The organism is Abyssogena phaseoliformis symbiont OG214 (assembly GCF_016592595.1).
Classification (GTDB): domain Bacteria; phylum Pseudomonadota; class Gammaproteobacteria; order PS1; family Pseudothioglobaceae; genus Ruthia.
The window spans coordinates 449098-502844 of sequence record NZ_AP012977.1 but is presented as its reverse complement, the minus strand read 5'-3'; the positions used below and the strand labels follow the sequence as shown (position 1 = coordinate 502844).

Genomic DNA, 53747 nt, shown 5'->3' with positions numbered 1-53747 from the left:
TTAAAGATTCACGATTTATTAAAGATAACTTTTTCGAAATAAGAATGGCTTAAATATCAAAGATTTTATCAGCAGAGAAACACTTAAACCAAGACAACTTAAAAACATCGTTTACTCTGCTGCACGACATTCTTAAAGGTGTTGTCGCCTTTACTAATAAGTTCTTGCTTGTTGATGATGTTGCTAAGCAGTTAAGTATAATTGATATTTTTTCGTACGATTCATTTGCACAGGCAATATATGCTTGTGCCACTAATGATATCAAGCTAATTAATATTAAAAAAGCTGTCAATGATATTGTTAGTAATTCAGCAGAGTTATTGCCTGATACAATTGTCGCTTGCTCTCGTTCTTGGATTTCAACCGAAGAACATCCAGATGCACCAAAAAAACGAGTTACAGACAAAGCCTGTTGTGTTCAATCACCAAAGGCAAGTGTTTGTTAATTTTTTAATAAAAGAGTCTATACCAAGTGATAACTGGCAAAAAGTGTCACTGTCTGAATTTGACGAACCTATTAAATATGTCGAAGAAAACCAAGCTAAAGGTAAGGCCATGTTTTGTCGAGTAAACTTCAAAAAACAAGCCCTATTATTTCCAGACTATTAGCCTTTGGTGGAATTAAAAGTAGCAATAACTTTTTAGGTGACACCATGTTTAATTGGTTGACAGAGTTTGAGCTTATAACACTTAAAGATCACTTAGAAGATTATCAAATCTCTGATATTTTGATTGCTGACGATACTGTGGAGCATTCATTATTCTTACTGTACCAAAAAAATACAAGATGAGTGTAATTCACCTGGTAGTGGCTGGTCACTTGCTTTTTTACCAGGGTTCATAGAAATGCATTTACTTGAATCTATTAATAAAGGATATTATATCAATGAGAGATCAAGTAAATCAGCAGCCGGAGCGTATCTAAACAGCTTGATTAAATTAAAAACACTACTGTCTGCGCTGCAATCTTCGTCAACAGGTGAATTTCAGGATCTACAGACTGATTCGTGGTGGGTTTTTGCTTACGGTATGGATAAGGTTGTTATTAGGGCCCCACAACTTAACGAATCAATTACACCTGATAATTTTTATGATAGAGTATCAAGGGTTGCACAAATATCACAACTGTCGCCGCCAATTCTATATTGGCAAACATTTGAACATGTTAAAAAACCCGAGCAAAATTCTGTCGAACTAATGCACGCCTATATGTGCTCAATGGGCTATCTGGATAAATTTATAACTATGAATAAAAATATTTTATTAAAGTTAGAGGAAACAGGTGTTAAATAAATGACCGATAAAGCGAACTATTATAAACTTATACATTCTCACGAAGAAAGCAGGATTCAATGTTTAGGCCAGAGATGTGGAAAAAGAAGTGCTGGTTAAAATTAAGCAGCAGTTTGAACGTGATGGCTACAATCTTTTCCCATCTAAGTCCTTATTATTCAGAGGCGTAATGATAAACGGCTTTAATTGCGCCGACAATATAGGTGGTGATGAATTTTTCAACATATTCTCTAAATTTAGAAATTTAGAGAATGATACCAACAATAAGAAAACTACAACTGAGGCTTTCCGTATTCTTGATAATGCCACTGTTGAGCAGCTGAACTTTATTATTAATCAGATATATTTAGCAAAAGGATATGGTTACAAAATATCTAATAAATTTTCGTTAATTAGATTTATATTGCTTGTTTTTAATGATAAAAAATTAAATATCATAGGCGAACAACAAGCAGAACCATGAACCAACAAGGACAGCAACATTCAGACACTAACGAGACATTTGTTATAGTTGCAATTATACTTGCAGCCCTTAGTTATTTTCTTACCTTATTCCCTGGTTTTATTGCGCCAACATTAATCAGTCTAAATTATATGATGGACAGCTCATGGCTATCTTTTTTAAGTGGCATTTTTGAACCAAACTACACGGAACTTAAGGAAGTTTACCGCCATAGAAAAGAAGTTGCTTTCTTGACAGTTTGGGGACTAAACAGCAGAATTGCAGTGCCGACTATCGATATTCTTACTCTTATCTATTTTATATTTAATGTGATTAACAATATAAAAATAAGAAAACCCATCACTTCAACTGATCAATTAAACCTTGAAGATTTGATTAAGCTACAAGCCCAAGATTGTGACTATATGCGTCCTGTTGCCATTGAAGATAGGCCGGATAAGTCCAGTCTTATTGATAGTCGATGGGCAAGAGCAATGAAGCCTTATGAGTTTTTAAAGCATTACAAAATTAGCCTTAAAAAGGCAGCTACAATAAAAATGTAGCCGAAGAGATCTTAAAAGAACAGCTGGGCCATCATGTCAAAACAATAGAGGATATTTATCAATGGCCAAACTCTAGCAAAATTTTATTATGTATTTTTATTTATAGAGTCATGATCATGCGAGACGAATCTAATGAGTTAATCGATTTATCTGGCAAGTCTTGGCGCTTTAACAAGAAAACCAATGTTGCCAGCTTTAGCCAACACTTTACTTTTAGGTGCATTCAACCAGACAAGATTAAGCGCAGGTAAAATACCTATGCCAGAATTTATTTGGCTAAAGCCAATGAATAGGGTTTTGTTTTATGCACTTAATCAACTAGGACGAAAAGAGGCATGGATAAGATCTATTGCTGTCACTGAACACTTTCAAGTTGAGTTGCATGACAAACAAGCCAACTACGAGCCGCAAATTTCTCCAGTAATGACGGTAATAGAAAAGCTATCAAATGACAAGTATGAGGAAATGCTAAAGAATTAAAGAAGCTTACTTTTTAAAACTGGAACGCCAAAAGCCTCTTTCATCTTAAAGCTAATCACATAATCATTAATCTTTTCCTGTTTTTACTGCCAATAATAGTATTAATAGATTTTATGACAACACCCCCGTTCTTTTTTGCTCCTGTTACTGCCTATCTAATAACGCATCAGACATATTAACTGACGTTGCATTGTGTTGATTTTCTATCTTGTAAATAAATATTTCACCTTTTTGTGTCAGCTTTAAATCTTTAGAATTGTAAAGCTTCAACTTAATAAACCTTTGAGTGTTGTCAATCTGTGTTGCCGGAGTCCCTAATTTAGTTTTTTGCATTATTTTGATAATCGCCTTATCCCCATCATATACATTGTAGGTAGGTGATTTATAGTCATCAAACACCCCGCTAATACTATTATAATATAATGATTGTCATATTGCTCTCTTCGCCATTTTTGTTCTTTTACCCAGTTTGAAACCCTTCTGGAAAATTAACATCCTCTGTTTTCACCCGTTTAACTTGCTTTGGAATACCAGATTTTAATTCTAATAATGCTATTTTTCTATATACTCAGAAAAATAGCATTATTAGACGATTCGTGCTTATGTTTTTTTAACATATCAACACCTTTTGGCGTAAGACAAGATGCTTGACGGATGTTTGTTTTATTAAGTGGACTAAAAACAGGTCTTCTTAAATTGAATCCAAATATTTTTGTGCTCTCCTGTATGCAAGCAATCGACTCTTCTGAAGCTACTTTATCATTAGAACGAGGGTAGGAGGGGGATGAAGCTTTGTTTAGACGCTGCTTGCATTGCATTATACTTTTCTTGAATACTCATTTACATGCTTGGGCTTGCTTTTTTTATCAAAGTTGAAACATTATTTCAACTCAACAAGCTCAAGCTTTAATATTTTTTCATGTGGGTTCTCAGCCTCAATCTGCATATCTTGCAAGTAAGTGATAGCATCATCATCTTTGTAGAACTTTTTCGTTGTAATCTGATTATTTACACTGGTTGTTAAAACCTGGTATTCACTATTATTTTGTGGATAGTTGAGCTCATTAAAAGCTTTTTGAGCAGTAGAAAATAAATTAAACACCTCTTTATTTATAGGCTTGAACTCTTTTTTAATTGGATTGTAACCATCTCTAAAATCAATATTATCAATATTATCAATAGACAAACTACTCTCATCATCAATTAAAGCGACAGGGTAAACCCCTTGTTGATTATCAGCAGAAAACAGACATAACCCTGTTTATTATTGTAAATGTACCTAATAAGCAAAGATTTATCACCGCCTAAACTAGAATTATTTATGTTTATAATTCCTCTTAACTGTACATCCATTTCTTCACACATCCTACTTGCCGACCCATTGCTAAATAAATACTCATCCCCTAATTCATATGAATTTTCATCTGGATGATATAGTTCAACAGGAGTAAGATTCCAAGTAAAACTATTTTTGTTATCTTCCATCATCTCCGCCCCTTTATTTACATTTTTAGCTTAGACTTGGTATTGTCTTCTTTATCCAAACCCCATTCCATACACCATTCAACGGCATCTATAGCCCCTCCTGTGCAAAGACCGCCATCTTCTTCACGGTATAATTCTACCACTTCATTATCTTGCTCAATTATTCTCATGGAGTATCCATCTTCAACGAGTTCAATAGTTACTATTTGCCCTTGATGGTTTTGAAAACAGACCATTTGTTTTTCTTCTAGCTATCGGACAAGACTGTTAATGTAGTTGCCACCATTAGAAGCTAGATCCTTATTTTTCATAATAGGTGTATCTTTAGTAACCAAGTTTTTTAAATAACGTAATGAATGGAAAACATGCTCTATTGGTTCATTAGACTTTTCCCAGTGTATTTTTTCAACTTCGTAAAACATATCAACTATTCTTTTAACAGCTAAGTCTCCACTCAATTCATAGTTAATAATGTCACTAATATTGTCTTTATCAATCCCAAGCGAGACTAAAAATTCAGCCATAATCCTATTCTCATAGGCAAGATTTTCGTTTTCTTCTTGCAATTCTATATTTCTATCAGGTATCCGCTCTTTAGGCTTCTCTGTTAAAAGCTTGTGTTACATGATATTGATAGCCTTTCTTACTGCTAAAATCTCTTGAATCGGTGTAAACATGTTCCAGGGTTGATCACCATCAATGGCCTTTTTAGTATAAGAGTCTTCTGTTGAAAAAGAATCAGGGTGCCATTTTGTGTTTTTAAGAAGCATGTGTGAATGTCTTAATACCTCTAGCACCTCCTTGGTTGATAATGCTTTAAATGATTTTGACTTTGAAAAACAGTTTTCCATAAGCTCATCTGTATGAAATGTTGTTTTTTGTATTTTTACCTGTTCGTCAATTTCAAAGTAAAAATAATCAATCCACCCACTTTCCACTTTCTACAATTACCTGTGTTGTAAGCTTTTGCAACGTAATATTTGGTGTTTTAAACTCTTGTAAAGATGAGCCGAATCCACTGCTCAGAGTTGTGTAAGATTTAAGGCTTGATACCACTGGCACGATTGACACAACAATTCGATTATCTGGCAATATTTTTGGCGTTACTCGCATATCAACACCAACACTCATACGCTCTATCTCTGAGGTAGTAACAACCTTACCCTTAGCGTCTGGTGTTGAATTAATCGAAGAGACGTAGCTAAATTCAACACCTGTAGTGATGTACGCCTAACGACCGTTAGTAACAGTTATATTTGGCTGGTTATCTACTCGAACTTTACCTTACTTACGCAGCAGGTTGAGCATCACATCAAGTGTAATTTTCTTACCCAGGTCAATAACTGCACCTGCAGGTGTTCCAATCCAGATAATGCCAGCGCCATCAATAACTTGACTAGCATTATTACCTATTTGAAATTGTGAAAACTGTTTAGAAATTAAATTCCAATTAATACCTTGTCCAACTGATTCATCAACCGTAACATCGAGCACTTGTACTTGTACTTGTAGGTGTATTTGACGATTTGAAGAATCTATTAATTGATTAATCCACTCGTCAACTTGTTTAATTTTGTTTGGCAGGCCAATAACTGAAATAGTACCTAACTGTTGATTATCCGTCACTACAACAACTGGAGCTTTTAAAATGGATACACTTGAAGATGATGAACTATTAACAGTGCCACTATTCATGATCGTCCTAACATGATTAACCACGTCCTCCCAATTTTTGTTAGCGCCATCAACAATGATTGCTGTGTTGCTATTAGTGCTAATATCAGACCTACTACTGGTTTGAATTTGTTGAGTGTTCATGGACAAAGACTGTAAACCCCAAGTTTTTGAATCGATCGACTTCACATAGACAATACTGCTTTCTAGCTTTAAGCTATATCCGGTAATATTTTCTATGTAGTTAAAATAATTATTCAGTGTTTGATTTTTAAAATTAATAACAAACTTATTGTTTAAATCAACCCTGGAATCTATTGATACAGATAAAGAACTATCAGCAAAATCAATGGCGGCAATAATATTGATTGGTGACTTGATAGAGATGTTAACTGTTTTTTCTAATCTTGGATTGGATTTATCCGAATAAACCCTAGCCACTTGGATAAATATATCTGAATTCAGATTTGGGCTTTGAAAATAGGTATTTTTAAAGTTTTGACATCCATATCTAGTTTGCTAAAGTCATCATTGGTGTCACTCAAAGAGCAAGATGAAAGAAACGCAGGTAATAACAATACTAAGATAATTTTCATTGTAGTGCCTATTTTTTATTTACTAAATCAATAATAAATATTTCAGCGCTTACTTTATGCACTTTAAATGTTATTTTATTGTTTAGGTGTTTGTTAATCAATTTAAAAACATTTTTTAAAATATTCTCACTGGTTATAACGCCTCCACCAGGAATGATTGTTACAACTGTTTTTAAAATATTCCTATTGCTAGAAATATTGTTTACTTTCCATTCAGGAAAATACGCCTCAATAATTTCACTTAAAGGTTTTTTAATATGTGTCACCACTAAATTTTTAACCTTTTTTCCCTTGCCCTTGGGAGGTTACTATCACACCCCCATATTGTCATTTTTTATATCAAGGAGACTAGGAACTGTCTGGTCTTGACTGTCATAGACGGTAACTCCAGAATACGCACCATAACTAACCATTAAAAAAGAGTACTTGATAAAATTTTAATCTTGTTCGGCATGTAATTTTGTTGTAGTGTACGCACTAAATATTGTTATATAAAATATAACAATTATATATTTATAAAAAAATAAATATTAAGGAGGGTGAACGGTTGTTATGCGATAAAAATTGATTCTGAGTCTTTAAAGCTGATTCCGTAAAAATCACTTAAAGACATATCAATAATAGAGTTATCCAAGATAATTGCGGCACTCACAAAATCAATGCCAGGAAAAGGAAAAATAATAACCTTTATGTTTGAAAAGTATATGTCGTCACTTAACTTATCCAAGTGAGAAATTATGTCTTTGTCCTTGATAAAATCATCAAAATTATAAATATTAAGCCTTTCAGATAATATTTTAATAAATTCTAATTTTTTCCGTTTTGTAAACAAAGATAAATTTAGAACCTCTTTTTCATCTAACTGATTTGTCAAAATTTTTGCTGGTTCAATATCTTGACTTGCTTCATTATAGAAATACAGATTAGTTTCTCTTCTTTGTTGAATATTTGAATTACCATGAAAGGCAATTATTTTCTTACTGTAAGAAACAGGATTTTGAAATTTTACAACCGGCGCTATACGTTCTAATAGCTCTTCTTCGGTTAGGGATATAAAGCTATTGAGTTTAATTGTTTTCATATTGCAACAGCCTTAGCATAACCAAGATCGTAAAAATATGAGAAAATCTTCTTTGTACACTTTTTTTTGCCTTTGCACTCTTTAATTTCAAACTGTAGTGCGATAAAAATCGACAATTGAACCGGAGTTACTTTAGTTTCTTGCCTATTAAGACTGAAAAAATTACTAATAGAAGCTTCTTTATTGCCCAGACAAACCATGTAGTTAGATTTTGTTAGCTTCTCGCCATCATTGCCAAATAAAAAGTTTTCATAATCCTTGTAAAAAGAAACAATATCGATATTCTTTACTTTTACATTGCTAGGTAACACTTTGTCATAGATTAAATTTTGATTGTCATTAATCAAATTTAACAGCAAATGGTGTCTATTAGTTCTTTTAGACTTGCTAGTATCTTTAGGTTGAATGCGGATATTTGAACCGTATATTTTGACCTGGTCAGCCATAGTAAAGCCAAAAAGTTGTTTTTGTTTAGAAAGTGATTCTTTTGTACAAGCGACTTTATTCAAAATAAGATATATGTTATTTAACAGAATGAAATATTATAACAGTTATATTTTCACAACCCTATCTAAATCATATTCCAAACACTGAATCAAACTCAACATTTGTTCGTCAGGTCGTCTATGAATTGCTCTAACCTCATCAAGTAGATGTTGATATTCTTCCACATCTACAAAGCTTCTTTGCAAGTGTGTTCTATCCTGGTGGTTTCCAAGGGTAGTAACGAACCTAGATCATCTAACCTGGTTTGAAACTTTCTATAACTATTCATATACCCTGGTCCTTGTGTACCACACACAATACTGCCTCGATACCATAATTTTATAGTAAAAAAGGTAATGACTAATACAAATATAAAATTAATATGCAAAAGACTAAAAGACTTTTTATATGGAAACAATATTACCAATAAATCGCTATCCACCTTATGCGGCGTTTCCAAAAAAACAATTAGCAAGTGGCTAAATAGCGACTTAATTCAAACAAATGCTCTAGTTATTATTAAACAAGAATATCCGAATTTTGATATTGAATACACCCTAAGTGGTAACAATCGAGAAAATATCGATATCGATATGCTAGAAAAAATTATTCAAGTCATACTAGCGACAAGCCCTGACATTAACAACGGCAAAATATCAACTGCTATCGCTTCAATTTACGGAATTCTAAATAGTACTGGTGCCGACAATAAAAACATTTTGATAAACGAAAAGGCTGTCAGCCTCTATCTTAAAAATCTTTAAAGCTCTCCTTTTTTACATCTTTGGTGATTTTTTATTACTAGCGTTATCTTTAGTTATTTGACTCTTAGTTTTACCTTGCAATGAGGCTGAGTTTAATCCCAACTCATTTGTATAGGTATTATGATTAATAGGGATAACCTTGGTCGCTGAATGGTTACCAAGCTTAATACCCACAAAACTTTTTCTACCTCCATTTAAGACTAGCGGCATTTTATTTTTATTGCGATCCTCAGTCTTTTTTCCCGTAATCAAGGAATAATTGTCAAGTGTTGCCTAGTTAGACAAGGAAGAAAGCGATTGGGCTGTGAATTTACCAGGATAGTGTACCAATCCCAGCATTACTTCAAGCACAATTTTACTGTCCATCTTGTTGGTGATAAATTCCTCAACGCTTTCAATAATATCTGCATATTGGCTTTGCTTAAATGAAAGTTCTTTTAGGGAATCCCATTTGATATCAACATAATTATTTTGTGCATCTTTCATACCAGAAAACTCAAATAATTTACCATCGCCATCCTCAAATATCACTCTGATAATGCAATTTGTTTGTCTGGTACCAATGGGGTTGTCAATAATACTTTTCATAACATCTCTAATACCATCCAAATTAACCCGTTCGAAGCTTGCCGCATACTGGAGAAACATAGTCAAAATATTCGGACGGAGTCTTTGGAGTATAGCTGCCATTTTTGGTCATTGCGACACGCAGCAATCCTTTATCTTCATCTAGCTCTTTTTCAGAATCACGAATAAACGTAACACCAGACAAAACTGTATTCTCGTGCCTCTTGGAAACTGTGTTAATCCAACCATACTCTAGATCTGTTGAATCTTCAGACACTTTAACCACCCTATCCAAAATAAAGCAAGAATCAACCTCTGCCATAATACTCTTCTCTTTAACATCTTGCGCATTAGAAGGTGCATCATCAGATAAAAACACTTTAAAAGGTGTTTCGTCTCTCATGACCTGCCCTCTGTCTGTGATAGGCAAACACAGTATGTACTCTTTCATATCCTGTGTCGCCTCTACAAACTCTAAAAACGCAACTGCAACTGAATCAAAACTGTTTAGTTTTGATGTTTCAAAAAAAGTTTCTCTATTACCTAAAACCAGGTCTGTTAAATTTAAATTTTCCACGTCTTTTGCTATTTCTGCAGTTGCTTTCATTAGAATCTGGTGAAGAGTAATTACTTTCTTTTGTTAGAAACAGGCCTAAGTTTGAACAATCAAGTCTAGGACTTGAATTGTTATTATCATATTTAATAGTCGGCCTTTTGCCTGTTGTTACCTTTGAATATGTAACATCAGCAATAGGTTCGTCGTTTAACAAGCCAAACTCAATTAACGTTTGTTTGTCCGCGCTTAAACTGAACTCATCATGGATCTTTACTTTCCCCAAATCTTTAATAGGCTCTTTTGAACATAGAGTCACAAAACCATGACCAGTTGCGCTTTTTAGTTTTCTATTGTCGCTAATTACATCGTATTTATTGCCTTTAAATACTATTGTATTGTTAAGTTTTTCCATTCGCTTCTCCTTTTAGATGAACTACCTTTTATATAAAATTATATTATATATTCTTTATAATTTATAATTTAATTGTTATAATAATTCATTTACTGAAACCAGCCCTTTAATTTAGTTGCGTTAACTTTGGGTTTCTTTTTATTTTTACTATCCTCTTTGGTATCAATAAACAAAAGATTATCAGTAGAGGCGAGAACATCTAAAAAAATAAGAGTCAGTACCAGGCAGCTCTTCTGTGGCCCCTCCTTCAAATACAATACCGTCATTAAACAGATGGTGTGCCTTTAATTTTGCTTGATATAAACACTCAAACTTTTTACCTTCCAAAGCCCAGCCGTTATTATTAGGACTATTGGCAAGTGTAGCTTTATTGATATACTCGCCTTGATCAGAATTAAATACAAGTACATCAACAGTATCATCTGAACTTCGGATAAACTTAAAACTGGCAACGCAACCTCTTTCTTTATTACTATCAGATTCAGAATTTTGCAACTCAGTTAAAACGCTATCATGCCTATTTTTAGGCGTTAACAGCTTTTCTTGGAAGTTTTCGGTAAATACTTCCTTATCGTCATTATTTTGATTTATAAACTCTAGTCCGCTTTTGCTGTTTTTTAATTCGCAAGTACTTTCAGCTAAATAGCCACCCATATTTCTTAGGAAATTATTAACCCTTGAGAAAAATCCCACTAGGTTAATTGTGCTAGATACAAAAGTTATATCTTGTTTAATATCAATTGTTGGGAATATGAATAGAGCGTTTCCAGAGATTAAAAACCCTGATGATTCTTGTTTAATATCCATTTCAAAATCAATGTCGCGGTAATTAAACAACGGGTATTCTTCTAGCTCATCTCCACGCAGTTCAATTTTCTCCTTAATGGCTGCTGCTGCCAAAACGTAATTTGGATAAGAGATAAACTCATCAGCAGAACCATATACTTTAATATTATGATTAATCTTTTCCTTCGCTTCATCGGGTTTTTTCTCTATTTTTGTACCATTGTCTTGTTTCTCCTTATCCGTATTTTCAACCTTTCTATTTTTTGAATATCTGACTTTAATTGTATCTCTTCTAATACCACCAGAACGGAACTGCTCAATAAACGATGCTTTGTTCTCGATTGTCTGCCACATTCTTGAATCTAGTGTTTCCTCTGTCGCGTATCTAAGAACGTAGGGCTGGAATTTATCAAGGTTTTGCTGGTAAAAAATATTGCCTTGACGCAATATTCTACCCTCACGCTGTTCAATGTCTGAGGGTCTCCAAGGTGTGCATCGATATGATACAAGGCAACCAGTCTTGTCTTGTACATTCATTCCTGCGCCCATCTTGGCAGTTGGGCCTAGCAAAACTCTAATACTACCCCTCTAACTTTTGCGTATAAATCAGCCTTCTTTTGATCTGTATTTGCATTATGGATATAAGCAATTTCATTATCAGCAATACCTGCATCTAAAAGTCTTGACTTAATATCATCATAAGCATTAAATGAATCATCATCTTTAGTGCTGTTTGGTGTTGATAGGTCAATAAAGACCAGTTGAACACCTTTAACATCACTGTAACAGCGATAAATATCAATTATATTTTCACCAGCCTCTGCTAATTTTGAGCCCATATCCTCGTCAATATTTACAAAAGGGTCAATCAATCTATAATCAAGTGCCGCTTTCCTTGCGTCATTCATAACTTTAAGCATATTGTCTTTAGATAGATCGGCTGGTAAGCTAGTTGCCCTTTCAACAATCTCGTTTATGTAAGCTTCAACTTTTGGATTCTTATTAACAATAATATTCGCTGGCTTGCCGCCATTAACAACCGGGATTAAAATATCTTGACCGATAGCTCTTAACGCTTTTTACAAGTCATTTTTTAGTGACAACGTCAGCAAAAACACGATACATGGCCATTACCCCTGGAACTTTATTAAACTTAGAAAATCTTGATATCAATCGGTAATCTATGCCAGTCGGTAAAAGCTCCCATTCTGATGTTACTGTAGCAAATACGCTCTGCCATACGTCAAAATGGCTAACGCCCATCTTATTTTAAACTATCAAGTGATAAGTATCTCTGCATTGTGTAAAGTTCAGCCATAGAATTAGAGATTAGCGTTCCAGTGGCAAACACAACCCTTCCATTAATTTTATTAAAATACTGAATCTTTAAAAATAAATCCATTGCCATTTGTGAGGTAGAGCCCAACCCTGCAATACGAGACATTGACGTTGGGAGTCCTAGATTTTTAAATAAATGAGCCTCATCAACAAGAATAGAATCGATACCAATATTTTCAATGGTTGATGCCTCATAATCTTTATCGCCAACATTGCTCAATATGTCTTCTAATTTTTTTTCTAGTCTTTCTTTTTGTTGAATTTGTTGTGATATAACCCTTTTATCCAAGCCTTTAATGTTGTTCATTTTAAATAAGGCATTATCCATATCCTCAATCATTGAGGTATATACCTCTTGCTGAGTTTGGGCTGATACCTGTAAGAATTTAAAAGCAGAATGTCCAATAATGATTGCATCAATATTTAACATGCACGCTCGTTCAAAAAAAGATATTCGGTTTTGTTTTGACAGTCCACCTTGAGGTGGTACTAGAATATCACTTTTAAGATATAGACTGAAAAAAGCTTTAGCAAAGTCATCTACAATATGATTAGGAACTACTAGTAACGACTTCTTAGATACACCAATACGCTTTAATTCCATTGCAGCTGCAACCATCCGTAAAAGTCTTTCCAAGACCAGCAGTGTGATCTAATAATGTTGATTTATTGTTAATAATTCTAGATATAGCGTTTTCTTGTGTCGGCCTAAGTTCAATAGCATCATCAGAAACCTTGCTAGGTAAAATTAGTTTTGCAGTTGTATTTATCGATGCAACGAACCTGTTAAAGGTTTTATTGTAAGTATCTTCTAATATTTCAATATAATTAGGGTTGTCTATAATAAATTTCTCAAACGTATCTTTCATTAAGTTGGCTTTTCCTGTGCGATTACAATTGCAACTTGATTGACAACTTTAACCTCTACACCCTCTGGGCTGGTTACACTTTTTTAACTATGCTGGTTTTATTATTTAATATGGCGTTTAAAATTTCTTTTGCATCTTTATAATCTGTGTAGAACTCACTTAAACAAAAATACTCAGAACTAATAGCCCATTTACCATTTTCTGTAATAAATTCAACATCAAAATCATCTCGATTTTGAATGTTTGGGAAAATTACGCTACAAGCGAAATCTTGAATAATATGCACAGGTATCCAGCCTTCGCTTATTCTTGGATCAATATCGTGTATTCTTATTTCTTCTGGTAACGCCTCTTTTAATGAGGCTAAATTGTGACTTAAATCTATATTGCCCTCATAACTAGACATGGAAAATATTTCCTTACTCTCTAAACAAGGGTGTAATTATTTCTTCTGATATTTTGCCAGATACTTTAACCATAAAATCAATATCACAAGAGCTATTGTAAGACAGTGAATAATCAAGTAGTTCTTTCATACTAGCATTAGACATCTCTCGAAGAGAGACTGACGCAATAACATTTTGCGAAAATAGTTTTATTTTTTTGGCGCTTTCTTTTCTTTGATCCTCGCCACTAGATTTTGAGGTGGCCGCTGATACACCTTTATCATAATCACCCTCAAGTGCTAGAACACGATAAACAAGAGGGTCTTAAATCGTTGACATCCTCCCCCAGCACTATCAGCATTTAACAATGCTGTGACAGCATCTCTTAATTCAATATAACCTTTTATAACATCTAGCTTCTTAACATCAAGAACTTTAATTCCTTTTTTCTTATGCGCTGGAGTGTGAGGCTCAACATAAAAAGAATGTGTGTAGCCAATCACTCCGGAGTTTCCCGAGCCGTAAATGCCTGTAGAAACAATTCTCGTTCTAAGAACATCCGATCCACTTTGCTCTAATTTGTCTTTAATTTCTTTGTAAGTTTTATCATTAACTGATAATTTGTCTAATGTTAAAAATGAACCAGAGGGTAAGTTTATTTGATATTTTTCTATTTTTATAGCATCGTATCTAACAGCCCCGTCCAAGCCTGTATCTAAAATCTCAAAAGAATCAATTAAGACGCTTGCCTGCTCTTGATCGCTGTCCTGATTATATTTTTCTTTTGGCTTGTCGCCATCAATAACAACACCTAAATTTTTATTAAAATTGATGTAATCTATGTTTTGAGCAATATTGTAACGCTTAAAGTTTTTCTTATATTCTTGGTTTTTAAGTTGCTTATCATCAACAATATCAGTATCTTCAATATTTAACTTTTTGTAATGATCATAAGAAAGCATTAAAAATACTTTCTTACCAAATCTATTTTTTACAGTAGCTCAAACTCCATTTTCTATAAACAAGTCTGAATCAGAACTATGGAATCCAAAATTAATTGGCGATAATCTCTCTTCTACAGTCTACGCGACATGTTCATTTGGACTGTATGACTTAATCCAGTTCACCTTATCATTAGCAATAAGACGGCCTGGTATATCGCCTTTTGACAACCTTTGGAAATATTCAACCAGAACAGTTCTCTTTTCTTCTACTACTGCTGCTAGTCTTTGAAACATAACTACATCGGTATTAATATCAATATTCAAATGTGCGCATGTTTCATCATCCAATCGATCTACAACTAATAAATTTGCTTTTTAAAATATATTAAAACGACTTTCAGAGTTTAATGAATCCAAAAAAGGGTGAGTAATAACAAATGACAGTATCCCGCCTGGCTTTAGCATGTTTATACTTTTTTAAAAAAAGAAATTATGAATACTTTTACCTTATACCTTACTACTACCAAAGGGGTAGGTTACCAATAATCAGGTCGTATTTCTTCTGGCTCCTGTCTTTTTCAAAATCACCGTTAATGATTTTAATATCAGAATTTTCTTTATAAATAGCACCTGCTATCCTTGCAGAAATATCATCTTTTTCAAGGACTGTATAACTAGAAAATTCAAAATCATCAGGCATTAAAGACAAGAAATTACCTATACCGCACCCAAGCTCATAAATCTCTAATTTTTTATTACCAATTTTTGGCAGAAAATCAAAGACATTATCAATAATATCTTTTGGTGTAAAAAATGCGTTTAAAACTGATTTACGTGCCTCTTGCTCTTGGTACTCTCCATCAGTTAAGACATCCACTAAGGCTTCTGCCTCTAACTCCCAATTCTTTTCTGTACCAGTCTTATCAGAATTTCTGTAGAAAGCCTGTGAACAGCCGCCAGACCCTTGAAATTTAATCATTACCAATTTTTCTTCTTCAGTCGCAAACCCGACCCTATTTTCAACCTTTTTCAAGGTTTCAATTGCGGCTAAATTACTCTCAAATATATCTCTTGTATTCATAGTATTTGTGCTTTTTGATAATTATTATATATTTTATATAAAATATATAATTGGTATATTATTTTAAAGAATCAATTGAAAATTATGAATAAAGAGCCAATTACTTTTTATTCACTCTTAAAAATTAAAGATCTGCTAAAAATCTTTAGCGTTACTAGGGCAACACTAAGTAAGATTATTAAAAATAGGTAAATTACTGCGCCTATAAAAATAGGTAAACATCCTCGCTGGGATCCTCAAGATATAAAAGAAGATTTAGATAGAATGAGGGGTGAAGTTAAAACGCACTAATCTTAAAACAATCAAGCTTGCCTTGTAGCTTGATAATTGTGCTTGAACTTATACAGCGAAAGCCAACCCTAAGCGGGAGCGTTAATCAGCCTAAACAAAACCACACACTTACATAATACTACCAATCAAACCCAATAAACCCCATTTTGAAAAAATAAAGCTTTTGATCCTGATTTTTGAATCAGTTTATCTTATTACCGCCAGTGTAAAAGTCCAAGGTGCAGTTATCTCCGACCGTCCGAACTAGAACCTAAAGGGTTCAGTCGGCCAGAATAACTTTGACTTTTATACAAGTAGAATAAGATGATAGTGATGATCAACAACATAAACTAGGTTTTCACCCTAAGACTATCCAACCAATCTGCCTATTTTTGCATCATTTCCACTCTAGGTTACAAACTTTTCTGCCTTATTATAAATACCTCTAATGCCCTGTATCTTATGTGCAAGCTGTAACTCAATCGCATCCGCATCATAACCCTGTTCATTTGACTAGGTAGATGCTAAGTGTCTAAAACCATGAACTGTTTGCTTACCCTTATAACTCATTCTTTTAGGTGCAATTGTCAAAGTATTATCACTTATCGGCCTGCCTTTGGAGTAAGAAGAAAACACGTATTTTTTATCATAATTTAACACCCTTAACTCTTTAAATAACGTCTGAACCTGAGTGGATAAAGGCACCAGATACTCCCTTTTTAGCTTTGTTTTCTCAGCTGTGGGATGCGCCCCCAAATATCGCCCTAAAGTTCATCCCATGTAGCAAGCCTTAATTCACCTGGTCTTACAAAAGTATAGGACGCTATCGACGCTATCTTTAATGCCGACTGAACCCCTATCATTCCATTATAATTATCAATATCAAACATTAACCTCTTAATATCTTCAATTCTTTTAACAAAAGAAAAATTCTCACTTTTTTTGTTTTTTACAATACGAGATAGGCCGGTTGCTGGGTTTATATTTCTTAAATTAAGAATGTTTGCGTATTCATACACTCTCGATACGATTGACTTGATTCTTTTAGCGGTTTCAATATGCCCCTGTTTTCAATCTTTTGTAGAAAGGTCAACATTTGAATTGAGTCTATTTCAGATATGGGGATATGTCCAAATTCGTCAATACACCTATTTAGACGCTGCGTTGTCGTTTTTGTCGTCCTATCTGACAAATAGTCCTGTGTCTGTAACCAATCTAAAGCAATGTCTTTAAATAACTTTGAATCGCTTAATTTATGTTTTGGATTTTTACCATTCTCGATCATCAGTAGATAATCGTCTCGCTTTTTAACAAAAATTACCGCCAAATATGGCGGAGCGGACGGGATTCGAACCCGCGACGTCCTGCGTGACAGGCAGGCACTCTAACCAGCTGAGCTACCGCTCCGAATTTTTTTTGGTGGGCGCTACAAGACTTGAACTTGTGACCCTCGCCTTGTAAGGGCGATGCTCTACCAACTGAGCTAAGCGCCCAAAAAAAATGTGCCCAGTACTGTGAAGCACCGGGCACATTATACTTAAAAAATTCTAAGAATTAACCGATTCTTTAAGTAATTTACCTGCTTTAAATGCAGGTACCTTAGAGGCCTTAATTTGGATTGCTTCACCCGTTTGAGGATTGCGACCAGTACGTGCTACACGATCACGGACAACAAAACTGCCAAAACCTGTAATGGCTACATTATCACCACTGGCTAATGCTGAGGTAATTGCACTTATCATTGCGTCCAATACACGAGCCGCATCTGCTTTTGTTAAGTTGGAAGTTTGTGCAATTGCTGCAACTAAATCTGATTTATTCATTGACTTTATTCTCCTGTGTATGAATCTTATTTTGATAAAAAAAATATACCAAATTTTATCTTGCACTATTTTTTAACTGGCTAATGAGTGGCAAAATTTGCCTTTCCAGAATTCGCGAAGTTAATTCACCAATTCGCTTAAAACGAATAGTACCTTGCTGATCGATGATAAAAGTTTCAGGTGTTGCATACACACCTAGCTCAAGCCCAAGTTTGCCTGATTGGTCAAATACAATCAAATCATATGGGTTGCCAAGTCTGGTTAAAAAAATATTGCCATCCTTTTTGGTGTCTTTGTAATTAATGCCTAATATTTGTAATGAGTTGCTTTTGGCTATTTGCATGAGCATTTCATGTTCTGCTCTACAAGTAACGCACCAAGAAGCCCAAACATTAACCAAAGATATTTTTCCCTGTAACTTATCTTGGATGGCGTAAATTTCAGCAGTATTAAAATCTTCAACTTCTAAATTTGGAAATGTTTTACCAATTAAAGGCGAAGGTAGTTTTTTAGGGTCAAGCCCAAGACCTATATATAAAAAGCCAGCCAATACAATAAATAAAACCAAAGGTAAAAATTTTTTCATTATTTATTTTTGGCTTTTTCCAGTGCGTCAGCCACTTCTGGTGGCATATAGTTTTCATCATGTTTGGCAAGTACTTCAGTTGCCATGAAAATACCGTTAACTAAAGAACCAGTTATAATAATACCCTGACCCTCTTTAAATAAATCAGGCAAAATTCCTGAATAACTAATACGGAAGGTGTTGGCATAATCAGTGACATCAAACATAACTTTAATACCATCACGCTTAACACTACCCTTAGTAACCATACCGCCTAAACGAAAACTTTTACCTTTTGGGGCCTTACCTTCAGTGACATCAGTAGGAGAAAAAAAGTACAGTAAATTTTCGTTAAAGGCTTTTAAGCCTAAATAACCTGCCAAGCTCACACCTATTACCAGTAAAGCAACCAGTGTCATTCTATTTTGTCGTTTTGTCATAATTATCTCTCTCTTAAATATTTAATGCGCAGCTGTTTGATTGCATTTTTATGGATAAAACGAGTACGTATAAATAAAGTTGCAATCACAATCAAGGTCGTCAAATAAGAAAGCCAAATATAAAAAGCATACTTTCCATACGGAAGAAAAGAAAAATACTCTGCTAAGGTCACTATCCATGCTCCATAATTACTTTCTTAACCCAGCTAGAATTTTGCTCTGTCACCAACACCTCATCTCTAGCCCTCATTAGCATAAGCGCGCCATATAAAAACTTAAATGCCATGCCCATTAATAATAGTGCGATCAACATATCAGCATCTTGAACGGCCACTTTATTGACGCTGACTGACGCACCTTGGTGTAAGGTGTTCCACCACTTAACCGAATAATGAATAATGGGCAAATTAATCAAACCCACAATCGCCAACACTGAAGAAGCCTTAGATGCGGTTTTAGGATTATCAAATGCATTATTAAGTGACATATAAGCCAAATACAAAAACAGCAAAATTAACTCTGAGGTTAAACGTGCGTCCCACACCCACCAAGTACCCCACATCGGTTTTCCCCAAACTGCGCCAGTAACCAAAGCTAAAAAGGTAAATGCCGCCCCAATGGGCGCTGACACCTTGGCAACCACGTATGCTAATTTAATTTGCCAAATCAGGCCAATACCGCCCGAAATCGCCAATACCAAATAAATAAACATACTCATCCATGCAGCAGGCACATGAATAAACATAATACGATAACTCTCACCTTGTTGGTAATCAATGGGTGCCACAATCAACCCCCAGTACAAACCCACCAATGTTAAAACAATAAAAGGAAATAAAAACCAAGGGATAATTTTTTGACTAATTTGATAGAAGTTTTTAGGCGAAGCAAACGCTTGAATCCATTTCCACATAAATCAATCCTGTTAGTTATTTAAACTTATAAAACACATTATTTTAGCGACTTATGTGCAACATTATTACGTAAATAAGTTGGCAATGCTAACTTATTGCTAAAATTAATGTTTTTGTTAACATAGGTTAAGTAAAGCGCTATAAGGTTTTCAGCCTTTGGATAAAAATCGGCAATATAAGTACCAATACCCGTTTGTTGAATAAGTTCATTTTCATAAGCGCCCCATCCACTACCCACACCAATAAAATCTTTTCCAAATGTGTCCACCTCATTAGGCTTTTGTAAACTTTCCTTAGATAAGACTTGGTTTTGATAAATACCCCAATATACCTCACTCATGCGCGCGTCAAGCGCAATGGCAATCTTGTTGGTATTGTATTTTTTAAACGCACCAAATCCAAGCAACTCAAGTGTTGAAACCTCCATTGTAGGAATGTTATGTGCCAATGATATGCCCTGAACCACACTGACGCACATCCTAACCCCTGTAAAAGCACCAGGGCCTTTGGTGTAAATAATACCGCCCAAAGCAGATGGTAACAATTGACCGGCTTTAAAAACCTCATCACAAAGTGATAATATTAAACCTGAACTTTTCTCCACACCTTGAACAAAACGAGAAAATATTTCACCTTGCGTGTGCAGACTTACTGAGCACGTATCAGTACACGTATCAATTGCTAATAAATTCATCATTTTGTTATTTTACAATTTTCTCAAACTTGTGGTAGATAGATAAAACCAATTGCTTGCGTTTAAGTAGTCTTAACGAATGTCTAACTGGATGATAATAATCAGGACCTTTAATCAAAGCCACAAGCGTAGCCATTTCTTCTAATGATAACACCGCTACTTCTTTATTAAAATAAAACCGAGTGGCATTGGTAAAGCCATTAATACTTATGTTGCCTTTTTGACCTAAATACACAGTATTTATGTAACGATTGAGTATGAATTTTTTATCAAACGAGTGCTCCAATAATAACGCCATCAATGCTTCCTTGACCTTTCGCCCTAAACTTCGCTCTCTATTTAACAAGGTATTTTTGATTAACTGCATCGTTATGGTGCTCGCCCCACGAAGTGGCTTGTCATAAAATATATAATCACAAACAACCCTGGTAATTTCTTTAAAATCCACACCAGAATGTTTAAAAAATGACTGGTCTTCCACCAGTAAAAGCATATTAATCATCGCTTTGGGTTGCTGCTCAAAACTCAAAATATCTGCACTTGCCTTGTCAGAAAACGCATCATCAAGTAACTGGCTTAAATGACTTAAATACACGGAAAAAGTTACCGTACTTAGCAAAATTAAAGCAATGGTCAATTGTTTAAACAAAATAAAAACACAAGATAATAAAATTATCTGAATTTTAACAAAATCCGCCCGTAAAAGATTTTTTCATACAATATATAACGTTAAACGATTGTTAAAAACAAATAACTAGTATAAAATACCCGCTTCCTTGCTTGAGAGCGCAGTGCTCCAAGCTACTATAATAACCATAAGGAGATACAACTCATGAGACATTATGAGATTACACTGATTGTCCACCCTGACCAGTCAGCTCAGGTAGGCACAATGATGGACAAGTACAAAGAAATCACCGCCGCTGGTGGTGGTAAAATTCACAGAGAAGAAGACTGGGGACGTAAACATTTGGCCTATCCAATCAAAAAAATTTATAAAGCGCATTACTTAATGATGAACATTGAGTGCGATCAAGAAGTGCTTGATAAACTTGATTATAATTTCCGTTTTAACGATGCCATTCTTAGAAATTTAATCACTTCTGAAGATAAAGCAATCACCACACCTTCAATCATGATGGTTAATAAAGACAAAGAAAAGGGGAAATCATAATGGCCAAGCAAGTAAAAAGAAAACGTAGACCTCAAATTAAAATTAACGCTTTTTGCCGTTTTACGGCAGCAGGCGTTACAAGAATTGATTATAAAGATGTTGATACACTACTTAAAAACATTGATGAAAGTGGCAAAATCACGCCATCAAGAATGACAGGCACCAGTGCTAAATTTCAACGTCAACTAACAACTGCCATTAAAAGAGCTAGATTTTTAGCCCTTATTCCTTATACTGACAAGCACAAGAAATAGGAGTTTATCATGCAAGTAATTTTATTAGAAAAAATCCAAAAATTAGGCAGCTTAGGCGACCTAGCTAATGTTAAAGCAGGCTATGCTCGTAACTTTTTAATTCCTCAAGGCAAAGTCAAGCCTGCAACTAAAGCAAACTTGGCTGAATTTGAATTGATTAAAGCCGAGTTACAAGCCTCTGAGGCTGAAACACTTAAAAATGCACAAGCAATTGAAACCAAAATGGTAGGTACTGTTTGCACCATCCAAGCCAATGCGGGCGAAGAAGGCAAATTATTTGGCTCCATCAATACCACTGACATTCAAACAAGTCTTGCAGCAAGTGGTTTTAAAGTTGAAAAGCGCAATATCAACATGCCTGAGGCAATTCGCCATACGGGTGAATATGAAATCAGTGTTGATTTACATACAGATATTACAGTGAGTATTAAAGTTGTTATTGAGGCTTCTCAAGAAGCATAAAAAACCAACTCATTGTGTGTTAAAATTAAAAGGTGCTTAAAAGCCAATGGATATCAAAAACGCCAAAATACCGCCCAATTCAATCGAATCAGAACAATCTGTTTTGGGTGGCTTATTATTGCACAATGAAGCATGGGATCGTGTTGCAGATATTTTAACTGAGGCAGATTTTTACAACGCCTCGCATAGAATTATTTTTAATGCCATCACCGTCCTATTACAGCACGACCAACCTGCTGATATTCTTACAGTTAAAGAACAGGTTAAAAAAACAGGATCTGAGGAGACCATTGGTGGCTTTGTCTATTTAGCCCAAATTGCTGAAAACACGCCCAGTATTTCTAACATTGAAGCTTATGCCAAACACGTACGTGAATTATCCGTTTATCGTCAACTGATTATTGTTAGTCACGAAATTGCTGACACCGCTTACCACCCAAAAGAAATTGAAGTTCAAGAGCTCATTGACCTTTCTGAGAAAAAAATATTTGAAATTTCCGAGCAGGTGACTCGTGGAAAACAAGACATTACCAATGTAAAAGACATTATTAAAGATGTTGTCAATCGAGTACACGAAATGCAAGAATCTAGCGGTATAAGTGGCTTAGAAACTGGTTTTAGCGAATTAGACAAATTAACTTCTGGCTTACAAAATGGCGATTTAATTATCATCGCTGGACGCCCTTCTATGGGTAAAACCGCTCTTTCAATGAACATTATTGAACATGTTGCCATTACTGCTAAAGACCCTAAACCAGTCGCAGTATTTAGTTTAGAGATGCCAACCGAACAATTAGTAATGCGCATGATTTCATCATTTGGCCATATTGAAGGCTCAAAATTACGCAACACCATGACTGAAACCGACTGGAACAGCTTTAATCATGCCGTGTTAGCCTTGGAAAAATCCACTGTTCTTATTGATGAAACTCCTTCCATTACACCAACCGAAATTCGCGCAAAATGTCGGCGACTAAAACGCCAATATCCTGATTTAGCGCTAATCATGGTAGACTACTTACAGTTAATGACTGTACATGGAAAAAGTGAAAACAGGGTGCAAGAAATCTCTGAAATTTCCCGTTCACTCAAAGCCTTGGCCAAAGAAATTAACGTACCCGTGCTTGCTTTGTCACAACTTAACCGTGCTGTTGAATCACGCCCTAAGGCTGGCAAAGGTCGTATGCCACAAATGTCTGATTTACGCGAATCAGGCTCAATTGAGCAAGATGCCGATATTATTGGTTTTATCTATCGCGACCAGCAATATCATGATGACGCCTATTCAAACCCAGAAGAAGTTGGCAAGGCAGATTTAAAAATTGCCAAGCATAGGAATGGCGCCACTGGGCTAATCAAACTAGCCTTCATTGGTGAGTATGCACGATTTGAAGACTTGGCTCTTGACAATCAATTTCACGGCATGGCTGATGAGCGAATAGACACAGCTTATACACATAATATGGCTAATTTTGACCAAGAGCCTTTTTAATTAAAGACTTTATCCATCCATGCGCGCCATTGCCTCAATTTCGCAATCAGCATTAAAACACAATCTCTCAGTTGTAAAAAAAAATTCGCCTAATGCTAAAATAGTTTCCATGGTGAAAGCCAATGCTTATGGTCACCATATCGATTTAATTGACCCAATTATTAATCAGTCTGATTTATTAGGGGTTAGCGAAATCTTAGAAGCGGAAAAATTACGCAAAACAACAAATAAGCCAATTTTACTTCTATCAGGCGTCATTAAAGACCAAGAACTACAACAAGCCATTAAATTAAATTGCCAAATTGTTGTACACGACAAAACTCAATTACCCGTTATTAGCAACACTAAACAAGCCATCAATATTTGGATAAAAATTAACACAGGCATGAATCGACTGGGCTTATCTACCAATGAATACTTTGGTTACATAAAGTTACTAGCAAGTAACCCACTGATTAATATCCGATGTGTCATGAGCCATTTCGCTTGTGCTGATGAAATTAACCACCCAATGAATCAATCCCAACTCTTTGAGTTTAAAAAATCAACGCGCCCTACTGTCAAACGCTCAATGGCAAATTCTGCTGCAATTTTGTCAAATTCAACCTCGCACTTTGATTACGTCCGCCCTGGCATTATGTTGTATGGTGTTTCTCCTTTTGACACTATTGATCACAATCTTAAACCGGTTATGCAACTATCAGCACCAATTATGTCAATTAAAACCATCAAAGCTGGTGATTCAGTTGGCTATGGCGCCGCTTGGACAGCCGACAAACTAACGGCCATAGCAACCATTGGCATTGGCTATGGCGATGGCTACCCGCGCCGCGCTAAAAATGGTACACCTGTGCTCATTAATAACACCTTGTGCCCACTTGTTGGTCACGTGTCTATGGATTTAATTTGTGTTGATATAAGCAACATTAAAGCTAATGTTGGAGACCGTGTAATTCTTTGGGGTAATCAACAATTACGCATCGAAACCATTGCAAAACACAGCGGCACCATTGCTTATGAACTACTAACAGGTGTCAGTTCTCGGGTTGCCTTTATCAACGCTATATGAGCCATAGTTTTGTTCAAATTAGTGATTGCCATATTGATGATGTTAAATACACCATGGGTGTGAATACCCACGCCAATCTAAAAAAAATTATCAATAAAATCATCAATATCAATACCGGCGCCTTATTAATTAGTGGCGATCTTACCCACAACGGTACAACCACCTCTTACAAAACCTTACAACAAATACTCTCTCCTATCCAAACAAGGCTATTAGTCATATCTGGCAATCATGACATTGATAACAATCTCAATACTATTTTTTCTAAAAATTTACTCAGCCAATTCACACTTGGAGAATGGGAAATTATCAGTACAAATTCAGTACAAACATCAAAAATTAGTGGGTTTTTAACAAAACATGAGCTCATAAAATTAGACCTTAATTTAGCGCAATCAACTGCCAAATATATATTCATTGTCTTACATCACCCTATCGTACCAATGAACAGTGCTTGGGATGATTCATTGTCTTTAGAAAACCCAAAAGCATTGTTTAATGTACTTGATAAATACCCTAAAATACAAGCCATACTATTTGGTCATGCGCATCAAGCGGCTGAATTTAGCAGATTGGGGGTAAAAATTATTTCATGCCCATCAACTGCCTTACAATTTAACAATGAAACTAAGATTGGCTTTAACCATTACACGCTGTATGATAATGGACAACTAACAATTGACACACAATGGATATAGAACAACATTTTTTAAAATCTTTACACAATCAGCAAGAGCCAAAAACTTACACCCAAGTTTCGCAGTTGTTTGAATTGAACTATCAAAAAATTTTAAAACTTATGCTGCTATTAAAGCAAACCCCTGATGATTGTATCATTAAGCACAATAGTAAAAATGACTTGCACCTTATCGTAGAAGACAGGTTTGCTCATACAGGTGTTTTCACACTAACGCACAAACTCAAATCTGATACTGGCAATATCAATAAACCAGACATTAAATTTAAAATCTACTTTGACGCACAATTATTAGAAGTCATCTCTGTATGCAATCAAACCACACTTAATCACGCTCATCCATATTTAGCACAATACTCTGATATGAACATACAATAGGAGTTAAATACTTTTATCGAAAAATGGTTGGGTTATTGCTTAAATAAATTCCAAGGAAAATCATGGCAAATACTATAAAAAAAATCAAAAAAAAAATAAATTGATCATTGCCATCTCATCAAGAGCCTTATTTAATCTTGATGAATCGCATAAAATCTTTAAAGAGCAAGGGATTGAAGCTTACGCCAAACACCAAGAAGAAAATGAGGAGGTTGTTTTACAACCTGGGGTCGGTTTTTCACTGGTCAAAAAATTACTAGCCCTCAACACCACAAGAAACCCCATTGATGTCATCCTGCTTTCACGCAATAGCGCTGACACGGGCCTACGTATTTTTAACTCTATTGAGCATTACGGCTTAAATATTTCAAAAGCAGCCTTCACCCGTGGCGAAAGTACGCACAATCTTGTCGGTGCATTTGAAGCAGATTTATTTTTATCAAGTAATTATCAAGATGTACAAAAAGCCCTAGAATCAGGTTTTGCAGCAGCATCAATCGTTGGTTCTAGCTCACAAAAACCACACGAAACTCAGTTGCGTATCGCTTTTGATGGCGATGCCGTTATTTTCTCAGGAGAATCAGAGCGAATTTTTCAAGAGAAAGGCTTGGAAGCCTTTACAGAAAACGAAAAAAATTCAGCCAATATTGCACTCAAAGCTGGGCCATTCAAATGCTTTCTAATGTCATTACAAAAAATACAATCTGCCTTCCCAGCAGCAAACAACCCAATCAGAACCGCCCTAGTAACCGCACGCTCAGCCCCATCACACAAACGCGTTATTCACACCATGCGTAAATGGGGTATTCGCATTGACGAATCCTTCTTTTTAGGCGGGCTAGACAAAGGCATATTTTTAAAAGAATTCGGTGCTGATATCTTTTTTGACGATCAACACCAACACTGCCAATCAGCCTCCCAATACGTACCCACAGGGCATGTCCCTAATGGTATTAGTAATCAATAAGCTTAAATTCAACTTGCAAGTTGAATTTAAGCGCTACCCTTTTCTAGGCGTCTACCAACACTCTTAAACCTTAAATCTCTGCCAACCATCTTACCAAGATTAGCAATAAAATAATCACAGCCTAGACGACAATCCTTTATAAACATTACGCCTTAACATGTCTAATGCTTTTTTATTTTCATCCATCATTAAATAATCTTCATACGTCTTTATACCATTACCGATATCATAATCGGTAATGATGTTGTTTGTAACCAGTCCACAATGATAAGCAGCACTTGAATATTGGTACTCTATTGCTTTTTCTACCGCGCTGGATTGTTTTCAACATAGCGAAAAGCGTGGTAACTGTATTGCTCATCAAGTGGGGATGAGAAAAATCGTCCTTGCCATAAAACACCTTGCCAATTTTTTTGTTTGTTAATGTATTGACTATAACGCATATGCACAGGTTTTAATACTTTTTTGCAATCCTTCTTTTGTTGCTGGCTGAAAAATAAGATGAACATTGTTTGTCATCAAACAATAGGCAAGTATTTTTACTTGATGCTTTAAAGCATACTGTTGTAATAGCTTTAAATAATAGTTTTTGTTAGCATCAGAAAAGAAAACGTTTTCTTTGTGATTGCCTCTTTGAGTAATATGGCGGGAAATGTTGGCAAATACACTGCTGCGGGTTATCTTGGCATAAAGTGTATTTTAACAGGGTTTTGTAATTAAAGGGTAGCACCCCCTTTATTCATCTCATCATTGGTTTATAAATAGTCCAAAAATAAAATACTACTCCTATAAACATAACGCAAAAAATAAAAACAATATAGTCAAACATTAAATTAAAATTTGATGAATCAAAAGCTATAAACATAAAAAGCAATAAGGGTAATAAAAAAATAATAACCTAGGTACAGCCTAAGTTTATTTTTTTATCTTGCATCTTTTATTACCTCCAATTCAAAATCATACTTCCAATCAAGTTTACCTCCAACACTCTCTTTTATAAGAGAGTCCTCCTGTTTCTCCAGTTCCCCATCCTGGATTGTATCCACCCAACTCCGAGTCATGTCATATGAATATTGTGTACCTGTAAGCCCTTCACCAGTACCAAGCCAATTGTGTCCGATACTTTGTGCCAATCCTGTGCTTGCGCCTTTATTTGCACTCTCAAGTGAGCCGCCTGTAATACCACCAACAAAGCCTATTTGTGCACCTTGGGTAATTGCAGTTAGTATTTTACCAGTTGCACCAATAGCACCGTCTATTGAATTTGCCATAGTGCCTACTGTATTAAAAATTGCAGAACCTACCTGCCATACGGTAGAAATAACAGCAGTAACAACTTGCACAACCACTACTGCTGTTGCAACTACTACGTTAAAGATGGCACTAAATAAAGCACCCCCAAATAGCCACTTGGGTCTGTGTATTTAAGTGGATTATTGAGTGCGTACGTATATCTGTTGTAACTCTGTGTGTTGTAAGGCACTTGTATATGTGAATCTGCTGAAAGAAAACGCCCAATCTGCGGGTCATATACCCAACTGTTCATGTGAATCAGCCCCATCTCATCAATGTGCTCATGCCCAGTAAAGCCTCGGTTAGTGAGTGCTAGGATGATGGGCAGGAGTGGGTCAGCTGCGCGCCAGTCTGCCTTTCTCCTTTCGCCAAAGGCGGCCGCGGCTCATTCTTTCCACGACATTGCCTTGGCCATCGGTGATGGTGTCGATGCTGCCTAGGTTGTCATAGTGTAAGTATCTAGTTTGGTCGGGGCTTGTGAGGGTTAATAGGTTGCTTGTTATGTTGTCATAGGTTTTGGTCTCACTATGGCGTGGTGGTGAGTGGGAATTTGCCGTCTTGGGAATACTCAGTGGTGATACTTCGGGTAGTGATGTCAGTGCCACTGGTGGTGGTTTTGGTGAAGGTCTTTCCACATTGCCTGTGGTGGTCGACTACGTTGCTGTAATCGTCAATGTTGGATTGGCTGGTGGTTGTGGTGGTGAGTAATGCGTTTGAGTTGTAATCAAAAGACTTTGAGAGGCTTTGGGTTAGGTAAGGGGCGTGTATTTTGTTGTTATGGCTGGACTTGTCTTGGTGGGTGTTGGTTTGGCTGTTTAGTAGTTGGCGATTGTTATTGGTTTTAATGTATTCTTGAGTGTTACTTATTTGTCCTACATAAGGGTAGTCTTGATTGTATTCGGTGTGGGTGAATTTGTTGGATTGTTCATCGAAAGATTCAATCCAAGTAAAGCCTAGGTTGCTACGACCTTGGAGATTGACCTTTGCGCCACCGTATTTTTGGTAGGTGGCGGTGTTTTGTCCACCAATGGCGTTGTTGGTTGCTGTGCTGGAGACCAATAACATGGGCGCATAAATGTTTTTGTTTGGGTGGTATGCTTTTGCCTCTTGTTGGTAGATACCCTCACCCGTTAAAGGCTTGTAATTAATTGTAGTGCTAATGTTAAAGCCGTTATCAATGCTAGTAATTGTTTTTGTCTTATCAAAGGTTGACAAGGATACTGTAACCATACCATCACTTGATTTAATAAAGTCTGCCTTGCCGTCACCATTGACATCGGCATAACCATAGGTGTCATTTTTATAGGTTCTAATCTCATAATTCTTATAAATAACTCTACCACAAGAGCCGAGATGCTTATTAGCATAAAAACTAGAACCATTAGATAAAAACGCCTTTCCTTTAACAATCATATCACTCAGCCCATCGCCATTGACATCGACAAACTCAAGTAAGTAGCTATATCTCGCTATTCCATTTGGATAGAAACCCTCAATATCACCCTCATTATATCCAACTAATTCTGATGGCTTGCTACGTCCCCAGCCTCTATATTTATAACTTTGTCTGTAGCATTGACCAGACTTACCATGAACAGGCAGGTCTATTTCATCCCAAGTAAAAACAATTGGACTAAGAGTCTCCTCACCACCGCCCGTCTTTTGTATAATTTCAGTAATCTGACTGGTTTCTGGCTTGCTACTGTATTGATAGTTAGCCTGATAATCCCTAACCAAACTGTTGTTTGCAAAAGTTTGAATATTTCTTAGTCGCTTAGTAGTTTCTATTTTTGAATTTAGTTTTAATATCATCTTCTCTGTCTTCATAAAACAAACCTAACCGAATTATTAGCATAATTAATTCTATTAAGCGTGTATTCGCCATTTGCATTGTCTTCATCATAGACATAGTTAACAGCATTGTTTGTAGCATCTGTGACTCTATTCACTGCCCAGAGTCTAACGGTTGATTTACCTTGGGCTTTAATCTTTGAGTCTTGTGTATTACCATACCCAAAGGTTTACCCTGATTTGGTTTCACTGTCCAGTGGTTACCATTGTATTTAACTTTGCTGAAGTTATTAATCTCAGTGCGGTATTCTGAGTTGGCTTGTCCATTGTTGCCTGATATGACGATGAGCCTTTGCCCATCTAGGCAGCATCTGTCGTTATCGTCATAGTTGAATGCCGCCTTTGATGCCATCAGTAGCAGTGGTCTTTGAACAGCGGTGGATGGGAGATAAGCCACCTAAGCTAAAGCCCATGCCTAGAATGCTGTTACCAGCGTTTGAGTTGTAGTTAATACTGAGTTCTGAGTTCGGGTTGCATGCCTGCAACACCGGGTGGGACAGTGATGGGGATGGTGTAGTTGACAGCGTCTTGGTTAACGCTGAAGCTACCTGCGGTGCTGTCAACTAGGGTGGTTGGTGTCACTGTTTGTGGTTGCGTTTGCTTGGGTTTGGTGTGTGTCAGATTGGGTTGTTTGGGTGAATATAGATGAGGTGTTGTTATTAGGTTGAGTGTCAATGTTGAGGGAGAAGATGATAAGAGCAACAACAAAAACAGCGATACCGAAGGACAGGTAGCGCTAGTTGGTGGGCATGGATGCTCCTAGGTGTTTGAATAAGTTAAAGGAATTCTATCATAAAAAACAAAAGCTATATGTGTTTATAATTTTGAATTGCTAGAAATTTAGGCTATATTAAACAATAAACGCATTATACTTGAACGTCTAAATTGTGACAAAATGTAGAAAAAGTTAATGCAAGTGCAAAGTTATCAAGAAGTTAATGGCAGAATTACACTATTGAGTACCTTTGCTTTGCTTGTTTTGGTAGCATTCATAACTTTAAAACTGATGCAACAGTTTTTACAACAGGACATATCCATTAAGCCTTTTGCTAACGAATTGATCAGTCAAAAAATAGTCATTCAATATTAAATTTACCTAAAAATTTATTTGGTAAGTTCAACTCACCCACTCAAAAAGCCCACAAGCGTGTTAAAAAAACCCGCTTAAATCTAACTCTGATGGGCATTCTAAACTAACAAGGGTACTCTTTAGCAATTATTAAACAAAATAATAAAGCGAAAATTTATAAAATATATGATGTGATTAATTCGTCAACCAAGGTTAAAGAAATTTATTCAAAATACATCATTCTTAATCATGATAGTCATGATGAAAAATTAAGTATAAAATACAAAATAGGGACAGAAATAGCGCGTTTAGCTAAAAAATCAAGTAAAAAAATAGTGGCTAAAAAGGCAGTGAAATCACTATCAAAAATTAAACGCTCGAACAAATTAAAGTTAAAAAACTCACCAGTAGTCCGAAAAAAATGCTGTCTGCTGTCTCTATTGAGCCAAATTACAAAAATGATAATTTGTATGGGTTTGTTATCCGCTCTGGTAAAGAAAGGGCTTTATTTAAAGAGATTGGATTACAATCAGGCGGCGTTATTCTAAGCATTAACCATATTGAAACTCAACAGCTAATTTTAAATGCTTGTAGCATTAAGAAAAGAGCTTAATAAGCAACACTTTGACCTTGTTATTGAGTGTAATAAACACAAGCATTTTCTATGCCGTCAATTTAAATTAAAAAACTTTATCAAATCAATAAACTCATGAAAAAAAATATTTATTAACTTCATCATCTTTTTTATCGCTTTGTCTGCTAATGCACTTATGCTTAATTTAAAAAACATGGAACTGGTGACTTTGATTAATACAGTCTCTGAAGTGACTGGAAAAAACTTTATTATCGACCCTGGGGTTAAAGGTAGGGTTAATGTTGTGAGCACAACAGAAATTGACAATGATGAGTTTTATCATTTGTTTTTATCTATTTTACAAGCGCATGGCTATATTGTGGTTGAGGGTGAGGAGTTTTCTAAAATTTTACCACAAGCCAATACCAAGAATAATTCTACACAAATATCTAGTATGGCTAACGATAGTATTATTACAACGGCCATTCCCATTAAAAACGTTGTTGCCAGCTAAATAATTGCTATTTTGCAACCTATTGTCTCTAAGTACGGACATCTTGCTGCTTATACACCTTCTAATACCATTGTGGTGATAGACACACGAGCTAACCTAATACGCTTAAAAGATATTATTAACCAACTTGGTACAGAAATTGATGACGACTATGAATTGATGCCTTTGATTAATGCATCAGCTGATGAAGTGGCAAAAATTATTAAATCATTACTGCCTAATAATACAAAACAAGCGGCCAATCCACTCACCATAGTCATTGATAAAAAATAACAATCAATTGATTGTTAATGGTGCACCTGCAAAGCGGCTTAAAGTGCGATTTTTGGTTAAAGAGTCGGATAAAAAACCTGGTAAAGATGGTGATACTCTCGTTATATATTTAAAATACGCAAACGCAAAGAACATACTACTAGTACTACAAAGTATTGGTAAGCAGTTGATAGACAAAGATAAAAAAAGCACAAAACAAACGATCAATATTCATACAGATGGTGCAGCCAACTCTATTATCACTGCACCTAATGCTATCTCTAATAACATTAAAAGCGTTATTAGCAAATTAGACATTCGTCGTGCATAAGTTTTAATAGAAGTCATTATTGCTGAGGTGAGTTTGGACAATACAAAAGAGTTGGGCATTCAATGGGCCTCTTCTAGTGCTAACGGAATTGGACTGATTGACTTTACCGGCTCCTTGTCAACCGTGCTAACTAATACAACACCCATCATTGGCAAAGGTGCCACCATAGGTGTTGGGAAGCACAACTCAACAACTAAAAAAGGATTTAGTGCAGTTTTAACAGCGCTTAATCAACAAGGAAATGTTAATATCCTTTCTACGCCCTCAATTGTTACCATTGATAATGAAGAGGCAGCTATTTTAGTTGGCGAGAAAGTGCCTTTTATTACCAATAAACAAATTGTTGATGGCAATTCAAATCCTTTTCAAAATTATGAGCGCAAAGATGTTGGTATTAAGTTAAAAGTCAAGCCGCAAATTAATGATGATGATACTATTAAACTTGATATAGAACAAGAGATATCTAAAGTTACCTCGCAAGGTGGTGCATCTGATTTGGTTACCTCAAAAAGAACCATAAAAACCTCTGTTATGGTTGCTAATAAAAAAATATTGGTTTTTGTAGGGCTAATAGATGACACCATAAATAGCTCTCAATCTAGTGCACCCTTACTAGGCGATATACCCATCTTGGGTCATTTATTTAAATACTCCAGTAAGAAAAAAGTTAAAAGGAATTTATTAATTTTTATTCACCCAACCATCCTAACAGACCAGCTGGTTGCTGATAGTATCGGCATGGAAAAATACAAATATATCTATGCACAACAATTGCTAAACGACATAGAATTACCCATTAAACCTCCAAAGGAAGAACAACCATTGGAAAATCCAATAAAACCTCAAGTATCTACTGTGACAAATGCCATTAAAGCACAATCAATAGAAGAATTGTACCCGTGGATAACGTACGATGAGTAATGCTTTGTTGCCTTTTTCATTTGCAAAGAAATTTTCAACTTTGCTTGAAAATGAAGAAAATCAACAAATATTAAATTACCGCCAACTGCCTGAGACTCATGTTTTGTCAGAAATACAACGAAAATTTGGTAACTACCAACTAAAAAACACCGCGCAAGAACAACTAAGACAAAAAATCCAGCAATGCTATGAATTTAGCTCTGCACAAAACTTAGACCATTTTCAAGACAATGCAGAAAGTGATGATGCCTTAGATGTCTTAGCAATGGAGTTGCTTAATAGTGATGATGAAGCGCCCATTATTCGCCTACTGAATGCATTATTTGCACAAGCTATTTTGGAAGAAGCGTCTGATATTCATATAGAGTCCTATGAAGATCGTGTTCGTATTCGCACCAATGGCACACTTAAGCAAGTATTAGAACCCAGTGCAAAAACTGCCCCTCTACTGGTATCTCGAATTAAAATCATGGCAAAACTAGATATTACTGAGAAACGCCTGCCACAAGATAGGTGCATTGCCATTCAGTTAGGTGGTAGAGCTGTGGATATGCGTGTTTCCACTATTCCTTCTGGTCATGGAGAAAAGTATTACGCCTACTTGATAAACAAGCAGGACGTTTGCAACTTAAGCAACTAGGTATGTTAGATTCCACCTATAATGCTATACAGACTTTAATACACAAACCTCGTGGTATTTTATTAGTCACAGGGCCTACGGCTCTGGAAAAACAACCACACTGTATGCAGCTCTAACTGAGTTGAATAATACTGAGCTTAATATCACCATTCCAATTGAATACTTTATTGATGGTATTAATCAAACGCAAATTAACAACAAAGTCAACATGACTTTTGCCAAAGGCTTGCGCGCTATTCTTAGGCAAGATCCTGATATTGTCATGGTGGGTGAAATACGTGACAATGAAACTGCTCAAATTGCAGTACAAGCCAGTTTAACTGGTCATTTTGTATTTTCAACCTTACATACTAACACCGCAGTTGGTGCAATTACACGCCTGCGAGATATGGGTGTGGAGTCGTTTTTGCTTTCTTCTAGTCTGAGTGGCGTATTGGCACAACGCTTGATTCGGACCTTGTGTCACAAATGCAAACAAGCACACACAACTGACACAAAAGAACAACAAAAATTAAACATTAACAAACCTGGTGTTATTTATCAAACAATGGGTTGTGATAATTGCAATCACACTGGATATCAGGGGCGTAACAGGTTGCATGAGTTGTTAACCATTAACGAAGACATAAAAATACTCATTCACAACCAAGCCAGAAAAGCACAAATTCTAAATGCTACTGGTGCTCATTCAACCTTGCTTGAGCAGGCCAAACAATTAGTATTAAGTGTTGATACCAGCCTTGATGAAGCCATTAGAGTTGTGTCAATATGAGTGTTTTTGAATACAAAGCTATTGATGTTAATGGCAAACAAAGTGCAGGCTTTATTGAAAGCGACACTGAAAAATCTGCCCGCCAACAATTACAAAGCCAGCAGCTCACTGTATTAGAAGTCAGACAAAGTAGGCGCAAACCAAGCCAAATAAAATCTTGGCTTGAACCTAGATTAAGCATTGCTGATACGGCCATTATCACCCGCCAACTTACCTCATTATTACAAGCGGCAATGCCCATTGACGAAGCATTAAAAACCATTGGGAACAAAGTAGCAAAAAACACATCAGAAAGGTTATTAGGCAAATACGCTCTTCTGTTGTTGAAGGAAAAAGCCTGGCAGAATCTTTAGCATTTAACGCCAAAGAATTGCCTCTATATTTTATTTCCAATGTTAAGGCGGGTGAACATACAGGTAAGTTAGGGCAAGTGCTTGACAAGCTTGCCAATGAAATTCAAAATCAAGAAAAGTTTAAAAAGAAAATTTCTGTTGCTTTAATTTATCCCATCATGATTAGTATGGTGGCTATTACTGTTGTGGTATCTTTATTGGTTTTCGTAGTGCCACAAATTGTTAGCGTGTTTAACGATGCTAATCAGGCTTTGCTACCACTCACGATTACCGTGATTGCAGCGAGTGATTTTCTCTCTGAAAATGATAGAGTTAATTATCACATTGTTAATCGCACTATACATAGTCGCCAAATTAGCCTTTCAGCAAGAAAAAATTAAATGCTCATGGCAGCGACTATTAGGAAAAATGCCTATTGTTGGCTATTTACTCATTAATGCCAATGCCGTGCGCTTTTCTCGTACATTTGCCTTATTGCACGAAAGTGGCACACCTGTTCTTGTCGCATTAACCAATACTGCTAATGCGCTTAACTATCTGCCAATGCAGCAATCTATTTTAATAGCAACAGAAAAAGTACGTGAGGGTAGTACTACTTTTAATAGCCTTACAATCTCAAAGTGCCTTACCATCAATATCATTAAAGTATCCTTACCAGTTTTTAAAGATAAAACACAACTTAACAACAAAAATCCCTTATCAAGATTAGAGCTTAATATACAAAAATGAACACTAAGCAAACCAGATTTACACTCATAGAGTTGCTTATTATCATTGTGATTTTTTCCATAATTGCAACTTTGTCTTACTCTGCACTTAACACCTCTATCAAGCAGAAAAATGCTCAAAAAATTCATCACAAACAGCTCATTGAATTGCAAAAAACATTACACCATCTTGAGCGTGATATTACCCAAATATACAATCAAGTTGTTGTTTTAGACGGATCTGGACTGAGCATAAAAAGCGTTCAAAATGAGCAACTGCTTAAGCTTAATTATTCAGTTTTTGGAAAAAAATTAATCCGTAAAGACATTACAAACAAAGAGAATCTCTATTAATTTAACGCTTATCAGTAATAGTAGTATTTAGGCATTGGGCAATAACAACAGATGGCATAAAAATTGGCACAAAGGTAATACCCATCTAAAAACCATTGAAATTAAATTTAGCCATCCAGCTTGGAGTGTGATTAAAAAATTGGTACCGCTTGATGAATAATATTCATCAACAACGGGGTATTGTACTGATTGGCATGATGATTATTGTGACACTTGCCTGGAAACAACAACACGAAAACTTTAAGCTCAGCAAATATACACAAACTCAACAACAAGCGCTAAATTATGTTTACGCCATGGAAAGCTGGGCAAAAGTTATCCTACTTAATGATAAAAACACCAAAGTAGATACGCTTGATGAGGACTGAGCAACAGAAATACCGCCCATCCCCGTATTTGGTGGCACAGTACACGGAAAAATCACCGATTTGCAAGCAACCCTTAGTATTAACAATATTGTTAATACTAATAACCCTGATAACATCACTTTTGATAATGCTTTTTATCCGTGTTTAAATCGCCTAAACGCACAATTAGAACAGGTACGAATGTCAGATTTGATTTTTACACACATCACTGAGTTATTGCCCAATGTTCAACCCTTTGAACACATCAGCGGGCTTAAAAACATCAATGGCGTTGAAAGGCAAGATTATTACAAGGTTAAAGCCTATTTGAATACCCTGACTCATGTGTTAAAATTAGCAGCAACACTGCTGGAAAAGAGATTTTATCTTGTCTACATCCTGATTCAGCTGAATATTCAGCTGAAACGTTAATTTCCTTAAGGCCTTTTTCTAGCCCTGAAAAAGCACTGGAAAAATTACGCAAAATATTGCCCAATAGTCAATTGAATGACCACTACCTTTCCAAGCGCTTTAAGGTCCACTAAAAGTGAATACTTTGTACTAGAAGTAACTATTAAAATGGATGATAACCCTCTTTGATTGCTAAAACAATTTTCCACCGAAAAAGTGCTAAAATAAGCGTCATCAATCGTAGCTATACCAATCTCAATGAATATTATTTACTATTCTAAAACAAAGGAGTTTTCTAAGCAGATTTCTAAATCTTACAAAAATACAATTATTGCCATTGATAGTCAATCAATCAAATCATTTTGCCCAAAATGAGTAGTGCTAAAGCGCGCAAAGCCATTCCCTTTGCATTAGAACCTGAATTGCTTGATGATGTTGATTCGCTCGCATTTTTTCCAAAAAAATCATCTCATCCTAACCAATGGGCTGTGCTTGTTATCAATAAGAATATACTTGATACTTTGGTAGAAAAGTTGTAACAAGCTCAATGCAATAGTGTTACAGTTTTACCTGATTTTATGCTACTGCCTTTTGATGAAAAAAGTACTACCTATATTGAGCATGAAGGCATGATAACCTATCGAAATGGAAAATTTCAAGGGGTCCGGGGGCGTATTGCCAAAGATATATTCCACCAGCTGTTTAATAAGTCGTCTCAACTAATGGCGTCAGATATTGTTTGCAATCCTGCAAATAGTATTAATCTTTTAGTGGGTAATCTTAAAAGCGACTTAATTAAGTATTTACAACCTTGGAGGATACCTGTCTTAGTTACATTAATTGCTCTAGCGCTTTCAAGCACACAAGTAATCATGAATAAACATCATCTTGAAAAACAATTAGAAGAGCAAAAATACAATAACGAATAACAATTCCGCATGCTATTTCCAAACATTAAGCGCATCGTTAATATACGCGTGTAAACAAAACAAAGATTATCAACAGCCGTTGAACAAAAATCTGCTTATAGTCATGATTTTTTAACTGAATTGTCTAAGCAATTTCACTCTAACACTCAAGCTGCTAACGTTATTTTTAACAATCAAAAACTAACCATACAAACTTTAAAATGAATTGGCATGCTCTTAACTCACGCGAAAAAAATAGCGCAATCATAATGGCTGTTTTATTGATTATTGTTCTTTTATATATCTTTGTTTTTTTCCCCTATTTAGCAACATAATGCGCAACTACGGCTTGATTTAAATGCAGAACAAAACCTTTCAACTTATCTCAACCAAACAAAACAAAAGTTAACCTCACTGCCAGACCATCCAACACTATCTAAACAGCAAACAGAACAATATATTAATCAGATTTTTAAGTCACAGGGTATTAAGCTCAATGGGCTTATCATACAAAATAAAAAGAGCATCATTAATATTAATGAAGTAGTATTTGAGAAACTACTCAATGGCTTGCAAAATCTAAAAAGTAAGTATGGTATTTTCGCCACTCAAGCAAACATAAAGCATATGAAAGTTGGCATGGTCAAGGTTCAATTAACACTTTCATTTTAATAAATTTTTGCTCAAAGTTTACAATGTGAGTCAATCATTAACAAAAAAAAGTACTATAAGACCTTTGCATCATTATGAGTGATTAACAAAATCCGTCATTTTGGTGATTATTCATCATGATGCAAAGGCCTCATATTTTTTGCAATCGTAAAGCATTCAATACTACCAATAACGAACTTAAAGACATACCAATTGCTGCTAGCCAAGGTGGCACTAAGCCAATCGCTGCAAGCGGAATGGCAATAATGTTATAAGACAGCGCCCAAAATAAATTCTGGCGAATAATCTTTCTAATGAATTTTGATGAATTAATTGCCTTAGGAATAGCATCTAATCGATTATTCAGAACAATAAAATCGCTATGAATATTAGCCATATCACTCGCCCCAGACAATGATAACGAAACGTCTGCGCCTGCTAATATAGGTGCATCATTAATGCCATCACCAACAAATAAAATACGTGCGCCTTGTTTTTGTTCAGCTTGTAGCCAAGTTAGCTTATCATTTGGCAGGCACGTGGATAAATATTTTTTGATGCCCAAACTTTGAGCAACCTTTTGCACGCTTAAATCATTGTCTCCACTTAATATAGCCATCTTTTTAATATCCATTTTTTGTAATTTCTTGATGGTTTCTTTAGCCAGAGGTCTAATTTTATCCTCAAGTATGAACAAAGCTTGCACACCTTTATTATTGGATAAAGCAGAAATGGTTTTAGAGGGGTACTTTAATAAATCAAACTCATCTTGGTATTTGTCATCCAAGCGCCCTAAATACCACCACACACCTTTGATTTTTGCTTTAACCCCTAAACCTAGCGAATTTTCAAACAAAGCAACTGGATACAAATTAATAACATCAAATGACGATACTAACGACTGAGCCACAACATGCTCAGAATGGCTTGCCAAACTAAGCGCAAGTTTAATCACCTCTTGCTTACTAACATCACCTATCAATTCAACCTTTAATACATTTAAATCACCTGTGGTTAACGTGCCTGTTTTGTCAAAAGCCACTTGATTAATGTCTGCCAAGGCCTCTAAAGTTGACATTTTTAATGGCAAAATCCCCTGTTTGGTAAAACGCGCCATGCCAAGTATTAGGGCAATAGGTGTGGCTAGTGCTAATGCACAAGGGCAAGTAACAATTAAAACTGAAATGGTATGTGCCAACCAAGCCACATCCCCTTGTAAAAACCAATAGGTTGCTGTACATACAGCCACAACTAATACACCTAAAACAAACCAACTGGCAATAAAATCTATTCGTGATGTTATTGCTGGCTTGTCTTCTAGTGCACGTGTTGCGATTTTCCCAATTTGACTCAGTAAGGTTTGTGAACCTGTGTGAGTAATAGACAGCTTTATGGTTTGATCGTGATTAATCGAACCAGCAATGACTTTATCTCCTGTAGTTTTTTGTACTAAATTAGACTCTCCTGTTAATAAAGATTCATCAAAACTACTTTTACCTGTAACAATATGCCCATCTGCCATCACAGTTTCACCAGGCTTGACTTTAACCAGGTCTTGCACTTTTAAATCAATAACGGCTGTCTTTTCCCAAGTTTTCGTACTTTTATGCCACTTCTCACAAGTTTGTGCAACGGCAATGTTCAACTGATCTAACTTACTAATTGATTTTTCTCGCGCCTTGAATTCTAAAAACCGTGCCAATAAAATAAAAAACACAAACATGGCAATAGAGTCAAAATACACCTCACCTTGATTGTTAAATACACTGTGTAAACTGGCAAAAAACGCTACAGACAAACCTAACGCAATCGGCACATCCATACCCACTCGCATGCGACGTAAATCTTGCCAAGCACCTATCCAAAAATCTTGTGCAGGATAAATAAGCAAGCTCAAGCCTCCTAGTAACGCACCCCAACGCCCCCATTTAACCCAATCAAGCAACTCACCATAACCATCCAATACATCTACTAAATATGTGGCAATAGAGAATTGCATCAACATCATGCCAATCACCCCAGCAAATAACAATTTTTCCATATTACGGCGTTTTTTTATACGCTCTAGCTGACGAGAATGCTTGGCATCATAAGGGTGTGCCAAATAACCAATATCAGCAATAGATTGTAGAATTTGACTCAAGCTAATTAGCTTAGGTTGCCATTTAACACGTGCTTTGTTAGTAGTGGCATCAATATAAACTTCCAATATGCCTATTTGCGAGCGTAGATGCTTTTCGTTTAACCACACACAAGCAGGACAGCGGATATTTTCTAATAATAAGTAAGCCTCTTTCCAATCATCATCACTGATGACAAAACTTTTTTGAATGCTTTCTTGGTCATAAATTTGATATCGCATCAAAAAATCAGGAATATCAACAGGTTTGGACTGGCTTAGAATACGATAACGATAGTACTCCTCCAAGCCAGATTCAACAACCATTTGGCAGACACTATAACACCCAGTACAACAAAAATGACGTGTTTTGTCAAAGACCTTGAGTGTTGGGAAATCACTATTTTGATCAAATTTTAGACCACAATGAAAACAGGATGTTTCTTGATTTTGATGCGTTGTTGACATGAATGTTTTATGCCAATTAAGGTAAGGTTTTTTTATTTTTTATAAAATAAAGCCTAAAAGTATAGCATGCAACAAATCTGTCACATGCTTAAACTTAAAGATAATAATTAACTACTCCATTTCAGGCGCTGAGTAGTAATCTGCTAACGCCTGAATTTCTTTTGTTGTTAGTACCTTAGCAATTAAACGCATGCGTGAATAAATATCATTAGTACGATCGCTTTCTTTAAAAGCTTCCATCATTTCAATAAAGGCATCTTTGTTTTGCCCTGTAATTGCTGCAGCGTCATATTTTCCACCTTCACCATTTTGCCCATGACAAGTAGAGCAAGGTTTAAGCATGCGTTTTGGGTCGCCCTTATAAACCAAATCAATAGCAAGTTGTCCACCACCTTCAACGCCCTTTGCAAAAGATAAAGAGGCATACCAAGCGGAAAAGTCTGCCATATCTTGATTGGTCAGTTTTTTAACTTTTTTAACCATTGTACCGTCACGCTTTTTATCTTTAAAGTCTTTAAGTTGCTTGTAAATATAAGTAGCAGGATGACCCGCTACACTAACGTCATCATCGCCTTGCCCGTTTTCGCCATGGCATTTATCGCACTTCATTGAAGCGGCTTTTAATTTGCCTTGAATGGCATCACCGGCCTCAATGATTGCACGTGTTTCTCTATCAAAAGCAACATAGGACGAAACCTCTGCCTGTATAGAATTTATAACAAGAAAACCGCCTAATATTATTGTTAATAATTTCATAATTAGACTCCCCAAGGGGTAACACCAACTGAGTCACCCGAGATAAAAAAGTGCAAAATAGGATAGCCATAGCTAATAATTAGATAAACCAAAATAATCCAATTCCATAAGGTAAACCCGTTTAACACTTTTGGAATTGAAACCACAGGATGAACAGGCACTGCTAATTCTAGCTCTGTGTTTTCTTCTTTTTTTCCTCTAGTTTGCGCCAAATACAAATTAACAATCAACATCACCGCTGAGACTAATAATATCACCCCGCCAATCACCATAATCAATTCGTGCAAATCCCAACGTTCAACCAGTGGTGTGTCATAAGGCATGCTTGAGATGCGTCGTGGCTGGCCTAACAGACCAATGTAATGCCAAGGAATGGTTAAGATGAACATACCAAACATCCACAACCATAATTGCAATCCAGCAAAATAGTTGGAAATTAACTTTTTACCCAAAATTTTTGGCCAAAAATGATAAGCTGTACCCATATAAACAATCACCACAGTACCTGCAAAAATCAAATGGAAATGTCCTGTAATCCACTGCGTATTATGCACCATTGCATTCATGGAATAAGCAGCATTAATTGCACCACCAAACCCACCCAAGGTTAACATTAACAATGCCAAACCAACAGATAATACCAAAGGGTCTTTCCAATTAACTTTCGCAATCCAGCCAAACAAACCTTGTCCGCCACGCAAACGACCTGCCAACTCCATAGAGGCAATGACCGTAAATCCTGTTAGTAAAGTTGGCAACATAACGGCAAAAGTACCCAACATGTGAATGAATTTCCAACCTGAAGCAACACCTGGATCCATATACAAATGATGCATACCAATCGGTACAGAAATCACCATTAACATAATAAATGAAACACGCCCCATTTCGTCACTAAATAGGCGTCCACCTGCTAATTTTGGCATTAAGGTGTACATAGCAATATAAGCAGGAAATAGCCAAAAATACACAATGGCATGTAGCGTCCAAGAAAATAAAACTCTAGCCAGTGCAACATCAATTTCATCTACTAGACCCAAACTCCAAGGAATTAGTTGTGTTAGCATTTCTGCTGCCACACCAACGCTAGTCCATGCCCACATAATGGCATTGGCAGTATTGCCAAATTGCACTAATGGCACCGCCTCACCCGGATGGACTTTTTTCCAAGTAAGTGTCATCATAATCATTTGCAATACCCAAACCCAAGAACCAACCACCAACAAAGTTGCACCGATATAAAAAATAGGATGCGCTGCTAACGGCGGATAGAACGTAAACATAACTGAGGCCTGCCCTGTTAACAAAGGATAAGCTGCTAGCAAAACACCAAACAAGGTTAAATAAAAACCAAACCAAGCCAATTTTGCATGCCATAAGGGCTGCTTTAAACTGCGACAAGCGGTGAAGTAACCAAAACCCATAATCACAAAAGTGGTTAATACAAATCCCATTAATACACCATGCGTTGAAACTGAAGCAAAATACAATTTTGCACTTTGTGGAAGCATATCAGCGCGTTCAAGTACTTGGTAAACACCCAAGATAGAAGCAACAGCAAAAGCCAACAAACCGACCCAATAATTGCTAAGGCTTAATTTATCTCCATTTTTATAATCCATTACTTTTTCCATTATTATTTCTCCGCTTCACTTACAATCAGTTTTGACCACATATGGTCATGACCCAAACCACAAAATTCATTACAAAATAGTGGATATTCACCTGCTTTAGTAAAGGTAGTATTTACCTCCGATATATAACCTGGCACAATCATCGTATTAAAATTAGTAAAGGGGGCGTGTATGCCATGCAATACATCAAAACTTGCTATTCTAATCTTAATAGGTGTATTCACTGGCACTTCAATACGTTGGGGGTAAAACCCATATCTTGCTGCTATCATTGTTACCGAATAACTACCATCTGCATTTTGTTTAACACCTAAATTATCTTCACTAAATTCCCCGCCTAAATGCAGACGGTTAGAATCAATTTTTTCTACGTTACTTGGTGGATGAATATTGAAGCTAACCGCTGAAAATGTTAATAAAGCAACAATACCAATGGTCATTACCACCGAGATATAAATCCATTTTTTTTCTGTGCTATCTATATGCATAACAAACTCCTAATTAATAGGTCCACGACTTAAAAAAAGCAAATAAAAGAAAAGCCAGCCAGCAATAAAGAATACTGCATAAGCTAGCAATAATGCATAAGTTCCACTAGGTTTAGCGTGTAATATTTGATCTTGTGTCGTCTGTGAATCACACATTTTTTTATTTCCCTCATGTGTTTATAATTGGTAAGAATTTTATTAAAAAAAGCACTATAAAAAAACAACATAAGTTATTTTTTTATAGTTGTTATAAAATTAGACTTAAAACTTAACAAGTTAACAACCCAACAATGATTAAAAAACACCTTATATTTGTATTATTTATTCTATTGTCAGGCGCAATAAGTGCTAATATCTTTGTTGAACACATTGTGAAAAATGATTTTTTTGAAGTGAGAGACGATATTGCTTTTGCCATCACGGGACAAGGTCTGGTAGTTGCCCATCGTTCTGATGTTGCTACTATGCTTAACCGAATTAGCAAAGATTTAGCACAACAAGCAATAAGCATGATGAGATTTGCAATGCCAAATCCATTTAAAAACCCCTTAAATGCTAGCAAAACACTTTACAGGCATGGTGTAGTTATTGAGTTTTGCAGTGCTTCTTTGTCGGCAGAAACCACTGCTGCTGACCCTAATAACATTCTGTTTTGTCCTTTTTCAATTGCCGTTTTTCAACTAAATAGCGAGCCTAATCAGGTGCACGTAAGTTACTTGCGTCTAAGCCAATTGGCTGATAAAAATAATCAAAAATCAATCAATGCTTTAAAAGCAGTAGAGGATGTTTTAGGAAATATTATTCAAGATGCTTTGTATTAAGGAAATCCTACAAGCCATAAAAAAAAATTAACTAAAATGACGAAAAGGATCTTTAATTAAACCAATATCAAATTGTCCAATTTCAGAAAGTCGTTCTTCATTAATAATTTTAAGTTTTTTATGCCCACAACTGATTAAACCCTCATTTTTAAAAGTTGCAATAATTCTATTAATATGCACTTTGGTTAACCCTAAAGCATCGCCCATATCAGCCTGATTGAGTGGGAAAAAAGTTTCACCTGTCTTGAAATCAAACTCCTTAGGAGATTGCACTTTGATGCGTGAATACAATTCCATAATCAAATAAGCCAACCCTTCTGTGGAGCTCTTTTGCCCCAAATTAAGTAAACGCTGTTGACACAAAACTGTGTCGTTAAGTTGCAAATCTATTAATCTTTTGGCAATTTCAGGATGTTCACTTGTCATTTGCAATACATTAGCATCAAAAAACAAGCAAATTCTGGAGTCTGTTACTGCCTTAATAGAATAAGGCAATTCGCCTTTGCTATTACGACTAAAACCTACAAAATCGCCTGGCAGTGTAACTCTCAGAATTTGGCGATCGCCATTGGATAAATTGTTATATAAAATAAGGCAGCCAGAATACAAAGTAAAAGCGTAGTCGATTTTATTTTGCTCTCGATGCAAAATTTCACCCGCTGAAAAATAACAATGTTTATCACGATATTTTTGAGTGAGACGAACATTTTGCTCATCAACCGAACCAAATAAAGCACGCGACCTAACTGTACAACTAGAACAATTAGCATCTTTTAAAAGTTTAGTTATCATATCTTTTTATCAACAATCCTGTTTATTATAGGTGGAACTATACCATAAAAAGGTGGGCGCTAAAAAAAGCGCCCGAGGAGGGAGACATAAAGCCTTAACCTGATTACAATGAAAATATGCTTTTTCTTTATAATCAGGTTAAGGCAAAAAACTAATTAACTAAATGCATCGTTAGTAATATTATTAAACCAAGTGTGTCCATATTCTACTTCTCGTTCTCGAAGCTTAGGATTAAACTCAACTGGCGTCAAACCACCTGAACCTTTAACTTTAACAATCTTACCGTTTTGATACTTGTACACCATTGCTACAGAAATACCATCCCCTGGTGCAATAACACTATAACAAGTGTTAACATAAGAAGGGTCTGGTATTTTATTACCACTTAGTAATGCCACTATTGCTGCTGCGCAAACCTTTGCCTCTGAATTGGCAGCATAGCCTGATTTAGGCATAGGGCTAGCAATTGACGCATCACCAATCACGTGAATATTTTTATGAATGGTTGACTCAAACGTATTACCTTGAACTGGACACCAACCGCTACTATCAGTTAATCCGGCAGTAAAAGCAATTTTCCCTGCCTTTTGCGCTGGAATAATATTAATAACATCGCCTTTAAACTCATCAAATTCACCTGAAACACTCATATTAGCCACATCAACCGCTTCAACTGCACCGCCTTTGTAGGCAGGAATCCATTCAATCATACTGTTATCAGTGCCATAACCATAATGCTTTTTCCAGCCACCTGTAAACAAACCAAACTCAGAAAATCTATCCTTGGAGTCTAGAATTAGAATTTTAGATTTAGGCTTGTTGTGCTTTAAGTAGTAAGCCATTTGTGCAGCACGCTCATAAGGACCTGGAGGACAACGAAAAGGACTAGGTGGCGCTGCAATAATAACGGTACCACCATCTTTCATAGAATGTAGTTGATTATGCAACATTTCTGTTTGTGAGCCGGCTATCCAAGCATGTGGAATCCTAGTGTTGGCCACTTGAGCATTATAACCATCAATCGTTTCCCATCTAAAATCAATACCTGGAGAGACAATCAAACGATCATAAGCAAATTTCTTTCCATTTGCAGTTCTAACGACTTTTTTATTTTCATCAATAGAAGTGGCCGTGTCAACCACTACTTGAACGCCATGCTTGCGCAAGCCACTATAGCTAAAAGTAATTGAAGTCATATGCCGCTCACCGCTCACCACTTCATTACTAGCAAAACCAGTATAGTAATTTTTATCTGCTGTAATTAAAGTAACCTCAATGGACTTGTCCATCATACGCATATATTTGGCAGCCGTTGCACCACCCATGCCACCACCAATAATAACGACTTTCTTTGAAGCACTACCAATAGCAAGCGGGGTATATAAAGCAGCCGTTGTAGCAACACCGCCTGCGCCCACTATTTTTAAGAAATTTCTTCTGTTGTGTTTATTACTCATTATTACTCTCCTTTGCTGTAGTAATTCACTAACTTGTCAAACGCTTTAGCATCTCTTTTTAGCATTTTTTTGATCTTTTTCTTCATCTTTTTTGGCATATCGCGTGAACCATCATGAAAATCTACCAAAGAATATTTCATAAAAAGTGCTGCATTTCCAGCTAATAATCCAGCCTCATCATCAGTAACTGTACCACCTTCTGAATGACAACTAGAACAATACTTTTTGTGCAATTTTTTACCCGCTTTTGCTTTTGCGTTATCATAACTCTGCTTGCCAATACTATGCACTTCTTGCTCGGAGAAAAACTCACCCATTAATTCAAATTCTTTATCGTTATAACCCTTAGCGATTCGATTCATAATCGTTGGGCTTCTTTCGTCATTTTTATAAGCCTGCATTGCTTCAACCAAATAGTCTTTTGATAAACCTGCTAAAGACGGAGTTGCAGGACCATTACTCGCACCATTAGTACCATGACAACCTGCACAAGTGTAGCTTAACATTTGCGCACTTGGCATGGCCATTACCTGTGTTCCTAGTGCTAATCCAACCACGAATAGCGTAGATTTAATGCTTGTTTCTTTAATCATAAAAACCTCTATTGTTTATTTAAAATTAACTCTATAGTTATTCATCTACGACAAATAAAATAAAGCCTCCTCGCTTAATAATAAAAAAACAAGTTTAAATCACTTAGTTTTGATATTGTATGGCCACTTTATAGACAGTTGTTCTATATAAAAATAACTTATGTTATTTTTCTTAAAAAAATAACCTATTTATTAAGTTATGATTTGCTTCCTTTGCTAGCATTTGTTGCTCTTTTGAGCACTTCTTGCTTTTTATCAATATATTTTATAATCTTGTTAGCATGTTCCAATGCAGGCTCAAGTTCTAATACTTGTTTTTAGCCTTTGAGGTGGTAAATAATATAAAAACTAGCGCAACCACAACATCATTATATTTTCAGGTTTGGTGAATTTATTAATATCGTATCGCATACCCTGCATAGAGTGGTTCATGGTGTTGATGCTTTGATTCATGTTTTCCATAGACTGGTTCATGTCTTTAATATTGCTGTCCATCGTAGAAATATGCTTACCCAATCCATGTGTCTTTTACCATATGATGAACATCATTAGTCATTCTTGCTACCGATTGGGTCATGTTGTACATAAATAAGCCCATACCACAAGCAGCCACAACCCCTATAAAAAACATCGAAAATTTAACTATTTTTCCCAAATATGATTTTGTACTTGACATTATTAATTTATACCTTCATGCTAATAGAATTTTTAGGACACACTTCAACACAGGCACCACAACCAGTGCATACATCAGTATTTAAATCAATACTAGGAACGCCGCCCATTTGTAAACTAAAATTAATCACATTTTGCTGGCAAACATCAGAGCAAGACTGGCATACCACACCAATCTTTGACAAACAATTGTCTTTAATATCTATTTTAATGTGCCACGGTTGTTGTTTCACATCAAAAGCGTGGTATTGGCAAACTTCTGCGCATTGATGGCAAAAATTACATTCACCTTTTTGAAAATCAACCACAGGAAATTTACCAGAACCTAGGATAATGATGTTCTCTGGGCAGGTCTCTATACAAGCGCCGCAACGACTACACAAGTCGATAAATAAAACCTCGTTCTTAGACCATGGTGGTCTGATGATGCTCTTTTTGCTTGACCCCCAACCTCCGCGAAGGAGTTGAGCTCTAGTCATACTGCTCAAAAACTATTCATCAGTATTGATATAAACATTATCAATCAAGGGCTTAGTATCAACTTGAGAGACATGACATTGTTTACAAAAATAACGACTTGAAGAAACTTTTTTCAACCGCTTTCCTAAACGTGTTTTAAAGTGCGAGGAAGGTATTTTAGCCGCCTCTTCCTCTCTATAGTTCGCATTACTATGGCAATCCAAACACTTGTTACTTTTTAAGGTGATGCGCATATACTCAGGTTTGTGCGGAACAAGTGGTGGTTGTAAATCAAAATTACGCTCATAATCACCGTTCTTTATCCATTTATTTGTTGTTGGCGCAATAGACAAATCTCGAAGACTATGAACACCTCGCAATGAGGCAATATCTTCACTTGTGATTGGTGCATTAACAAATGCTTGAATATCTACTTGTTTTTCGTTTTTACTGTAGTCAACAACTAAATCATCCAAAGTGCCTGAACAACTCAGAAGAAACACATAAGCAATTGTTACAATTAATAATTTAATTTCCATTGTAATATCCTAGTTATACTTTTAATATTTTGACTGGGCATTTTTTATAATCAGTCTCTTTTGACAAGGGGTCGGTTGCATCTAATATTAATTTATTAACCAACCTAGAAGCATCAAACCAAGGTATAAAAACCAAACCCTTGGGTGGTTTATTACGCCCTCTAGTTTCAACCATAGCAATAATCTCTCCACGTACTGATTGAATTTTAGCATTCTTGCCTCGTCTCAACCCTCGCTCTTTGGCATCCTTTGGATGCATATACACAACTGCATCAGGCACAGCACGATAAAGCTCTGGTACGCGGCGTGTCATTGAACCCGAGTGCCAATGTTCTAGCACTCTACCTGTTGACATCCACAAATCAAACTCTTTATTTGGCATCTCCGCTGGAGGCTCATAAGGTGCACTGATAATATTAGCCCTACCATCTTTATTGCCATAAAATCTAACGCCTTCACCTTTTTTGACATAAGGATCATAACCTTCGCGATAGCGCCACAGTGTTTCCTTGCCTTTGATCACTGGCCAACGCAAACCTCTAGTTTTATGATAAGTTTCAAACTCGGCTTGCTCATGGCCTTTCTTTGGACCTTCTAATTGAAAACGACGACACTCCTCAAACAATCCTTTTTGAATGTAAAAACCAAAATCATCCATTTCTTGATTTTTATAAGTATTTCCTCGACTATCGGTGATGTCTTTCTTAGCAAACTTATCCACTTGGTTATTAGCATATAACATGTCATACAAAGTTTTTCCTCGGTACTGTAGGCTTTTCGCCAGTAGTGCCTGAGGCCAAACTTCTTCAACTTTAAAGCACTTTGAAAATTCGACCAATTGCCATAAGTCTGATTTTGACTCACCTGGTGCATCCACCTGCTGGCGCCAAAATTGAGTACACCTTTCAGCATTACTATAAGCGCCCTCTTTTTCTGCCCACATTGCTGTAGGTAGAATTAAATCAGCCGCTTGTGTTGATACCGTAGGATAAGGGTCTGACACCACAATAAAATTAGCCGGATTGCGCCAACCAGGTAGCATTTCGTCATTGATATTTGGACCTGCTTGCATATTATTATTACACATCACCCAATACGCATTTAACTTACCATCTTTAAGCATCCTGCTTTGCAAAACAGCATGATAACCTTTTTTACCAGGAATGGTTTCTGCGGGTAATTTCCATATCTTTTCAGCAAACTGACGATGTGATTTTTTCATAATGACATAATCTGCAGGCAAACGATGTACAAAAGTACCCACTTCTCTTGCTGTTCCACAAGTAGAAGGTTGCCCTGTTAATGAAAATGGACCATTGCCTGGCTTAGAAATTTTCCCAGTAAGCAAATGCACGTTATACATAAGTCCATTAATCCATACGCCACGAGTATGCTGGTTAAAACCCATTGTCCATAAGGAAACGATTTTCTTATTTAGATCGGCATATAATTTTGCCAAACGTTCTAATTTTTCTGCTGACACACCAGAAATTTCTACTGCTTTTTCTAAGGTACAGGGTTTAACAGATTCAGCATATTGCTCAAAAGTAATTGAACTTAACTTACCCTTGTTGACATTTTTTGCTGCTTTTTGCAAGGGGTGTTCTGGGCGCAAGCCATAACCAATATCAGTAGGTGTTTTTTTGAAATTAACGTGCTTTTCAATAAAGCCTTTGTTGTAAGCTTTATTCTCAATAATATAGTTAGCAATGTAATTAAAAATTGCTAAATCTGATTGCGGATGCATAATCATGCCATTATCAGCCAACTCGAAAGAACGGTGTTCAAAAGTAGACAAAACATGCACTTCTGTGTTTGGTTTGGTTAAGAGCGTGTCTGAAATGCGTGACCACAAAATGGGGTGCATTTCAGCCATATTTGAACCCCACAACACAAACGCATCACCATGTTCAAAATCATCGTAACAACCCATTGGCTCATCTGAGCCAAAAGCGCGAATAAATACACCCACAAGCTGATGCCATACAATGACGTGCATTAGGGTCAATATTGTTTGAACGAAAACTAGCTTTAAACAGTTTGGAAGCAGCATACCCCTCCCATACTGTCCATTGAGCAGAGCCGAACATGCCAACACGCGAGGTCATTTTATCAACAGGCTTGCCTTCGTTTTCTTTGTTGGATTGCTTGATGGCAGCTTTAAATTTATCTGCCATAATGTCAAAAGCCTCATCCCATGATACGGCTTCAAATTGGCCATTTTTATCATACTTGCCATTTGTTTTTCTGAGTAATGGCTGGGTTAAACGATCCTTACCATACATAATTTTTGAAAGAAAATAGTCCTTGATGCAATTAAGACCTTTATTAACTGGTGCATCAGGGTCGCCTTGTGAGGCAACAATTTTATCATCCTTAACCCCTACCAGAACTGAACAGCCTGTACCACAAAAGCGACAAGGTATTTTGTCCCATCTCACCTCGTCTTTACTTGTGTTGGCAAGTGCAATGCCTGGTATTATCACGCCAGCAGTTGTTACAGTGGCTACTATTGCGCTATTTTTTATAAACATTCTTCTTGTAATGCTCATTTATTTACTCTCCTCAAAAAATACCAATATCAATTAAATTCATCCATTAAAGACGATAGCAACTTTAAATTATTAGCAATCAACTTTCATTAACATAGATTGTTTTTATATTTTATTTAATGGTGTTTTTAAAGCGACTGGTAAAACCAAAAACATTAGGTTAGCAAATATCAATACAACAACCACAATTAGTACAATGACTTCTTACCAAGCAAACTATAAAATGCACCAACTGGACACAAACGAGAACACCAGCCATTTTTAAGCACAAATAAATCAAATAAAAAAATCAGTGCGATTAACTCCCAGACAAAAATAATGCCTCGATGTAAAATCGAAACAGGATTGACCAACTCCCAAACAAGTGTACCTGTTAGCCACGCTAATAACAAACTCATCCCCAACAGCCAGTAACGCATTTTGTTAGAAACGCCACCACTTTTGTTTTGTATGTTTAATTGGCAACATTAGTCACAATCATTAACCGAACACGCCCAAGAACAAAACATTCTCCCGCTAATAATGCCGTAAAATAACAACGCAATCAGCGCACCTATTAATGCATCTAATATCAGTTTAATGCATCTAATATCAGTTTAATGCATCTAATATCAGTGAATGACCTGCAAATAAAGATTATAACAACACACAAGGGTCGGTTAATGGTACAACATTTAGCGTTAAACTTAAGCTTAAATTACCTTTAACAATCCAAACATCAAACCAAGGACCTAGTAAAAATAACAACAAAATGTCAACTTGGCTAAAAACGGCGCAATATTAGATATTTGTTAGTCCTAAACCAACCTTTGGAAGCTCGTGCATCTAGGCCTATTTTTTTACAAATACTGGACTTTTTCATGATTTTTAAAAAATACGCTTAATCATAAATATCAAACAAGCCTTTGCCGTTGTAATCATAGTCCCTGCTCTTAAGCAGGCTGTATTGATGCTTAATATCTTGCTTAACTAGGAAGTTTCCTGATTTTTTCTTCTCTTCCCAGCCCAATTTATAATGTTCTTGGCGTTTTCCCATTGCAAGTTTAATGGGTAACACTTTAATAACAGCTTCTTCCATAATACAAGCTTGTTCATACTTGCCACAGCCTGTACAGCTGTCATAATGCACCATTGAAATAAACAATGCGTGTTTGCCACTACACTCATTGTGCTTCATCTCAATGGTAATGGCTTTGCCTTGAGCTGGACAAACATTAAAACACACTTCACAACGCAAACCTTGATAAGCAATACAACCTTGAGTGTCCACAATTTTAGCTAATCCCATTTGAGCGTCATTAATATTGGTTAACTGCTTACTTAATGCACCTGTTGGACAAGCAACCACACAAGGAATATCTTCACACATTTCACAAGCGGCTTTTCTAGCAGTAAAAAAAGGCGTACCCAAGGCGACATTGTCTTTTAATGTTACCAAATTTAG

The 53747-nt window shown here is 36.0% G+C and carries 88 protein-coding genes, 2 tRNA genes and 3 pseudogenes; 33 read left to right on the top strand and 60 right to left on the bottom strand.

The features are described from left to right. Window positions 1-164: 164 nt before the first annotated feature. From CVPH_RS03300 to CVPH_RS03275, 6 genes are all read left to right on the top strand, one after another. Entirely contained in the window at window positions 165-446 is a 282-nt protein-coding gene (locus CVPH_RS03300) for a hypothetical protein (RefSeq protein ID WP_201342060.1), read from the top strand. A gap of 114 nt (window positions 447-560) precedes the next feature. Next, a complete protein-coding gene (locus CVPH_RS03295) occupies window positions 561-791 on the top strand; it encodes a hypothetical protein (RefSeq protein WP_201342059.1) in 231 nt (76 codons plus the stop codon). A 55-nt stretch (window positions 792-846) separates the two neighbouring features. Then, window positions 847-1293 carry a hypothetical protein gene (locus tag CVPH_RS03290; protein ID WP_201342057.1) on the top strand — a complete coding sequence of 149 codons (447 nt, stop codon included), beginning with the start codon at window positions 847-849 and terminating at the stop codon, window positions 1291-1293. Window positions 1294-1369: 76 nt separating this feature from the next. Next, window positions 1370-1756: a hypothetical protein gene (locus tag CVPH_RS03285; protein WP_201342056.1), complete on the top strand. Its 387-nt coding sequence runs from the start codon at window positions 1370-1372 to the stop codon at window positions 1754-1756. Continuing rightward, the gene (locus tag CVPH_RS03280; protein WP_201342055.1) at window positions 1753-2298 is read left to right on the top strand and encodes a hypothetical protein; all 546 of its coding nucleotides are present in this window, start codon (window positions 1753-1755) and stop codon (window positions 2296-2298) included. Before CVPH_RS03285 ends, CVPH_RS03280 begins: the two co-directional genes overlap by 4 nt. A 183-nt stretch (window positions 2299-2481) precedes the next feature. Continuing rightward, on the top strand, window positions 2482-2778 hold the full coding sequence (locus CVPH_RS03275; protein WP_201342054.1) for a secretion/conjugation apparatus DotM-related subunit: 297 nt from the start codon (window positions 2482-2484) through the stop codon (window positions 2776-2778). A gap of 144 nt (window positions 2779-2922) precedes the next feature. On the opposite strand, the gene CVPH_RS03270 is transcribed toward CVPH_RS03275, so the two are convergent. The 13 genes from CVPH_RS03270 to CVPH_RS10085 form a co-directional block, all read right to left on the bottom strand. Then, complete coding sequence (locus tag CVPH_RS03270) at window positions 2923-3111, bottom strand: hypothetical protein (protein WP_201342053.1); 189 nt, start codon at window positions 3109-3111, stop codon at window positions 2923-2925. Window positions 3112-3658: 547 nt separating this feature from the next. Continuing rightward, window positions 3659-3964, bottom strand: coding sequence for a hypothetical protein (locus tag CVPH_RS03265; protein ID WP_201342052.1), 306 nt, complete (start codon window positions 3962-3964; stop codon window positions 3659-3661). Between the two features lie 17 nt (window positions 3965-3981). Continuing rightward, window positions 3982-4266 carry a hypothetical protein gene (locus CVPH_RS03260; protein WP_201342051.1) on the bottom strand — a complete coding sequence of 95 codons (285 nt, stop codon included), beginning with the start codon at window positions 4264-4266 and terminating at the stop codon, window positions 3982-3984. Window positions 4267-4280: 14 nt separating this feature from the next. Beyond that, a complete protein-coding gene (locus tag CVPH_RS03255) occupies window positions 4281-4433 on the bottom strand; it encodes a hypothetical protein (RefSeq protein WP_201342050.1) in 153 nt (50 codons plus the stop codon). 81 nt (window positions 4434-4514) lie between these two features. Continuing rightward, on the bottom strand, window positions 4515-4829 hold the full coding sequence (locus tag CVPH_RS03250) for a hypothetical protein (RefSeq protein WP_201342049.1): 315 nt from the start codon (window positions 4827-4829) through the stop codon (window positions 4515-4517). 54 nt (window positions 4830-4883) lie between these two features. Further along, window positions 4884-5201: a hypothetical protein gene (locus tag CVPH_RS03245; protein WP_201342048.1), complete on the bottom strand. Its 318-nt coding sequence runs from the start codon at window positions 5199-5201 to the stop codon at window positions 4884-4886. Further along, entirely contained in the window at window positions 5182-5451 is a 270-nt protein-coding gene (locus tag CVPH_RS03240) for a secretin GspD/PilQ domain-containing protein (RefSeq protein ID WP_245396200.1), read from the bottom strand. Before CVPH_RS03240 ends, CVPH_RS03245 begins: the two co-directional genes overlap by 20 nt. Window positions 5452-5547: 96 nt before the next feature. Further along, window positions 5548-6378, bottom strand: coding sequence for a hypothetical protein (locus CVPH_RS03235; protein ID WP_201342047.1), 831 nt, complete (start codon window positions 6376-6378; stop codon window positions 5548-5550). A 20-nt stretch (window positions 6379-6398) separates the two neighbouring features. Beyond that, window positions 6399-6533, bottom strand: a complete 135-nt coding sequence (locus CVPH_RS10715) for a hypothetical protein (protein WP_281064667.1) — start codon at window positions 6531-6533, stop codon at window positions 6399-6401. Between the two features lie 8 nt (window positions 6534-6541). Beyond that, window positions 6542-6802 carry a hypothetical protein gene (locus CVPH_RS03230; protein WP_201342046.1) on the bottom strand — a complete coding sequence of 87 codons (261 nt, stop codon included), beginning with the start codon at window positions 6800-6802 and terminating at the stop codon, window positions 6542-6544. A 281-nt stretch (window positions 6803-7083) separates the two neighbouring features. Further along, window positions 7084-7614 carry a hypothetical protein gene (locus CVPH_RS03225; RefSeq protein WP_201342045.1) on the bottom strand — a complete coding sequence of 177 codons (531 nt, stop codon included), beginning with the start codon at window positions 7612-7614 and terminating at the stop codon, window positions 7084-7086. Next, window positions 7611-8123, bottom strand: coding sequence for a hypothetical protein (locus CVPH_RS03220; protein WP_201342044.1), 513 nt, complete (start codon window positions 8121-8123; stop codon window positions 7611-7613). Before CVPH_RS03220 ends, CVPH_RS03225 begins: the two co-directional genes overlap by 4 nt. 42 nt (window positions 8124-8165) lie before the next feature. Continuing rightward, window positions 8166-8306 carry a hypothetical protein gene (locus CVPH_RS10085; protein WP_225879787.1) on the bottom strand — a complete coding sequence of 47 codons (141 nt, stop codon included), beginning with the start codon at window positions 8304-8306 and terminating at the stop codon, window positions 8166-8168. A 150-nt stretch (window positions 8307-8456) separates the two neighbouring features. On the opposite strand from CVPH_RS10085, the gene CVPH_RS03215 reads away from it, so the two are divergent. Further along, entirely contained in the window at window positions 8457-8864 is a 408-nt protein-coding gene (locus tag CVPH_RS03215; RefSeq protein WP_201342043.1) for a hypothetical protein, read from the top strand. A 12-nt stretch (window positions 8865-8876) separates the two neighbouring features. On the opposite strand, the gene CVPH_RS10080 is transcribed toward CVPH_RS03215, so the two are convergent. From CVPH_RS10080 to CVPH_RS03110, 24 genes are all read right to left on the bottom strand, one after another. Continuing rightward, window positions 8877-9074: a hypothetical protein gene (locus CVPH_RS10080; RefSeq protein ID WP_225879786.1), complete on the bottom strand. Its 198-nt coding sequence runs from the start codon at window positions 9072-9074 to the stop codon at window positions 8877-8879. Window positions 9075-9137: 63 nt separating this feature from the next. Beyond that, window positions 9138-9452, bottom strand: a complete 315-nt coding sequence (locus CVPH_RS03210) for a hypothetical protein (protein ID WP_201342042.1) — start codon at window positions 9450-9452, stop codon at window positions 9138-9140. 22 nt (window positions 9453-9474) lie between these two features. After that, on the bottom strand, window positions 9475-10038 hold the full coding sequence (locus CVPH_RS03205) for a hypothetical protein (RefSeq protein ID WP_201342041.1): 564 nt from the start codon (window positions 10036-10038) through the stop codon (window positions 9475-9477). Beyond that, the gene (locus CVPH_RS03200) at window positions 9971-10399 is read right to left on the bottom strand and encodes a hypothetical protein (protein WP_201342040.1); all 429 of its coding nucleotides are present in this window, start codon (window positions 10397-10399) and stop codon (window positions 9971-9973) included. Before CVPH_RS03200 ends, CVPH_RS03205 begins: the two co-directional genes overlap by 68 nt. Window positions 10400-10579: 180 nt before the next feature. Continuing rightward, window positions 10580-11734, bottom strand: coding sequence for a hypothetical protein (locus CVPH_RS03195; RefSeq protein WP_225879785.1), 1155 nt, complete (start codon window positions 11732-11734; stop codon window positions 10580-10582). A gap of 14 nt (window positions 11735-11748) precedes the next feature. After that, complete coding sequence (locus CVPH_RS03190; RefSeq protein ID WP_225879784.1) at window positions 11749-12105, bottom strand: hypothetical protein; 357 nt, start codon at window positions 12103-12105, stop codon at window positions 11749-11751. A 344-nt stretch (window positions 12106-12449) separates the two neighbouring features. After that, the gene (locus CVPH_RS03185; RefSeq protein WP_201342037.1) at window positions 12450-13142 is read right to left on the bottom strand and encodes a helicase-like domain-containing protein; all 693 of its coding nucleotides are present in this window, start codon (window positions 13140-13142) and stop codon (window positions 12450-12452) included. Next, the gene (locus CVPH_RS03180; protein ID WP_201342036.1) at window positions 13099-13392 is read right to left on the bottom strand and encodes a hypothetical protein; all 294 of its coding nucleotides are present in this window, start codon (window positions 13390-13392) and stop codon (window positions 13099-13101) included. The genes CVPH_RS03185 and CVPH_RS03180 overlap by 44 nt, the downstream gene beginning before the upstream one ends. A 73-nt stretch (window positions 13393-13465) precedes the next feature. After that, window positions 13466-13798: a DUF8437 domain-containing protein gene (locus CVPH_RS03175; protein WP_201342035.1), complete on the bottom strand. Its 333-nt coding sequence runs from the start codon at window positions 13796-13798 to the stop codon at window positions 13466-13468. Window positions 13799-13811: 13 nt separating this feature from the next. Then, complete coding sequence (locus CVPH_RS10710; protein WP_281064666.1) at window positions 13812-13943, bottom strand: hypothetical protein; 132 nt, start codon at window positions 13941-13943, stop codon at window positions 13812-13814. Window positions 13944-14077: 134 nt separating this feature from the next. Beyond that, window positions 14078-14740, bottom strand: a complete 663-nt coding sequence (locus tag CVPH_RS03170; RefSeq protein ID WP_201342034.1) for a hypothetical protein — start codon at window positions 14738-14740, stop codon at window positions 14078-14080. A 120-nt stretch (window positions 14741-14860) separates the two neighbouring features. Beyond that, entirely contained in the window at window positions 14861-15070 is a 210-nt protein-coding gene (locus tag CVPH_RS03165) for a hypothetical protein (protein ID WP_201342033.1), read from the bottom strand. A 172-nt stretch (window positions 15071-15242) separates the two neighbouring features. Beyond that, window positions 15243-15803 carry a class I SAM-dependent methyltransferase gene (locus CVPH_RS03160; RefSeq protein ID WP_201342032.1) on the bottom strand — a complete coding sequence of 187 codons (561 nt, stop codon included), beginning with the start codon at window positions 15801-15803 and terminating at the stop codon, window positions 15243-15245. A gap of 783 nt (window positions 15804-16586) precedes the next feature. Next, window positions 16587-16778, bottom strand: coding sequence for a hypothetical protein (locus CVPH_RS03155; protein WP_201342031.1), 192 nt, complete (start codon window positions 16776-16778; stop codon window positions 16587-16589). Between the two features lie 283 nt (window positions 16779-17061). Then, window positions 17062-17358: a phage integrase central domain-containing protein gene (locus tag CVPH_RS11185; RefSeq protein WP_425353126.1), complete on the bottom strand. Its 297-nt coding sequence runs from the start codon at window positions 17356-17358 to the stop codon at window positions 17062-17064. A 45-nt stretch (window positions 17359-17403) separates the two neighbouring features. Then, window positions 17404-17480, bottom strand: a tRNA-Asp gene (locus tag CVPH_RS03150). 10 nt (window positions 17481-17490) lie between these two features. Further along, window positions 17491-17566 (bottom strand) — tRNA-Val (locus tag CVPH_RS03145). Window positions 17567-17620: 54 nt separating this feature from the next. Then, window positions 17621-17896: an HU family DNA-binding protein gene (locus CVPH_RS03140; protein WP_201342030.1), complete on the bottom strand. Its 276-nt coding sequence runs from the start codon at window positions 17894-17896 to the stop codon at window positions 17621-17623. Between the two features lie 55 nt (window positions 17897-17951). Further along, a complete protein-coding gene (locus CVPH_RS03135) occupies window positions 17952-18482 on the bottom strand; it encodes a DsbE family thiol:disulfide interchange protein (protein WP_201342029.1) in 531 nt (176 codons plus the stop codon). Continuing rightward, the gene (gene ccmE / locus CVPH_RS03130) at window positions 18482-18904 is read right to left on the bottom strand and encodes a cytochrome c maturation protein CcmE (protein WP_201342412.1); all 423 of its coding nucleotides are present in this window, start codon (window positions 18902-18904) and stop codon (window positions 18482-18484) included. The genes CVPH_RS03135 and ccmE overlap by 1 nt, the downstream gene beginning before the upstream one ends. After that, on the bottom strand, window positions 18904-19074 hold the full coding sequence (ccmD, locus tag CVPH_RS10705; RefSeq protein WP_201342028.1) for a heme exporter protein CcmD: 171 nt from the start codon (window positions 19072-19074) through the stop codon (window positions 18904-18906). Before ccmD ends, ccmE begins: the two co-directional genes overlap by 1 nt. Continuing rightward, window positions 19074-19814: a heme ABC transporter permease gene (locus CVPH_RS03120; RefSeq protein WP_201342027.1), complete on the bottom strand. Its 741-nt coding sequence runs from the start codon at window positions 19812-19814 to the stop codon at window positions 19074-19076. The genes ccmD and CVPH_RS03120 overlap by 1 nt, the downstream gene beginning before the upstream one ends. Before the next feature lie 38 nt (window positions 19815-19852). Continuing rightward, window positions 19853-20512 (bottom strand): tRNA (adenosine(37)-N6)-threonylcarbamoyltransferase complex dimerization subunit type 1 TsaB, encoded by a 660-nt coding sequence (tsaB, locus tag CVPH_RS03115; RefSeq protein ID WP_201342026.1) that lies wholly within the window; start codon window positions 20510-20512, stop codon window positions 19853-19855. A gap of 4 nt (window positions 20513-20516) precedes the next feature. Then, the gene (locus tag CVPH_RS03110) at window positions 20517-21158 is read right to left on the bottom strand and encodes a biosynthetic peptidoglycan transglycosylase (RefSeq protein WP_225879783.1); all 642 of its coding nucleotides are present in this window, start codon (window positions 21156-21158) and stop codon (window positions 20517-20519) included. Window positions 21159-21341: 183 nt separating this feature from the next. On the opposite strand from CVPH_RS03110, the gene rpsF reads away from it, so the two are divergent. Genes rpsF through CVPH_RS03070 form a run of 8 tightly spaced genes read left to right on the top strand, consistent with a single transcriptional unit; the run spans window position 21342 to window position 27002 of the window. After that, window positions 21342-21683, top strand: a complete 342-nt coding sequence (gene rpsF, locus CVPH_RS03105; protein ID WP_201342025.1) for a 30S ribosomal protein S6 — start codon at window positions 21342-21344, stop codon at window positions 21681-21683. Next, window positions 21683-21937 carry a 30S ribosomal protein S18 gene (gene rpsR, locus CVPH_RS03100; protein ID WP_201342024.1) on the top strand — a complete coding sequence of 85 codons (255 nt, stop codon included), beginning with the start codon at window positions 21683-21685 and terminating at the stop codon, window positions 21935-21937. The genes rpsF and rpsR overlap by 1 nt, the downstream gene beginning before the upstream one ends. 9 nt (window positions 21938-21946) lie before the next feature. After that, the gene (rplI, locus tag CVPH_RS03095; RefSeq protein ID WP_201342023.1) at window positions 21947-22399 is read left to right on the top strand and encodes a 50S ribosomal protein L9; all 453 of its coding nucleotides are present in this window, start codon (window positions 21947-21949) and stop codon (window positions 22397-22399) included. A gap of 46 nt (window positions 22400-22445) precedes the next feature. Next, window positions 22446-23891: a replicative DNA helicase gene (gene dnaB / locus CVPH_RS03090; RefSeq protein ID WP_201342022.1), complete on the top strand. Its 1446-nt coding sequence runs from the start codon at window positions 22446-22448 to the stop codon at window positions 23889-23891. Between the two features lie 19 nt (window positions 23892-23910). Further along, entirely contained in the window at window positions 23911-24960 is a 1050-nt protein-coding gene (alr, locus tag CVPH_RS03085; RefSeq protein WP_201342021.1) for an alanine racemase, read from the top strand. Continuing rightward, the gene (locus CVPH_RS03080) at window positions 24957-25658 is read left to right on the top strand and encodes a metallophosphoesterase family protein (RefSeq protein ID WP_201342020.1); all 702 of its coding nucleotides are present in this window, start codon (window positions 24957-24959) and stop codon (window positions 25656-25658) included. Before alr ends, CVPH_RS03080 begins: the two co-directional genes overlap by 4 nt. Further along, entirely contained in the window at window positions 25649-26035 is a 387-nt protein-coding gene (locus tag CVPH_RS03075; RefSeq protein ID WP_201342019.1) for a DUF1249 domain-containing protein, read from the top strand. The genes CVPH_RS03080 and CVPH_RS03075 overlap by 10 nt, the downstream gene beginning before the upstream one ends. A 43-nt stretch (window positions 26036-26078) precedes the next feature. Continuing rightward, window positions 26079-27002: a 5'-nucleotidase gene (locus CVPH_RS03070; RefSeq protein ID WP_201342410.1), complete on the top strand. Its 924-nt coding sequence runs from the start codon at window positions 26079-26081 to the stop codon at window positions 27000-27002. Window positions 27003-27307: 305 nt separating this feature from the next. On the opposite strand, the gene CVPH_RS10450 is transcribed toward CVPH_RS03070, so the two are convergent. The 7 genes and pseudogenes from CVPH_RS10450 to CVPH_RS03040 form a co-directional block, all read right to left on the bottom strand. Continuing rightward, window positions 27308-27511, bottom strand: coding sequence for a transposase (locus CVPH_RS10450; protein ID WP_201340671.1), 204 nt, complete (start codon window positions 27509-27511; stop codon window positions 27308-27310). Next, window positions 27435-27644, bottom strand: coding sequence for a transposase (locus CVPH_RS11180; protein WP_425353140.1), 210 nt, complete (start codon window positions 27642-27644; stop codon window positions 27435-27437). Before CVPH_RS11180 ends, CVPH_RS10450 begins: the two co-directional genes overlap by 77 nt. Window positions 27645-27925: 281 nt before the next feature. Continuing rightward, window positions 27926-28351, bottom strand: coding sequence for a hypothetical protein (locus CVPH_RS03055; RefSeq protein WP_201340672.1), 426 nt, complete (start codon window positions 28349-28351; stop codon window positions 27926-27928). A 17-nt stretch (window positions 28352-28368) separates the two neighbouring features. Next, window positions 28369-28659, bottom strand: a pseudogene (locus CVPH_RS03050) (RHS repeat-associated core domain-containing protein); the annotation flags it as partial. Between the two features lie 161 nt (window positions 28660-28820). Then, window positions 28821-30122, bottom strand: a complete 1302-nt coding sequence (locus CVPH_RS03045; protein WP_225879781.1) for a toxin TcdB middle/N-terminal domain-containing protein — start codon at window positions 30120-30122, stop codon at window positions 28821-28823. After that, window positions 30119-30244 (bottom strand): hypothetical protein, encoded by a 126-nt coding sequence (locus CVPH_RS10700; protein WP_281064617.1) that lies wholly within the window; start codon window positions 30242-30244, stop codon window positions 30119-30121. The genes CVPH_RS03045 and CVPH_RS10700 overlap by 4 nt, the downstream gene beginning before the upstream one ends. A 225-nt stretch (window positions 30245-30469) precedes the next feature. Further along, complete coding sequence (locus CVPH_RS03040; protein WP_201340675.1) at window positions 30470-30634, bottom strand: hypothetical protein; 165 nt, start codon at window positions 30632-30634, stop codon at window positions 30470-30472. A gap of 422 nt (window positions 30635-31056) precedes the next feature. Between CVPH_RS03040 and CVPH_RS10070 the strand changes: the two genes are divergently transcribed. The 17 genes and pseudogenes from CVPH_RS10070 to gspM all read left to right on the top strand — a co-directional run bounded on the left by CVPH_RS10070 (window position 31057) and on the right by gspM (window position 38971). Further along, a complete protein-coding gene (locus tag CVPH_RS10070; RefSeq protein ID WP_225879780.1) occupies window positions 31057-31236 on the top strand; it encodes a hypothetical protein in 180 nt (59 codons plus the stop codon). Window positions 31237-31636: 400 nt separating this feature from the next. Further along, window positions 31637-31828 carry a hypothetical protein gene (locus CVPH_RS03035; protein WP_201342017.1) on the top strand — a complete coding sequence of 64 codons (192 nt, stop codon included), beginning with the start codon at window positions 31637-31639 and terminating at the stop codon, window positions 31826-31828. 157 nt (window positions 31829-31985) lie between these two features. After that, window positions 31986-32303: a hypothetical protein gene (locus CVPH_RS03030; protein ID WP_201342016.1), complete on the top strand. Its 318-nt coding sequence runs from the start codon at window positions 31986-31988 to the stop codon at window positions 32301-32303. A 12-nt stretch (window positions 32304-32315) separates the two neighbouring features. Next, window positions 32316-32576 carry a hypothetical protein gene (locus CVPH_RS03025; RefSeq protein WP_201342015.1) on the top strand — a complete coding sequence of 87 codons (261 nt, stop codon included), beginning with the start codon at window positions 32316-32318 and terminating at the stop codon, window positions 32574-32576. Further along, window positions 32563-32886 (top strand): secretin N-terminal domain-containing protein, encoded by a 324-nt coding sequence (locus CVPH_RS03020; RefSeq protein WP_201342014.1) that lies wholly within the window; start codon window positions 32563-32565, stop codon window positions 32884-32886. Before CVPH_RS03025 ends, CVPH_RS03020 begins: the two co-directional genes overlap by 14 nt. Window positions 32887-32919: 33 nt before the next feature. After that, window positions 32920-33807: a type II secretion system protein GspD gene (locus tag CVPH_RS03015; RefSeq protein WP_225879779.1), complete on the top strand. Its 888-nt coding sequence runs from the start codon at window positions 32920-32922 to the stop codon at window positions 33805-33807. Next, window positions 33800-35219 (top strand): annotated as a pseudogene (locus tag CVPH_RS11175) (GspE/PulE family protein). Before CVPH_RS03015 ends, CVPH_RS11175 begins: the two are co-directional and overlap by 8 nt. After that, a complete protein-coding gene (locus tag CVPH_RS03005; RefSeq protein WP_201342012.1) occupies window positions 35216-35572 on the top strand; it encodes a type II secretion system F family protein in 357 nt (118 codons plus the stop codon). Before CVPH_RS11175 ends, CVPH_RS03005 begins: the two are co-directional and overlap by 4 nt. Then, window positions 35470-35952 (top strand): type II secretion system F family protein, encoded by a 483-nt coding sequence (locus tag CVPH_RS03000; RefSeq protein WP_201342408.1) that lies wholly within the window; start codon window positions 35470-35472, stop codon window positions 35950-35952. Before CVPH_RS03005 ends, CVPH_RS03000 begins: the two co-directional genes overlap by 103 nt. Before the next feature lie 28 nt (window positions 35953-35980). Further along, window positions 35981-36301 carry a hypothetical protein gene (locus CVPH_RS02995; RefSeq protein ID WP_201342011.1) on the top strand — a complete coding sequence of 107 codons (321 nt, stop codon included), beginning with the start codon at window positions 35981-35983 and terminating at the stop codon, window positions 36299-36301. Next, window positions 36298-36633 (top strand): hypothetical protein, encoded by a 336-nt coding sequence (locus tag CVPH_RS02990; protein ID WP_201342010.1) that lies wholly within the window; start codon window positions 36298-36300, stop codon window positions 36631-36633. The genes CVPH_RS02995 and CVPH_RS02990 overlap by 4 nt, the downstream gene beginning before the upstream one ends. Before the next feature lie 34 nt (window positions 36634-36667). Further along, window positions 36668-36793 carry a hypothetical protein gene (locus tag CVPH_RS10695; protein ID WP_281064665.1) on the top strand — a complete coding sequence of 42 codons (126 nt, stop codon included), beginning with the start codon at window positions 36668-36670 and terminating at the stop codon, window positions 36791-36793. Continuing rightward, on the top strand, window positions 36786-37001 hold the full coding sequence (locus CVPH_RS02985) for a type II secretion system protein GspK (RefSeq protein ID WP_201342009.1): 216 nt from the start codon (window positions 36786-36788) through the stop codon (window positions 36999-37001). The genes CVPH_RS10695 and CVPH_RS02985 overlap by 8 nt, the downstream gene beginning before the upstream one ends. A 60-nt stretch (window positions 37002-37061) precedes the next feature. After that, entirely contained in the window at window positions 37062-37412 is a 351-nt protein-coding gene (locus CVPH_RS02980; RefSeq protein ID WP_201342008.1) for a hypothetical protein, read from the top strand. 350 nt (window positions 37413-37762) lie between these two features. Continuing rightward, window positions 37763-37930, top strand: coding sequence for a hypothetical protein (locus CVPH_RS02975; RefSeq protein WP_201342007.1), 168 nt, complete (start codon window positions 37763-37765; stop codon window positions 37928-37930). Between the two features lie 39 nt (window positions 37931-37969). Further along, window positions 37970-38320, top strand: a complete 351-nt coding sequence (locus CVPH_RS02970) for a hypothetical protein (protein WP_201342006.1) — start codon at window positions 37970-37972, stop codon at window positions 38318-38320. Between the two features lie 393 nt (window positions 38321-38713). Next, window positions 38714-38971: a type II secretion system protein GspM gene (gspM, locus tag CVPH_RS11170; RefSeq protein WP_493302710.1), complete on the top strand. Its 258-nt coding sequence runs from the start codon at window positions 38714-38716 to the stop codon at window positions 38969-38971. A 130-nt stretch (window positions 38972-39101) separates the two neighbouring features. Here gspM and CVPH_RS02960 read toward each other — a convergent pair whose 3' ends face one another. From CVPH_RS02960 to CVPH_RS10065, 5 genes are all read right to left on the bottom strand, one after another. Continuing rightward, window positions 39102-41537 (bottom strand): heavy metal translocating P-type ATPase, encoded by a 2436-nt coding sequence (locus CVPH_RS02960; RefSeq protein ID WP_201342005.1) that lies wholly within the window; start codon window positions 41535-41537, stop codon window positions 39102-39104. 111 nt (window positions 41538-41648) lie between these two features. After that, on the bottom strand, window positions 41649-42293 hold the full coding sequence (locus tag CVPH_RS02955; RefSeq protein ID WP_201342004.1) for a c-type cytochrome: 645 nt from the start codon (window positions 42291-42293) through the stop codon (window positions 41649-41651). 2 nt (window positions 42294-42295) lie between these two features. Continuing rightward, window positions 42296-43927: a cbb3-type cytochrome c oxidase subunit I gene (locus CVPH_RS02950; RefSeq protein ID WP_225879778.1), complete on the bottom strand. Its 1632-nt coding sequence runs from the start codon at window positions 43925-43927 to the stop codon at window positions 42296-42298. A gap of 2 nt (window positions 43928-43929) precedes the next feature. Continuing rightward, window positions 43930-44415: a cupredoxin domain-containing protein gene (locus tag CVPH_RS02945; RefSeq protein WP_201342002.1), complete on the bottom strand. Its 486-nt coding sequence runs from the start codon at window positions 44413-44415 to the stop codon at window positions 43930-43932. A 9-nt stretch (window positions 44416-44424) separates the two neighbouring features. Next, window positions 44425-44571: a hypothetical protein gene (locus CVPH_RS10065; protein WP_225879777.1), complete on the bottom strand. Its 147-nt coding sequence runs from the start codon at window positions 44569-44571 to the stop codon at window positions 44425-44427. A gap of 134 nt (window positions 44572-44705) precedes the next feature. On the opposite strand from CVPH_RS10065, the gene CVPH_RS02940 reads away from it, so the two are divergent. Further along, window positions 44706-45236 carry a DUF302 domain-containing protein gene (locus CVPH_RS02940; RefSeq protein WP_201342001.1) on the top strand — a complete coding sequence of 177 codons (531 nt, stop codon included), beginning with the start codon at window positions 44706-44708 and terminating at the stop codon, window positions 45234-45236. A 27-nt stretch (window positions 45237-45263) separates the two neighbouring features. Here CVPH_RS02940 and CVPH_RS02935 read toward each other — a convergent pair whose 3' ends face one another. From CVPH_RS02935 to CVPH_RS02890, 11 genes and pseudogenes are all read right to left on the bottom strand, one after another. Then, on the bottom strand, window positions 45264-46028 hold the full coding sequence (locus CVPH_RS02935; protein WP_201342000.1) for a Crp/Fnr family transcriptional regulator: 765 nt from the start codon (window positions 46026-46028) through the stop codon (window positions 45264-45266). Window positions 46029-46183: 155 nt separating this feature from the next. Beyond that, a complete protein-coding gene (locus CVPH_RS02930) occupies window positions 46184-47485 on the bottom strand; it encodes an FCSD flavin-binding domain-containing protein (RefSeq protein WP_201341999.1) in 1302 nt (433 codons plus the stop codon). A gap of 2 nt (window positions 47486-47487) precedes the next feature. Next, window positions 47488-48078: a c-type cytochrome gene (locus tag CVPH_RS02925; protein WP_201341998.1), complete on the bottom strand. Its 591-nt coding sequence runs from the start codon at window positions 48076-48078 to the stop codon at window positions 47488-47490. A gap of 348 nt (window positions 48079-48426) precedes the next feature. After that, window positions 48427-48594, bottom strand: a complete 168-nt coding sequence (locus CVPH_RS02920) for a hypothetical protein (RefSeq protein ID WP_201341997.1) — start codon at window positions 48592-48594, stop codon at window positions 48427-48429. Further along, window positions 48587-48754, bottom strand: a complete 168-nt coding sequence (locus CVPH_RS02915) for a hypothetical protein (protein ID WP_201341996.1) — start codon at window positions 48752-48754, stop codon at window positions 48587-48589. Before CVPH_RS02915 ends, CVPH_RS02920 begins: the two co-directional genes overlap by 8 nt. A gap of 7 nt (window positions 48755-48761) precedes the next feature. After that, window positions 48762-49232, bottom strand: coding sequence for a ferredoxin-type protein NapF (gene napF / locus CVPH_RS02910; RefSeq protein WP_201341995.1), 471 nt, complete (start codon window positions 49230-49232; stop codon window positions 48762-48764). A gap of 12 nt (window positions 49233-49244) precedes the next feature. Then, window positions 49245-49751 carry a nitrate reductase cytochrome c-type subunit gene (locus CVPH_RS02905; protein WP_201341994.1) on the bottom strand — a complete coding sequence of 169 codons (507 nt, stop codon included), beginning with the start codon at window positions 49749-49751 and terminating at the stop codon, window positions 49245-49247. A 13-nt stretch (window positions 49752-49764) separates the two neighbouring features. Beyond that, window positions 49765-52303 (bottom strand): annotated as a pseudogene (gene napA / locus CVPH_RS02900) (nitrate reductase catalytic subunit NapA). 188 nt (window positions 52304-52491) lie between these two features. Continuing rightward, window positions 52492-52701, bottom strand: coding sequence for a 4Fe-4S binding protein (locus CVPH_RS10060; protein ID WP_225879776.1), 210 nt, complete (start codon window positions 52699-52701; stop codon window positions 52492-52494). Between the two features lie 69 nt (window positions 52702-52770). Then, window positions 52771-52860: a 4Fe-4S binding protein gene (locus tag CVPH_RS10055; protein ID WP_425353139.1), complete on the bottom strand. Its 90-nt coding sequence runs from the start codon at window positions 52858-52860 to the stop codon at window positions 52771-52773. 323 nt (window positions 52861-53183) lie between these two features. Continuing rightward, complete coding sequence (locus CVPH_RS02890) at window positions 53184-53741, bottom strand: hypothetical protein (protein ID WP_245396181.1); 558 nt, start codon at window positions 53739-53741, stop codon at window positions 53184-53186. Window positions 53742-53747 lie beyond the last annotated feature (6 nt).

Coding starts and splice junctions, on each gene's coding strand:
- CVPH_RS03290 (WP_201342057.1), top strand. CDS start 847: ATGCATTTACTTGAATCTATTAATAAAGGATATTATATCAATGAGAGA.
- CVPH_RS03280 (WP_201342055.1), top strand. CDS start 1,753: ATGAACCAACAAGGACAGCAACATTCAGACACTAACGAGACATTTGTT.
- CVPH_RS03275 (WP_201342054.1), top strand. CDS start 2,482: ATGTTGCCAGCTTTAGCCAACACTTTACTTTTAGGTGCATTCAACCAG.
- CVPH_RS03270 (WP_201342053.1), bottom strand. CDS start 3,111: ATGCAAAAAACTAAATTAGGGACTCCGGCAACACAGATTGACAACACT.
- CVPH_RS03260 (WP_201342051.1), bottom strand. CDS start 4,266: ATGATGGAAGATAACAAAAATAGTTTTACTTGGAATCTTACTCCTGTT.
- CVPH_RS03255 (WP_201342050.1), bottom strand. CDS start 4,433: ATGAGAATAATTGAGCAAGATAATGAAGTGGTAGAATTATACCGTGAA.
- CVPH_RS10715 (WP_281064667.1), bottom strand. CDS start 6,533: ATGAAAATTATCTTAGTATTGTTATTACCTGCGTTTCTTTCATCTTGC.
- CVPH_RS03225 (WP_201342045.1), bottom strand. CDS start 7,614: ATGAAAACAATTAAACTCAATAGCTTTATATCCCTAACCGAAGAAGAG.
- CVPH_RS03215 (WP_201342043.1), top strand. CDS start 8,457: ATGACTAATACAAATATAAAATTAATATGCAAAAGACTAAAAGACTTT.
- CVPH_RS10080 (WP_225879786.1), bottom strand. CDS start 9,074: ATGCCGCTAGTCTTAAATGGAGGTAGAAAAAGTTTTGTGGGTATTAAG.
- CVPH_RS03210 (WP_201342042.1), bottom strand. CDS start 9,452: ATGAAAAGTATTATTGACAACCCCATTGGTACCAGACAAACAAATTGC.
- CVPH_RS03205 (WP_201342041.1), bottom strand. CDS start 10,038: ATGAAAGCAACTGCAGAAATAGCAAAAGACGTGGAAAATTTAAATTTA.
- CVPH_RS03200 (WP_201342040.1), bottom strand. CDS start 10,399: ATGGAAAAACTTAACAATACAATAGTATTTAAAGGCAATAAATACGAT.
- CVPH_RS03195 (WP_225879785.1), bottom strand. CDS start 11,734: ATGGGCGCAGGAATGAATGTACAAGACAAGACTGGTTGCCTTGTATCA.
- CVPH_RS03190 (WP_225879784.1), bottom strand. CDS start 12,105: ATGCTTAAAGTTATGAATGACGCAAGGAAAGCGGCACTTGATTATAGA.
- CVPH_RS03185 (WP_201342037.1), bottom strand. CDS start 13,142: ATGGTTGCAGCTGCAATGGAATTAAAGCGTATTGGTGTATCTAAGAAG.
- CVPH_RS03180 (WP_201342036.1), bottom strand. CDS start 13,392: ATGAAAGATACGTTTGAGAAATTTATTATAGACAACCCTAATTATATT.
- CVPH_RS03175 (WP_201342035.1), bottom strand. CDS start 13,798: ATGTCTAGTTATGAGGGCAATATAGATTTAAGTCACAATTTAGCCTCA.
- CVPH_RS10710 (WP_281064666.1), bottom strand. CDS start 13,943: ATGTCTAATGCTAGTATGAAAGAACTACTTGATTATTCACTGTCTTAC.
- CVPH_RS03170 (WP_201342034.1), bottom strand. CDS start 14,740: ATGCTTTCTTATGATCATTACAAAAAGTTAAATATTGAAGATACTGAT.
- CVPH_RS03160 (WP_201342032.1), bottom strand. CDS start 15,803: ATGAATACAAGAGATATATTTGAGAGTAATTTAGCCGCAATTGAAACC.
- CVPH_RS11185 (WP_425353126.1), bottom strand. CDS start 17,358: ATGATCGAGAATGGTAAAAATCCAAAACATAAATTAAGCGATTCAAAG.
- CVPH_RS03140 (WP_201342030.1), bottom strand. CDS start 17,896: ATGAATAAATCAGATTTAGTTGCAGCAATTGCACAAACTTCCAACTTA.
- CVPH_RS03135 (WP_201342029.1), bottom strand. CDS start 18,482: ATGAAAAAATTTTTACCTTTGGTTTTATTTATTGTATTGGCTGGCTTT.
- CVPH_RS03120 (WP_201342027.1), bottom strand. CDS start 19,814: ATGTGGAAATGGATTCAAGCGTTTGCTTCGCCTAAAAACTTCTATCAA.
- tsaB (WP_201342026.1), bottom strand. CDS start 20,512: ATGATGAATTTATTAGCAATTGATACGTGTACTGATACGTGCTCAGTA.
- rpsF (WP_201342025.1), top strand. CDS start 21,342: ATGAGACATTATGAGATTACACTGATTGTCCACCCTGACCAGTCAGCT.
- rpsR (WP_201342024.1), top strand. CDS start 21,683: ATGGCCAAGCAAGTAAAAAGAAAACGTAGACCTCAAATTAAAATTAAC.
- rplI (WP_201342023.1), top strand. CDS start 21,947: ATGCAAGTAATTTTATTAGAAAAAATCCAAAAATTAGGCAGCTTAGGC.
- dnaB (WP_201342022.1), top strand. CDS start 22,446: ATGGATATCAAAAACGCCAAAATACCGCCCAATTCAATCGAATCAGAA.
- alr (WP_201342021.1), top strand. CDS start 23,911: ATGCGCGCCATTGCCTCAATTTCGCAATCAGCATTAAAACACAATCTC.
- CVPH_RS03080 (WP_201342020.1), top strand. CDS start 24,957: ATGAGCCATAGTTTTGTTCAAATTAGTGATTGCCATATTGATGATGTT.
- CVPH_RS03075 (WP_201342019.1), top strand. CDS start 25,649: ATGGATATAGAACAACATTTTTTAAAATCTTTACACAATCAGCAAGAG.
- CVPH_RS10450 (WP_201340671.1), bottom strand. CDS start 27,511: ATGTTCATCTTATTTTTCAGCCAGCAACAAAAGAAGGATTGCAAAAAA.
- CVPH_RS03045 (WP_225879781.1), bottom strand. CDS start 30,122: ATGAAGACAGAGAAGATGATATTAAAACTAAATTCAAAAATAGAAACT.
- CVPH_RS10070 (WP_225879780.1), top strand. CDS start 31,057: ATGCAAGTGCAAAGTTATCAAGAAGTTAATGGCAGAATTACACTATTG.
- CVPH_RS03035 (WP_201342017.1), top strand. CDS start 31,637: ATGCTGTCTGCTGTCTCTATTGAGCCAAATTACAAAAATGATAATTTG.
- CVPH_RS03030 (WP_201342016.1), top strand. CDS start 31,986: ATGCTTAATTTAAAAAACATGGAACTGGTGACTTTGATTAATACAGTC.
- CVPH_RS03005 (WP_201342012.1), top strand. CDS start 35,216: ATGAGTGTTTTTGAATACAAAGCTATTGATGTTAATGGCAAACAAAGT.
- CVPH_RS02995 (WP_201342011.1), top strand. CDS start 35,981: ATGCCTATTGTTGGCTATTTACTCATTAATGCCAATGCCGTGCGCTTT.
- CVPH_RS02990 (WP_201342010.1), top strand. CDS start 36,298: ATGAACACTAAGCAAACCAGATTTACACTCATAGAGTTGCTTATTATC.
- CVPH_RS02985 (WP_201342009.1), top strand. CDS start 36,786: ATGAATAATATTCATCAACAACGGGGTATTGTACTGATTGGCATGATG.
- CVPH_RS02975 (WP_201342007.1), top strand. CDS start 37,763: ATGAGTAGTGCTAAAGCGCGCAAAGCCATTCCCTTTGCATTAGAACCT.
- CVPH_RS02970 (WP_201342006.1), top strand. CDS start 37,970: ATGCTACTGCCTTTTGATGAAAAAAGTACTACCTATATTGAGCATGAA.
- CVPH_RS02960 (WP_201342005.1), bottom strand. CDS start 41,537: ATGTCAACAACGCATCAAAATCAAGAAACATCCTGTTTTCATTGTGGT.
- CVPH_RS02955 (WP_201342004.1), bottom strand. CDS start 42,293: ATGAAATTATTAACAATAATATTAGGCGGTTTTCTTGTTATAAATTCT.
- CVPH_RS02950 (WP_225879778.1), bottom strand. CDS start 43,927: ATGGAAAAAGTAATGGATTATAAAAATGGAGATAAATTAAGCCTTAGC.
- CVPH_RS02945 (WP_201342002.1), bottom strand. CDS start 44,415: ATGCATATAGATAGCACAGAAAAAAAATGGATTTATATCTCGGTGGTA.
- CVPH_RS10065 (WP_225879777.1), bottom strand. CDS start 44,571: ATGTGTGATTCACAGACGACACAAGATCAAATATTACACGCTAAACCT.
- CVPH_RS02940 (WP_201342001.1), top strand. CDS start 44,706: ATGATTAAAAAACACCTTATATTTGTATTATTTATTCTATTGTCAGGC.
- CVPH_RS02935 (WP_201342000.1), bottom strand. CDS start 46,028: ATGATAACTAAACTTTTAAAAGATGCTAATTGTTCTAGTTGTACAGTT.
- CVPH_RS02930 (WP_201341999.1), bottom strand. CDS start 47,485: ATGAGTAATAAACACAACAGAAGAAATTTCTTAAAAATAGTGGGCGCA.
- CVPH_RS02925 (WP_201341998.1), bottom strand. CDS start 48,078: ATGATTAAAGAAACAAGCATTAAATCTACGCTATTCGTGGTTGGATTA.
- CVPH_RS02915 (WP_201341996.1), bottom strand. CDS start 48,754: ATGTCAAGTACAAAATCATATTTGGGAAAAATAGTTAAATTTTCGATG.
- napF (WP_201341995.1), bottom strand. CDS start 49,232: ATGACTAGAGCTCAACTCCTTCGCGGAGGTTGGGGGTCAAGCAAAAAG.
- CVPH_RS02905 (WP_201341994.1), bottom strand. CDS start 49,751: ATGGAAATTAAATTATTAATTGTAACAATTGCTTATGTGTTTCTTCTG.
- CVPH_RS10060 (WP_225879776.1), bottom strand. CDS start 52,701: ATGAGTTTGTTATTAGCGTGGCTAACAGGTACACTTGTTTGGGAGTTG.